At 55.4% G+C, this 42101-nt stretch carries 41 protein-coding genes and 1 pseudogene; 22 read left to right on the top strand and 20 right to left on the bottom strand.

Annotated elements, in window-relative coordinates; genetic code table 11:
• Positions 1-305: 305 nt before the first annotated feature.
• From L6D64_RS26675 to L6D64_RS26685, 3 genes are all read left to right on the top strand, one after another.
• A complete protein-coding gene (locus L6D64_RS26675) occupies positions 306-707 on the top strand; it encodes a hypothetical protein (RefSeq protein WP_012269857.1) in 402 nt (133 codons plus the stop codon).
• Positions 708-788: 81 nt separating this feature from the next.
• Positions 789-2186 (top strand): hypothetical protein, encoded by a 1398-nt coding sequence (locus tag L6D64_RS26680; protein ID WP_224765890.1) that lies wholly within the window; start codon positions 789-791, stop codon positions 2184-2186.
• A 189-nt stretch (positions 2187-2375) separates the two neighbouring features.
• Positions 2376-2903, top strand: coding sequence for a hypothetical protein (locus L6D64_RS26685; RefSeq protein ID WP_012269855.1), 528 nt, complete (start codon positions 2376-2378; stop codon positions 2901-2903).
• A gap of 101 nt (positions 2904-3004) precedes the next feature.
• Here the strand turns inward: L6D64_RS26685 and L6D64_RS26690 are convergent, their stop codons facing one another.
• From L6D64_RS26690 to L6D64_RS26700, 3 genes are all read right to left on the bottom strand, one after another.
• Positions 3005-3328, bottom strand: a complete 324-nt coding sequence (locus L6D64_RS26690) for a hypothetical protein (protein WP_010951457.1) — start codon at positions 3326-3328, stop codon at positions 3005-3007.
• Positions 3329-3445: 117 nt separating this feature from the next.
• Positions 3446-4120 (bottom strand): heavy metal response regulator transcription factor, encoded by a 675-nt coding sequence (locus L6D64_RS26695; RefSeq protein ID WP_003253420.1) that lies wholly within the window; start codon positions 4118-4120, stop codon positions 3446-3448.
• Between the two features lie 488 nt (positions 4121-4608).
• A complete protein-coding gene (locus tag L6D64_RS26700; RefSeq protein WP_003253422.1) occupies positions 4609-5952 on the bottom strand; it encodes an OprD family porin in 1344 nt (447 codons plus the stop codon).
• Between the two features lie 403 nt (positions 5953-6355).
• Between L6D64_RS26700 and L6D64_RS26705 the strand changes: the two genes are divergently transcribed.
• The 5 genes from L6D64_RS26705 (at position 6356) to L6D64_RS26725 (ending at position 14818) form a co-directional block, all read left to right on the top strand.
• Entirely contained in the window at positions 6356-7627 is a 1272-nt protein-coding gene (locus L6D64_RS26705) for a TolC family protein (protein WP_010951456.1), read from the top strand.
• 68 nt (positions 7628-7695) lie between these two features.
• Complete coding sequence (locus tag L6D64_RS26710) at positions 7696-8946, top strand: efflux RND transporter periplasmic adaptor subunit (protein WP_010951455.1); 1251 nt, start codon at positions 7696-7698, stop codon at positions 8944-8946.
• Positions 8947-8970: 24 nt separating this feature from the next.
• A complete protein-coding gene (locus L6D64_RS26715; RefSeq protein ID WP_010951454.1) occupies positions 8971-12132 on the top strand; it encodes a CusA/CzcA family heavy metal efflux RND transporter in 3162 nt (1053 codons plus the stop codon).
• Between the two features lie 162 nt (positions 12133-12294).
• Positions 12295-12618, top strand: a complete 324-nt coding sequence (locus L6D64_RS26720) for a DUF2790 domain-containing protein (protein ID WP_003253432.1) — start codon at positions 12295-12297, stop codon at positions 12616-12618.
• Between the two features lie 202 nt (positions 12619-12820).
• A complete protein-coding gene (locus L6D64_RS26725; RefSeq protein WP_010951452.1) occupies positions 12821-14818 on the top strand; it encodes a heavy metal translocating P-type ATPase in 1998 nt (665 codons plus the stop codon).
• 92 nt (positions 14819-14910) lie between these two features.
• Here the strand turns inward: L6D64_RS26725 and L6D64_RS26730 are convergent, their stop codons facing one another.
• From L6D64_RS26730 to L6D64_RS26745, 4 genes are all read right to left on the bottom strand, one after another.
• The gene (locus L6D64_RS26730; protein WP_010951451.1) at positions 14911-15135 is read right to left on the bottom strand and encodes a hypothetical protein; all 225 of its coding nucleotides are present in this window, start codon (positions 15133-15135) and stop codon (positions 14911-14913) included.
• Positions 15136-15262: 127 nt separating this feature from the next.
• On the bottom strand, positions 15263-16288 hold the full coding sequence (locus L6D64_RS26735) for a hypothetical protein (RefSeq protein WP_011953109.1): 1026 nt from the start codon (positions 16286-16288) through the stop codon (positions 15263-15265).
• A 298-nt stretch (positions 16289-16586) separates the two neighbouring features.
• The gene (locus L6D64_RS26740) at positions 16587-17894 is read right to left on the bottom strand and encodes an OprO/OprP family phosphate-selective porin (RefSeq protein ID WP_009395904.1); all 1308 of its coding nucleotides are present in this window, start codon (positions 17892-17894) and stop codon (positions 16587-16589) included.
• A 210-nt stretch (positions 17895-18104) separates the two neighbouring features.
• A complete protein-coding gene (locus L6D64_RS26745) occupies positions 18105-19073 on the bottom strand; it encodes a LysR family transcriptional regulator (protein ID WP_010951447.1) in 969 nt (322 codons plus the stop codon).
• Positions 19074-19330: 257 nt separating this feature from the next.
• Between L6D64_RS26745 and L6D64_RS26750 the strand changes: the two genes are divergently transcribed.
• From L6D64_RS26750 to L6D64_RS26760, 3 genes are read left to right on the top strand one after another with little or no spacing between them, the layout of a single operon-like run.
• Positions 19331-19750 carry a GtrA family protein gene (locus L6D64_RS26750; RefSeq protein ID WP_010951446.1) on the top strand — a complete coding sequence of 140 codons (420 nt, stop codon included), beginning with the start codon at positions 19331-19333 and terminating at the stop codon, positions 19748-19750.
• Positions 19716-20699 carry a glycosyltransferase family 2 protein gene (locus L6D64_RS26755; protein WP_010951445.1) on the top strand — a complete coding sequence of 328 codons (984 nt, stop codon included), beginning with the start codon at positions 19716-19718 and terminating at the stop codon, positions 20697-20699. The genes L6D64_RS26750 and L6D64_RS26755 overlap by 35 nt, the downstream gene beginning before the upstream one ends.
• Positions 20693-22147, top strand: coding sequence for a phospholipid carrier-dependent glycosyltransferase (locus tag L6D64_RS26760; RefSeq protein WP_010951444.1), 1455 nt, complete (start codon positions 20693-20695; stop codon positions 22145-22147). The genes L6D64_RS26755 and L6D64_RS26760 overlap by 7 nt, the downstream gene beginning before the upstream one ends.
• Before the next feature lie 82 nt (positions 22148-22229).
• On the opposite strand, the gene L6D64_RS26765 is transcribed toward L6D64_RS26760, so the two are convergent.
• On the bottom strand, positions 22230-22451 hold the full coding sequence (locus L6D64_RS26765) for a hypothetical protein (protein ID WP_010951443.1): 222 nt from the start codon (positions 22449-22451) through the stop codon (positions 22230-22232).
• Positions 22452-22717: 266 nt separating this feature from the next.
• Between L6D64_RS26765 and L6D64_RS26770 the strand changes: the two genes are divergently transcribed.
• Positions 22718-23305: a hypothetical protein gene (locus L6D64_RS26770; protein WP_010951442.1), complete on the top strand. Its 588-nt coding sequence runs from the start codon at positions 22718-22720 to the stop codon at positions 23303-23305.
• A gap of 57 nt (positions 23306-23362) precedes the next feature.
• Here L6D64_RS26770 and L6D64_RS26775 read toward each other — a convergent pair whose 3' ends face one another.
• Together L6D64_RS26775 and L6D64_RS26780 are read right to left on the bottom strand one after the other, a co-directional pair.
• Positions 23363-24781 carry a heavy metal sensor histidine kinase gene (locus L6D64_RS26775; protein ID WP_010951441.1) on the bottom strand — a complete coding sequence of 473 codons (1419 nt, stop codon included), beginning with the start codon at positions 24779-24781 and terminating at the stop codon, positions 23363-23365.
• Positions 24778-25452 (bottom strand): heavy metal response regulator transcription factor, encoded by a 675-nt coding sequence (locus L6D64_RS26780; protein WP_003253457.1) that lies wholly within the window; start codon positions 25450-25452, stop codon positions 24778-24780. Before L6D64_RS26780 ends, L6D64_RS26775 begins: the two co-directional genes overlap by 4 nt.
• A gap of 689 nt (positions 25453-26141) precedes the next feature.
• On the opposite strand from L6D64_RS26780, the gene L6D64_RS26785 reads away from it, so the two are divergent.
• Positions 26142-26468 (top strand): DUF2790 domain-containing protein, encoded by a 327-nt coding sequence (locus L6D64_RS26785; protein WP_010951440.1) that lies wholly within the window; start codon positions 26142-26144, stop codon positions 26466-26468.
• A 32-nt stretch (positions 26469-26500) separates the two neighbouring features.
• Here the strand turns inward: L6D64_RS26785 and L6D64_RS26790 are convergent, their stop codons facing one another.
• From L6D64_RS26790 to L6D64_RS26800, 3 genes are all read right to left on the bottom strand, one after another.
• Positions 26501-26851: a DUF3147 family protein gene (locus L6D64_RS26790; protein ID WP_011953105.1), complete on the bottom strand. Its 351-nt coding sequence runs from the start codon at positions 26849-26851 to the stop codon at positions 26501-26503.
• A 157-nt stretch (positions 26852-27008) separates the two neighbouring features.
• A complete protein-coding gene (locus tag L6D64_RS26795) occupies positions 27009-27914 on the bottom strand; it encodes a cation diffusion facilitator family transporter (protein ID WP_010951438.1) in 906 nt (301 codons plus the stop codon).
• Positions 27915-27968: 54 nt separating this feature from the next.
• On the bottom strand, positions 27969-28307 hold the full coding sequence (locus L6D64_RS26800; protein WP_079732563.1) for a zinc ribbon domain-containing protein: 339 nt from the start codon (positions 28305-28307) through the stop codon (positions 27969-27971).
• Positions 28308-28797: 490 nt separating this feature from the next.
• Between L6D64_RS26800 and L6D64_RS26805 the strand changes: the two genes are divergently transcribed.
• Both L6D64_RS26805 and L6D64_RS28330 read left to right on the top strand, forming a co-directional pair.
• Positions 28798-30495, top strand: coding sequence for a phosphoethanolamine transferase (locus L6D64_RS26805; RefSeq protein WP_003298414.1), 1698 nt, complete (start codon positions 28798-28800; stop codon positions 30493-30495).
• A gap of 122 nt (positions 30496-30617) precedes the next feature.
• Positions 30618-30746, top strand: a complete 129-nt coding sequence (locus tag L6D64_RS28330; protein ID WP_003253468.1) for a hypothetical protein — start codon at positions 30618-30620, stop codon at positions 30744-30746.
• 143 nt (positions 30747-30889) lie between these two features.
• Here L6D64_RS28330 and L6D64_RS26810 read toward each other — a convergent pair whose 3' ends face one another.
• From L6D64_RS26810 to L6D64_RS26840, 7 genes and pseudogenes are all read right to left on the bottom strand, one after another.
• Positions 30890-31096 (bottom strand): hypothetical protein, encoded by a 207-nt coding sequence (locus L6D64_RS26810; RefSeq protein ID WP_011953104.1) that lies wholly within the window; start codon positions 31094-31096, stop codon positions 30890-30892.
• Between the two features lie 14 nt (positions 31097-31110).
• Positions 31111-31320, bottom strand: a complete 210-nt coding sequence (locus tag L6D64_RS26815; RefSeq protein WP_015268418.1) for a hypothetical protein — start codon at positions 31318-31320, stop codon at positions 31111-31113.
• A 220-nt stretch (positions 31321-31540) separates the two neighbouring features.
• The gene (locus L6D64_RS26820) at positions 31541-32464 is read right to left on the bottom strand and encodes a hypothetical protein (protein WP_011953102.1); all 924 of its coding nucleotides are present in this window, start codon (positions 32462-32464) and stop codon (positions 31541-31543) included.
• A gap of 310 nt (positions 32465-32774) precedes the next feature.
• Positions 32775-33008 carry a hypothetical protein gene (locus tag L6D64_RS26825; protein WP_156867445.1) on the bottom strand — a complete coding sequence of 78 codons (234 nt, stop codon included), beginning with the start codon at positions 33006-33008 and terminating at the stop codon, positions 32775-32777.
• Positions 33009-33425: 417 nt separating this feature from the next.
• The gene (locus tag L6D64_RS28615; RefSeq protein WP_080516231.1) at positions 33426-33731 is read right to left on the bottom strand and encodes an STAS-like domain-containing protein; all 306 of its coding nucleotides are present in this window, start codon (positions 33729-33731) and stop codon (positions 33426-33428) included.
• 123 nt (positions 33732-33854) lie between these two features.
• Positions 33855-34874, bottom strand: coding sequence for an ATP-binding protein (locus tag L6D64_RS26835; RefSeq protein WP_015268415.1), 1020 nt, complete (start codon positions 34872-34874; stop codon positions 33855-33857).
• A gap of 423 nt (positions 34875-35297) precedes the next feature.
• Positions 35298-35633 (bottom strand): annotated as a pseudogene (locus L6D64_RS26840) (helix-turn-helix transcriptional regulator); the annotation flags it as partial.
• A gap of 47 nt (positions 35634-35680) precedes the next feature.
• Between L6D64_RS26840 and L6D64_RS26845 the strand changes: the two are divergent.
• From L6D64_RS26845 to L6D64_RS26880, 7 genes are all read left to right on the top strand, one after another.
• Positions 35681-35839, top strand: a complete 159-nt coding sequence (locus L6D64_RS26845) for a hypothetical protein (RefSeq protein ID WP_011953098.1) — start codon at positions 35681-35683, stop codon at positions 35837-35839.
• Between the two features lie 43 nt (positions 35840-35882).
• On the top strand, positions 35883-38405 hold the full coding sequence (locus L6D64_RS26855) for a heavy metal translocating P-type ATPase (RefSeq protein WP_137108948.1): 2523 nt from the start codon (positions 35883-35885) through the stop codon (positions 38403-38405).
• Positions 38406-38742: 337 nt separating this feature from the next.
• Positions 38743-38943: a heavy-metal-associated domain-containing protein gene (locus L6D64_RS26860; RefSeq protein WP_004575963.1), complete on the top strand. Its 201-nt coding sequence runs from the start codon at positions 38743-38745 to the stop codon at positions 38941-38943.
• Between the two features lie 265 nt (positions 38944-39208).
• A complete protein-coding gene (locus L6D64_RS26865) occupies positions 39209-40231 on the top strand; it encodes a YncE family protein (protein ID WP_047932759.1) in 1023 nt (340 codons plus the stop codon).
• Between the two features lie 138 nt (positions 40232-40369).
• Positions 40370-40825, top strand: coding sequence for a hypothetical protein (locus L6D64_RS26870; protein WP_011953095.1), 456 nt, complete (start codon positions 40370-40372; stop codon positions 40823-40825).
• Between the two features lie 25 nt (positions 40826-40850).
• On the top strand, positions 40851-41126 hold the full coding sequence (locus L6D64_RS26875; RefSeq protein WP_011953094.1) for a DUF2933 domain-containing protein: 276 nt from the start codon (positions 40851-40853) through the stop codon (positions 41124-41126).
• On the top strand, positions 41123-41782 hold the full coding sequence (locus L6D64_RS26880) for a methyltransferase family protein (protein WP_011953093.1): 660 nt from the start codon (positions 41123-41125) through the stop codon (positions 41780-41782). The genes L6D64_RS26875 and L6D64_RS26880 overlap by 4 nt, the downstream gene beginning before the upstream one ends.
• Positions 41783-42101: the final 319 nt, after the last annotated feature.

The raw sequence follows: 42101 nt of genomic DNA on the forward strand, positions 1-42101 counted from the left end.
AGATAGCACAAGCCGCACCTGATACCCGACTGAAGTAAATCTGCACCTACATCTGCTGAATTAACAGGCTGCCCCAGCTTCTTTCGCTACTCGACGTACTTACTTGCGTTTTCACACAGCCTGGACCCAAAGCTGTCCTTCAAGAAAGGCAGCTAACGGCGAGAAGCGGTCATTTTGTATCTACAGGTTTCGGGGCGATTCACTCGTCTGATGCTCAGGAGCACCAGGATGGGCGTCAAGGAGGTGGTCATCTTGAGGTGGACTATGCTGACCAGTTGCTCTCAAATCTAATCGTGAGGTCCTCCATGGCAAACCCCAATCTGCTGGCTCTATTCAGAGATGAAGTCCTTCTGACCGGGCCTGAAAGCTCCCTTCCAAGCAACCTATCTCAGTTCTGGCTTGAGGAGCTCCAGAGTCATCTGGAGAGGTATTTCGACGGTTTGAACTCGGATTCAGATGCAGAAGAGAAGGATCTCGACATCTCTCTCCCACTCGCAGCGATCATCCACATCTTGTTCGCGAAGAATGGTGGGGAGGAGATATCCGAGAGCTCTGAAAAGCTGTACGAGTATTTCCAAGACTACCGGCTCGAACTGGCCCTTGAAGAGATCACGCGAAAGACTCATGTGGCTGCCGAGGCTGCAACCATTGAGACCATCTTCACCAACCGAGATGTCCTGGTGGAACAAGGCCCCCTTCTTCAATAGGTACCTCCACCGATGCCATCGCCGGCGGGCACGCTCCGAGGCATTGATGGAATGCATTTTGACGGCTGCCGAGATCAGCGAATGAAAGAAATTGCTGCGCCGATGTTCGATCTAATCGCTTTGTCGCTTCCACGAGGGTTGGGGTTTGGGGACAGCCCGCCAGTAGGGGCATGGCTTAGTGAGGACGGAATTTCTTGTGCCGCTCTAACCCGAAATATCCATTCCGGCAGCTTCGGAATTGTCACCTTGCGGCGTCGTGTCGATAGCGTGTGGGTGCTCCTCAGCCATAGTGAGCGCACCACTGGCGAGTCTGAAGCCCGCGCCTCAATCAGCCATTTTCTCTATACCCAAGCCCATCCGCTTCCACTCCCTTCAGGTGAACGACGACGTGCTCCTCTAAGCAGAATGGGTAAGCGCACACCAAGCGTGGTGTTCAAATCACTATTTGATCCAAGCCGCCGTATTGGGGCGTGGGCGCTGAATCAACTGTATCTCGCACTGCCATCCCCAGACAGAAATTGGGTTCCCGATTGCCAGACTGAGAATTTTCACACCCGCCTCTGGGAAGCCCACCTATTAGCGATTTTTCGTGAACAGGGACTCTTGGTCACCCAGCCTAAAGAATCACCCGATTTTCACATCGAGAATAGGCTGGGAGATGAGGCCTGGGTTGAAGCAGTGACAGCCAACCCGGAAGAGCGGTATGAGCATTTTGGCGCCTCGCCGGTCCCCCCACCCGCTGACCGACATGAGCGTTTCTTAGGAGCGGCTGCAGAAAGGTTTGCGAGGACCATCCAAAACAAATTGGACAAGCGTTACGAATCCCTACCGCACGTGGAGGGTAAGCCGCTCATTCTGGCCTTAGCCGATTTCCATGCGCCCAGTTCAATGCTGTGGAGCAGGGAGTCGCTCATCAGCTATCTCTATGGCTTTGCAGTTCACTCATCTGCGCATCGTGGTACGCACCTGATAACTGTGGAGGAAGAGACATCTCTGCTATCAGGGCGCCCCAACGGCCTATTTACGCTAATGGAAAATGCCCATCTTTCAGCGGTCATTTTCACCAATGCCTGCACAGTGCCAAAGCTCAGCCGAGTGCCGATCTCAGGTGGAGCTCATCTAGACGGGTACCGATACTTGCGGTTTGGTGAGTTTTTCGACCGTTCTCCGGGAGCATCACGAGGTATCCCATTTCTGTTGGATGTAGCGTCCAGCGACTACGGTCAGCTCTGGCCGCAATATGGCTACGAGCCGTGGTCTGCTGAAGTGGAGGTATTCCATAACCCTATGGCACTATACCCGGTGCCTAATGAGTTGATACCAGAAGTCACCCACTGGAGAGAAGTAAACGGAAGAGTCGAGTGCGAATCTTTCTTTGATGTATCCATACTCCGATCCAGAACACTCGTCCTCAGTGCAAACGCTAAGGTTCCGTCACTCGATGAGTTGCTGACAGCAGCCAGTCCTCCAGAGCTCTGACGGCGGCGGGGTGGCCGCATCGTTGCCACGCAGGTAGATGAGAATTTCTCAGCAAGCTACCCAGCCAGGGGAAGGACATGAGATCCCCTGCGCAATTCAGGACCGTTGAAGCGTCACCTCTCTTCGGGTAAAAGCATGACCGTCATACAACGCTACAACAGCGTCATACCCGAGAGCATAGGAAGAAAAATGTCGATCCAAGGACTAAAACGATACTTTGGAAACAAGATTCACGCAGTGATAATGATGGCCCCGCTTAAGCGGGAAATGATACGCCTCGGCATATGCACCCTTATGGCGATTATTCTGAATATCATCTTGTATACCGGCGTTGAAGTAGACGGCACCATCAAGCCGTGGGCAGAAACCCCGATAAAACTGTTTGCATCGTCGATGTTATTCGCCTTCATGATCAAGGCTTTTCTGCCAGTTCTCGGCTGGACGATACTGAAAGCAATGCTGTTGAGTGCGAACAATGCCTTCAGCGGCATACTGAGTTTTTTGGGCAATCAGTTCACAGGCGTCATGTACTGTACCGGAATTATTATGGGTTCTATCACGATTAAATTGTATATGGTTTCCGGGGTTTTAGACTCTGAGTTTGCTTATCTGTCCGCAATCGTATTTGCTTCCGGGGTTTTATATTTCTATGTGCTGCAATGCGCCATTCAAAAAACAATGAGTCCGGCCCTGCGTACACCAGCAGTACCGCGTTAAACCACTAGGCTGTGACTATTCATCTCTGGTGCTCAGTAGGCGCTCGCTCTGCTGAACCCTCACCCATACACAACCATTAATGGACTGGCCCGCCTTCGACTTTATGAAGAAGGCGAGCGAGCACGTGACTGATTGCGCATGTATTCCGAGATGAGACTTTCGAAATTGATGTCCGCCTCCTCAACGAGAATATTGACGTGACAGTACAGCTCTTCAGGACCTCTGAGATAATTGAAAATCCTTGATCTAACGATGCCGCAAACCCCTTCTTTGACCGCCGTAGAGGGGAGGTTGATAACATCGCCAACGCACGGGATAAGAGCTAGGCCATGGTCGCTGTTGAAGACAATGTCAGCTGGACAGGCATCAATGCTGGCATCGGATTGTCCTTGCGAAACCTGCTGATAATCAATGCTATACCTCATGTACAGCCTACCTCATTTGTTGAGTGAGGAATCAGCGCCGCGGATCGTAAACAGAAACCTCAAGTTCGCAAGCGACGGGAGCATGTAGCGGATTTTCGGTACTAGAGAGCTTGGCAACTATCGTTTTTCAAGCACATACCCTACGCCCCGAAGCGTATGTATCAGTTTGGTCTCGAAAGGGTCATCTATCTTGGCTCTGAGTCTTCGAATCGACACCTCTACAACGTTTGTGTCGCAGTCAAAATTCATATCCCAAACCTGCGAAATAATTTGGGTGCGGCTCAGCACCACACCGGTATTACGCATCAGGTAATGCAGTAACGCGAATTCTTTCGTGGTCAGGTCAATGCGCTGACCGTCCCTGAATGCCCTGTGCCGGCTCTGATCAAGCTCCAGGTCAGCGACGCGAATGACCTCTACGGATGCAGGGTGATCTGACCTGCGCATCAAGGCGCGAACCCGGGCCAGCAGCTCAGGGAACTCAAATGGCTTGATCAGGTAGTCATCTGCTCCGTTCTCCAGCCCCCGGACCTTATCCGCCAGCCGGCTTCTCGCCGTCAGCATCATGATACGGGAAGGGCAGTTTTTACGACGCAACAACTCAAGGACCTGCCAACCGTCCATCTCTGGCAGATTTATATCCAGGATAATCAGCTCATATTCGTGCTGCTTAGCCAAGAATAATCCATCTGACCCGGTGTGGACGCAATCTACGACATAGCCACATTCCGTCAGACCTTGACGCACATACTCCGCAGTTTTTACTTCATCCTCAATTACCAGAATTCGCATGGGATTTTGTCTCGATATCACTGAGCAATTAACCGCGCACGCGCGCCGGCATTATTGAAAGGGATGGTAAATCAAAATGAGCGTGCCGGGGCTCAAATGACGGATTTGTAATTTCTAGGTAATACAGTTGATAGTCTGGCGGTATATCTTGTCGCGGTTTGGGTTTGACAGTTGCGGGCCCTCTCTCCAGCAGGTGATTTGACCTTATGAAGTATTGGGTTATTTTCTTCTTTGTGCTGGCTTCGTTCCGCTCAGATGACGGCGAGGTCGCTCACATTGAAGAGACTGGTCATTGGTGTAGTCATGAACTTCACCGGCATGCGATGCGTACAATCGAACGCCTACTTGAATTTTAGGCAAAAAAAGGCGCCCAATGGGCGCCAAATATCCACCTTTTACCAAAGGAGCACTTAAGCCACTCAAGGTGAATTCGTAATGCTCGTTTTACTAATAGGACCAGTTAATGAATAACTGGTCCAGTTAGCGAATTACAGAATCGAAAGCGGGTACTCAATGATCACACGGGTTTCATCCAGATCCGATTCGAATGCAGTGGCACGTGTGGTTGCCTGGCGCAACCGGAAGGACAGATCTTTTGCTGGACCGGTTTGGACAACGTATTTGACTTCGACGTCACGCTCCCAACGCTTCTGATTGTCGAGCGGGTTGCCGTTGTCATCAGTGCGCATGTAGAACTGGTTAGCGTTCGAGTAATCCGCGCCCGAGCCTCTGGCGTAGCGGGTCATGAACGTCAGGCCTGGAATGCCGTAGCTGGTGAAGTTCAGGTCATAGCGCAGCATCCAGGAACGCTCTTTCGGCGAGTTGAAGTCGCTGTACTGGATGGAGTTGTCGACGAAAATCGAGTCCGACTGACGCAGGTAGTCAAAATCGTCGTCGCCGTTGTTGCGCTGGTGCGACAGGGCTAGGGTATGGGCACCGTAACGCACGCCGACCTTGGCACTCCAGATGTTGTTGTCGAATTCACCCAGGCGCTTCTTACCTTCATCTACGGCTTTGTAGTAGTTGAAGCCACCGATCAGCGCCAGATCGTCGCTCAGCGGGTAAACCACGCTGGTGCCGGCGTAGTACTGATTCCAGACGTCTTTCAGCTGGCTGGCGTAGACGCTCACAGTCCAGTTGTCGTTGATCGAGTAGTCACCGCCACCGTAACCGATCCATGGCGAGTTGACCGGGCCGCCGTAGAACGTCACGAAGTTGTCGTTCAGGTTGCTTGAGACCGGCTGGCTCATCGCATGCAGACGACCACCCTGCAGGGTGAGGCCTTGGATGCTGGTGTTCTCAACGGTCACGCCGCGGAAGCTTTCTGGCAGCAGGCGAGAGTCGCCGGATGCAACGACCGGAGTCGATGGGAAAACATCACCTACTTTCACGATGGTATCGAACAAGCGGACTTTGGCTGCGCCGCCGACCTTGGTGTATTCGTCGCGAGCTTCGCCCTTGTTATCAACGGGTAGCACGTCGAAGGAGCTACGGCCGCCGTTGCGCCCATCACCGGTGTCGAGCTTGAGGCCGATCATGGCGAAGGCATCAACGCCAAAGCCAACGGTTCCCTGGGTAAACCCAGAGTTGAATTTGCTGATGATCGCGTGCGCCCAGGCTTCGGAGTAGCCGTTGGTGTTGCCCTTGCCACTGTTATAAGTGGGGGCAGTGCTGTCGCGGTTATCACGGTTGAAGTAGAAGTTACGGTTCAGCACTGTAAGGCTGCTGCCTTCAATGAAGCCTTCTGGCTTGTCTTCTGCCTGTGCCGAAATAGCATAGCTTCCAGACAGCGCAGAAACTGCCGCCAAATACAGTGGTACTTTGATTTTCATCCGATGCTCCTTTGATTCACGGCAGTTTTTATTATGTTTACCGGCGCGGGTGTCGTTAATTGTTCTGACCAGGCGGCGCGCCTAGCGTAGCGCGAGCTCATATTTGCAGGCCGAAGATAACGGGGGGGTGATAGGAAAATTACAATTTCGTCATCTACCTGTTGTTCGGGCCTTCGCACCGCGTGTTTGCCATCTCCGTTGCTTGTAACGAAATCATCGTGTCGGGTTTGGTTTCCCAGTATTTTCGGGCATTACAGGACATTCTTACGGAATTGTAATTTTCTAGCCACCCCTCTGATAGCTACCGCTCATTAGAGTGCCATCACCTAATCAAGTGGGGCTTGGCAGCTGTTTCGGCGTTCTCGCCAAGCTTTATCGAAGTTTGTGCACGAGGACCATCAAAGTGCCCCGGTATAACCGCAATGTCTTACCCAAGACCCCCGTCTCGCCCTGGAAGATCGCTGCACTCTGTGCAGTCATCTCTGGGTTGATGGCGCCTGCAGCCCTTGCCCAAAGCATCAGCTTGCCCCAGGCGCTTTCGACGGCCATGGATGCCAACCCAGACCTGGCCGCGGCCAGGCAAGAAATTGGGATCGCTGATGGTGCTCGCAAGCAGGCCGGGCTTATCCCCAACCCCACAATCTCGTATGACGTGGAAGACACCCGTCGTAACACCAGCCAGACGACTGTCTCTCTCAGCCAGACCCTTGAGCTGGGCGGTAAGCGGGGGGCTCGTGTTGACGTCGCCACATACGGGCAGACCGCCGCACAGCTTGAGTTAGACCGTCGCGTTAACGGCCTGCGTGCAGATGTCGTCCAAGCCTTTTACGCCGCGTTGCGGGCCCAGACAGGTCTCGACCTGGCCAAGCAATCTCTCGAACTGACTGAGCGCGGTCTTCGCATCGTCGATGGCCGTGTTCGCGCAGGTAAGTCGTCCCCAGTGGAGGCGACCCGCGCTCAAGTGCAACTGGCCGAAGCCCAGCTGCAAGTTCGACGTGCAGAAACGGAAAAAGCGACCGCTTACCAACAGCTCGCTCAAATTACCGGGAGCTCAGTCACCGTGTTTGATCGACTCGAATCGCCAACCCTCTCCCCGGGCTTGCCACCTCGCACTGAAGATCTGCTGGCTAAGCTCGACCAAACAGCAGAAATGCGTCAGGCCGTGGTGCAGATAGACAAGAGCGATGCCTCGCTCGGCTCAGAGAAAGCTCAGCGTATCCCGAACCTTACTGTCAGTGTAGGTAGCCAGTACGACCGCTCTGTGCGCGAGCGGGTCAACACTGTGGGCCTGTCTATGCCTTTGCCGCTGTTCGATCGTAACCAGGGCAACATTCTTTCCGCTTCTCGTCGTGCAGATCAGGCCCGGGACCAGCGCAATGCTGTTGAGCTGCGCCTGCGCACCGAAACCCAAACCGCGTTGAACCAATGGTCCACCGCCATGCAGGAGGTCGAGTCCTACGACAAGACCATTCTGCCTTCAGCCCAACAAGCCGTAGAGACCGCAACCCGCGGCTTCGAGATGGGCAAATTCGGTTTCATCGAAGTGCTGGATGCCCAGCGCACCTTGATCGTCGCTCGTGGCCAATACCTCGAATCGTTGGCAGCGGCGACCAATGCGCGTGCGCAGGTGGAAAGGGTTTATGGCGAAGTCGGCTCAACCGCCGGCACTCGCTGAACGGGCCAAACATTTTCTTCGGCACACAGCCTTGAACAAGCCGGTGCCTACGATCAGCAGGAGTAGCAATGGATAACAAACGCAAGATCGCCCTCGCGGTAGCCGCTGTGGCAGCCCTCGGATTTGGCAGCCTTGCCTGGAACAACAGTTCCGGACAGCAGGCCGCCAGTACTGCCGAGCATGGCGCTAACGATGGCCATGGCGACGAAAAGAAAGCCGCATCTGCCGCCAAAGAGGAAGGTGATGAGGGCCATGGTGAAGAAGGCCACAGCGAAGAGGGCGGTGAAGAAGAGGGCAAGCTGACGCTCAGCGCTGAACAGATCAAGGCCGCTGGTGTTGCCCTGGAAGCTGCAGCGCCTCGTGACCTCGGTACCGTCGTGAGCTTCCCTGGCGAAATTCGCTTCGACGAAGATCGTACTGCCCACGTGGTTCCTCGTGTTCCTGGCGTTGTTGAGGCTGTCCAGGCCAACCTGGGCGAGACGGTCAAGAAAGGGCAAGTCCTCGCGGTAATCGCCAGCCAGCAGATCTCTGACCTGCGCAGCGAACAACAGGCCGCACAGCGTCGCGTCGAACTGGCGCGTGTGACCTTCGAACGTGAGAAGCAACTGTGGCAGGACAAGATCTCTGCAGAGCAAGACTACCTCCAAGCACGCCAAGCGCTGCAAGAAGCGGAGATCTCCTTGGCCAACGCCAAGCAGAAGGTCGGCGCAATCGGTGCCTCGGTTAACTCCGTTGGCGGTAATCGTTACGAGCTCCGCGCTCCCTTCGACGCCGTGGTAGTGGAGAAACACCTGACCGTCGGCGAAGTCGTCAGCGAGGCGACCAACGCCTTCATCCTTTCCGACCTGAATCAGGTCTGGGCGACCTTCGCAGTTCCGCCGACAGATCTGGGCAAGGTCACGACTGGCCGTGCAGTGAAAGTCTCTTCGCCTGACATGAACGTCGAGGTCGAAGGGAAGGTGGGTTATGTCGGCAGCCTGCTGGGCGAGCAAAACCGTGCAGCTACTGTCCGCGTCACCTTGACCAACCCCAACGGCGCCTGGCGTCCAGGCCTGTTCGTAAACATTGCGGTCACCTCCCAGACCGATCGAGTTGCCGTAGCGGTCCCTGAGCACGCTGTGCAGACCGTTGAAGACAAACCTTCGGTATTCGTACGCACCCCAGATGGCTTTGACACCCGCCCGGTAAAACTGGGTCGCCGCGACAATGGGTACGTGGAAATCATCGACGGTATTGAAGCCGGCGCCCAGGTAGCAACCAGTGGCAGCTTCACACTCAAGTCCGAGCTCGGCAAAGCTTCTGCCGAACACGGTCACTGATGCGAACTGACAGGATGATTTCTCATGTTTGAACGTATCATCAGATTCGCCATCGAGCAGCGCATCGTAGTAATGATCGCCGTTCTGATCATGGCGGGTATCGGTATCTACAGCTATCAAAAGCTGCCCATCGATGCGGTACCCGATATCACCAACGTCCAGGTGCAGATCAACACTGCAGCGCCTGGTTACTCGCCCTTGGAAACCGAACAACGGATCACGTTTCCAGTTGAAACGGCCATGGCCGGTCTCCCGGGCCTTCAGCAGACCCGTTCCCTGTCTCGCTCTGGCCTGTCTCAGGTCACCGTGATCTTCAAGGATGGCACTGACATCTTCTTTGCCCGCCAGTTGATCAACGAGCGGCTGCAGGTTGCGAAGGAACAGCTGCCAGAAGGTGTAGAGGCCGTCATGGGTCCGGTATCTACCGGCCTCGGCGAGATCTTCCTGTGGACTGTTGAAGCCGAAGATGGCGCGGTCAAAGAGGACGGTACGCCGTACACCCCGACCGACCTGCGCGTGATCCAGGACTGGATCATCAAGCCTCAGCTGCGTAACGTCCCGGGTGTGGCCGAGATCAATACCATCGGCGGTTATGCCAAGCAGTTCCTGGTTGCGCCGGATCCAAAGCGCCTGGCTACCTACAAGCTGACACTCAATGACCTGGTCGCAGCGTTGGAAAGTAACAACGCCAACGTCGGTGCCGGCTACATCGAGCGTAATGGTGAACAGTTGCTCATCCGTGCACCGGGTCAGGTAGGCAATATCGAAGACATCGCCAACATCGTGATCACCAGTGTGGATGGTGCACCGATTCGCATCAGCAGCGTTGCTGACGTCAGCATCGGTAAAGAGCTCCGTACAGGTGCTGCTACTGAGAACGGCCGCGAAGTCGTGCTCGGTACCGTGTTCATGCTGATTGGTGAAAACAGCCGCACCGTATCTCAAGCTGTCGCCGCCAAATTGGCGGACATCAACCGCACCCTGCCAAAGGGCGTGGTGGCTGTGACTGTTTACGACCGTACCAACCTGGTTGAAAAAGCCATCGCGACGGTGAAGAAGAACCTGGTGGAAGGCGCGATCCTGGTTATCGCCATTCTGTTCCTGTTCCTCGGCAACATCCGTGCGGCTCTGATCACCGCGATGGTGATTCCGCTGTCCATGCTGTTCACCTTCACAGGCATGTTCAACAACAAGGTCAGTGCCAACTTAATGAGTTTGGGGGCACTCGACTTCGGCATCATCGTCGACGGTGCCGTGGTTATTGTAGAAAACGCGATCCGTCGACTGGCTCATGCGCAACATAAGCATGGCCGCATGCTCACCAAAACCGAACGCTTCCACGAGGTCTTTGCCGCGGCGCGAGAAGCTCGCCGGCCGCTGATCTTCGGTCAGCTGATCATCATGGTGGTGTACCTGCCGATCTTCGCCCTCACCGGCGTCGAAGGCAAAATGTTCCACCCGATGGCCTTCACCGTTGTGATGGCGCTGCTGGGTGCAATGGTCCTGTCCGTTACCTTTGTTCCTGCAGCTATTGCCATGTTCGTCACTGGCAAGGTGAAGGAAGAGGAAGGCGTGGTCATGCGCACAGCTCGACTGCGCTATGAACCGGTTCTGCAATGGGTGCTGGGACATCGGAACATCGCTTTCTCGGCCGCAGTAGCCTTGGTCGTGCTCAGTGGTTTGCTGGCAAGTCGTATGGGTAGCGAGTTCATCCCAAGCCTCAGTGAGGGTGACTTTGCGATGCAGGCCATGCGTGTGCCTGGAACGAGCCTCACTCAATCTGTCGAGATGCAGCAGCGTCTGGAGAAAGCGGTGATTGCGCAGGTGCCTGAAGTTGAGCGGATGTTCGCACGCTCGGGTACCGCAGAAATTGCATCTGACCCGATGCCGCCGAACGCCTCTGACGCCTACATCATGCTCAAGCCTCAGGATCAGTGGCCTAACCCGAAGAAGCCTCGTGATGAGCTGATTGCTGAAGTGCAGAAGGCCGCAGCGGGTGTTCCAGGAAGCAACTACGAGTTGTCGCAGCCAATCCAACTGCGTTTCAACGAGCTGATTTCGGGCGTGCGTAGTGACGTCGCTGTGAAAGTCTTCGGCGATGACATGGACGTGCTCAACAACACCGCCAACAAGATCGCGGCAGCGCTCAAAGCGGTCCCGGGCTCATCGGAAGTGAAAGTTGAGCAGACATCCGGCCTGCCGGTGCTGACCATCAACATTGACCGCGAAAAAGCAGCACGCTACGGCCTGAACATCGCGGATGTTCAGAACTCGATCGCTATCGCCGTGGGTGGCCGTCAGGCCGGCACGCTGTATGAGGGCGACCGTCGGTTCGACATGGTAGTACGCCTACCAGAGACCGTTCGCACCGACGTAGCGGGTATGTCCAGCTTGCTGATCCCGGTACCTGCCAATGCGGCACAGGGTGCCAATCAGATCGGCTTCATCCCGCTGTCCCAGGTCGCCAATCTGGACCTGCAACTGGGCCCGAACCAAATCAGCCGCGAGAACGGCAAACGTCTGGTTATCGTCAGCGCCAACGTTCGAGGCCGCGATCTGGGGTCCTTCGTTGAGGAGGCGACCGCATCGCTGGACAAGAAGGTGCAAATCCCTGCGGGCTACTGGACGACTTGGGGGGGCCAGTTCGAGCAGCTGCAGTCGGCTGCCAAACGCCTGCAGATCGTTGTTCCAGTCGCCTTGCTGCTGGTCATGACCTTGTTGTTCCTGATGTTCAACAACCTGAAGGACGGCATGCTGGTCTTCACCGGTATTCCATTCGCACTCACCGGTGGTGTTGTGGCGTTGTGGCTGCGGGACATCCCACTGTCGATCTCGGCAGGTGTCGGCTTCATTGCACTGTCCGGCGTTGCAGTACTGAACGGCCTGGTGATGATTGCCTTCATCCGCGGGCTAAGGGAGGAGGGACGAACGCTCAGACAGGCAGTCGATGAAGGTGCATTGACCCGTCTGCGACCTGTTCTGATGACAGCCTTGGTAGCGTCCCTGGGCTTCATCCCGATGGCTTTGGCCACCGGCACCGGTGCCGAAGTTCAGCGGCCATTGGCGACGGTGGTGATTGGCGGGATCCTGTCCTCCACCGCACTGACCTTGCTGGTACTGCCTGCCCTGTATCACTGGGCACACCGCAAGGATGAAGACGGCGACGAGGCCGAAGTGGTTAGCTAACAGCCTCCGCTAAAGAGAAGCCCACAACACGTGTTGTGGGCTTTTTTGTTTAAAGTGAAGTAGATGCACTTACCTTTCAAAATTGTAAGTTTCTCGTCATGCCGGTGATGCCTATGCATTGCTAAGGTTACGCCCGAGAAGTTTTGAAATTGAGAGGGTTTTATGAAAAAGCTAATTATCGCTGCTGCACTTGTTGTTTTCTCGGTGGCTTCGCAGGCCAACACTTTCTCCGAGAGCAAGCAGCTTCAATACACCAAGGAACACCAGACCGCAGTGGCCAAGTACGCGGAGAAAAATGGCAAGCCAATGCCAGAGATTCAGGATTACAAATATGGCATGAAGATAGACGTTGCGAAATTCGTACGTCAGTCGCAGGACCCCCGTACCTGCCAGGTCTATCCACGGTTGATGACCTTCGAGGACTCCCAGGGCACGCTCAAGACTGTTCGTTACTCGATGTATTCGCAATGCATCAACAACAAGTAGTAAACGATTTGAACAGAACAATTAGAGAATTCATAAATGCCAGGCAGTGCCTGGCATTTTTTATTACGCCCGATACCCCATAGCTTCGAAATGTTAACGCCTGGGCTCGGGCAAACCGTGCAATAGATCTTAGCCAACCAACAGAGACGGCTCCCCAACTGCAGAGGGCAATTGGAAGCCTTGACCCCAGAAGGGACGAGTTATGAAGAGTTTGCTTGAACGCCCTGATGACCAAGCCGGGCATGAAGGTCATAGCCATGAGCATGGCGGCATTTTTGGAATGAACACAGAGCTGATTTTCGCGCTGATCTGTGGTGCTCTCCTGGGTGCCGGAGCTCTCGCAGGAAAACTTGGCCTGATTGATCGTCTGCCTCTGATTCTGTACGTGTCGGCCTACGTGTTCGGTGGATGGTTCACCACTAAGGAAGCGGTTACCAACATCCGTCAGAAACGCTTCGAGATCGACTCGCTGATGCTTCTCGCCGCAGTCGGTGCCGCGAGCATCGGCGCCTGGGCGGAGGGGGCTCTGCTGCTGTTCCTGTTCAGTCTGGGGCATTCCCTTGAAAGCTACGCGATGGGGCGGGCCAAGAAAGCGATTGAGGCACTGTCCAAGCTCGCACCAGCCACCGCGATCGTACGCAGAGCAAATGGCACGGTGGAGATGCCCGTGGAGCTGCTGGTTCCCGGTGACGTTGTCATCGTGCGCCCCAATGACCGCCTGCCGGCCGATGGTTTTGTAGTCGTAGGCTCCTCAAGTATCAACCAGGCGCCAGTAACCGGTGAGAGCGTCCCAGTGGACAAGCAACCTGTTCCTGATGCCGAACTCGCACGCAGCAAGCCAGATGCAGTGGATGCAGCCTCGAAAGTCTTCGCCGGTACCATCAATGGCGAAACGCTCATCGAGGTTGAGGTAACACGGCGCTCTACGGAGAGTACCTTGGCGCGGGTCATCAAGATGGTCAGTGAAGCCGAAGTCAGGAAGTCACCGACCCAGCGATTCACGGACCGCTTCCAACGCATATTCGTCCCGTTGGTTTTACTGCTGGTAGTCGGGCTGCTATTTGCCGGCATTTTCCTTGACGAGCCGTTCCGTGACTCGTTCTACCGGGCGATGGCCGTACTGGTTGCAGCCAGCCCCTGCGCGCTCGCGATCGCTACACCAAGCGCCATTCTCTCTGGCATCGCCAGGGCAGCCCGAGGTGGCGTGCTGATCAAGGGCGGTGCGCCACTTGAAGAGCTTGGATCATTGAATGCCATGGCATTCGACAAGACCGGTACCCTGACCGAAGGGCGCCCACGTATCACCGATGTAATACCCATAGGCGGCACGCAGATCGAGGATCTGCTAAACGTCGCCATCGCTGTGGAGTCGATGAGCGACCATCCGCTGGCTGCGGCAATTGTGCGTGACGGTGAAGAGATGATTGGCACACGGCGCCGATTCCAAGCCAAGAACATGAGCAACATGATTGGCCGCGGCGTGCGTGCTGAGCTTGATGGGCAGTTCGTCTGGATTGGCAAGGTCGAGATGTTCGGTACCAATGGTATTCCCGCACTCAGCAAGGCAGCCCTGGAGGCTGCGGAGCGTCTACGTCAGTCAGGCCGTACCACCATGGTGGTACGGCGTGCTGACAAGGATCTGGGCGCTATCGGGCTATTGGACACACCCCGGGAGGGGGCCAAAGAGGCACTCCAGAAGCTTAGAGAGATGGGTATCGAACGCATGGTCATGATTTCTGGAGACCACAACCGCGTTGCAGAGGCTGTAGCCAAACAAGTTGGCTTAGATGAAGCGTGGGGAGACCTGATGCCGGAAGACAAGGTCAAGGCCATCAAAAACCTGCGCCTTAGCGCCAAGGTGGCCATGGTGGGTGACGGCGTCAATGATGCCCCTGCCATGGCCAGTTCGAGCGTTGGTATCGCAATGGGGGCTGCTGGATCTGATGTTGCCCTGGAAACGGCTGATATCGCGCTTATGGCTGACGACATCAGGCAACTCCCATTTGCGGTGGGGCTGAGCCGTCACACGCGATCGATCATCCACCAGAATCTGTTCGTCAGCTTGGGGATTGTGGCCATCCTGGTTCCGTCCACCATCATGGGCTTGAGCATTGGTGCCGCTGTTGCGATCCATGAGGGCTCCACACTGTTGGTCGTCTTCAACGCCTTGCGCCTGTTGGCCTACCGCAGAAGCACCTGATCCCTGAGCTTCAATCATGAAGCTAAGCAGGGAAATGACCTGAAGTAGAAGTACGGGTCGTGCGCGATCAGCGCACGACCCGTACTTTTCTCTCACTCGTCGATCCCGATGCGCTTGAGGCTTTCAAGGGCCTTTCCGCACTCAGGTGAGCCATGCCGTAAGCCGCAGGCCAATGCAGCTTTGAGGCTCATGACACCGGCTACGAAACCGACTTGATTGCCGACTCCGTGTCCGTCCGCAAATCCCTGATCATACGCAATCTCGACAAGCGCATTGATCGCCGCCAGGGTGTCCTGTTTGTTTTTACTCTTTTGCATATCTACTCCGCGAGCATTCAGCTCATATCGCTCGGTTAGGTGGCGGCGCCTTCAGGTTTGGGGTGAGCGAATCCCGCTCCCATAGCCAATCCCTAACGGGGGGCTCAGCCCGCCACCGTAAGGAAAATCAGCTATTGAGAGCAGATGACTCGTTTTGGTCACCCGTGCTGCTCGCCTCACCGCATTGGCACTGAGTGGGTACATCCGGGTAGTCGCTGTGATTCTCAATGAACAGCGTTCGGCAGGTTTCGCACCCATAGATCCGGGGCAGGGATTTAAGGCCGCTCGGAAGCACGTCACTCAGAGGCTCGTTATGCCAAGGAGCCCCGTCAAGGATTCTTGAACGCAGGATGTTTCCCAGGCGCCAGGTGTCACTTTGTGCGCGCCAGGACCACATCGGCGCAGAAAGCGAATACTGGATGAAGGTCTCTTGTGACTGCCTGGATAGCGGGTACTTGGGGCGGGTCCAGCCGGAATCGATGATGCTGAACCCCATGCCCATTTCTGCGCTCGGGTGGGTCTTTTCACCAAAGAAACGGTCATGCGTCGCTGGAGCCGTCGCATGATGGTCAGTCGGTGGGAATACCCACAGATAACACTCATCCCGGTTGACCATGCTGATGAGCTCGCTTGGCCCCCGCATGGGGGAATTTGCAGCCAGGGCGAAGCGATCCTTCCACGACATTTTGGGAGGCGGCGCAATACCAGCAGCGATGGCCAACGTGGCAGTCTTGGGGACGAAGCGATCGCCTAGCTCGTTCAGATCCAGGTTCTTGCAGAGAGCCTTGAAGGCCTTTTTGCGAGTCTTCGAGCTGAAGGAGGGGTCAAGGAGCAGGCGAACCTGGTTCACGCCGATTCCCGCAGTTCGTAGCACCTCAATGACTTCTTCAGCCACACCGACTGCTTGAAGATCGGTCAATCCTAAGCACGTTTTCGCCCGCTCGACCGCCGCGTAGAGGTTGTACTGCCGTGTCTCGTTGTCACGACAGACCTGAATTGGCAGCTTGTCTTGGATGGCAACTTGCGGTGCAACGGAGCCGATGGCCGCGTGGAACAGCTGGTGGAGGTGCAGATGAGAGTACGGGCGGCCAGAAGCCGAGAACGAGGCGTGCAGCTGAGCAGCGAGAGGTTGAAGCAGCTTTTTTGCAGACATGACTATCCCCTAATGAGCGACGTTGGGGTAGCTGCGCTTGTAGGGCCGTTAGACGCGAAGCTGGACGTCGAATCAGGTTCAATCATGAATAGGAGTCAGGTTTGATTTGCTTGCACGGCCACCATGCAAAGCCCGACGCGGCAATCACATCAGATTCGCCGAGCTTTGGCAAGAGCGGTCATCGGTAAGCGAAAGCAGGTAGGAGGAGGGCGCTCCATGCTTGATCACCTCCAGAAACAGGAAAGCCGGAAGCACGTTGAGCGCTTCCGGCTTTCTCACGTCAGACTGATGAGAGGGATCAGAAGACGTATTGCAGGCGGGTCACGATGGCATTGCCGCTGTCGTCGCCCACGGTGTTCTCGTTGTTGTCGGTGCGCACGTTGATGTAGTTGGCACTGACTTTCACCGCCTCGTTGACGTACCAGTTCACACCCACCGTGTGGCTCTTGGCCTTGCGCTCGTTCGATTGGTCCGCCGCGGTGACCAGGTTGCCGTCTTCGACCTTGATATCGTCAAAGCGGTAGAAGACTTCCCAGGCCCCCAGTTCCTTGTTCTCTGGTTTGATAGTGTCGAACTTGGCACCATCGAGCTTGTAGATACGCGGCTCGCCGGTCAGGGTGTAAGCCATCTGGGCGTAGTAACCGGAGGCCTTCATGTCGTTGTTGGCCTGGTCAGCTTTCAGCTTGCGGCGAAGGTATTCCGCTTGAACCGAGAACGGGCCGGTGGCCCAGGCACCTTCGAGACCCCAGACCGAGTCGTCCTTCCACAGGCCATCTTGTGCAGCAGCACCGCCAAACAGCATGCGGTTGCCGTTGGTGCCGGCATCGCCGCCGCCATTGGTATCTACACCGCGGACGCCCAGACGCGAACGAATCCGGGTATCGACCGCACTGTTTTTGAGGTCGCGGTAAGCGTACTGAGCACCGACGTGCAGGACGTTGCCATCACTGTGCAGCGGTGCGAACACGCCACGTACGTTGTAGCGCTTGGTGCTGTCGCCATCCGAGTTGTTATTGGTTTCGCTGAAAACGCTACCGGAAACATAAGCCATGTCAGCGATGGTGCTGGTGGCTTGAACACCCATGCCGGCGTTGTCGTTGATCCAGTCCGCCAGGTCGTACGAGAGGTTCCGCTCCATGGCGGTGGTCCACTTCGAACTGGTGGCTTTCTCAAGACCGAAGTCGGTGTAGAAACGGCCAAAGCGCAGTTGCACCGGCTTGAAACCCGTGTAGGTCAGGCTGGCTTCGTCGAAGTAGCCGTCGGAGTCGTTGCCCGTGTTGCGGGAAAGGTCGTAGTTGAGCTGATACTTCCAGTCGCGGTACAGCACGCCACCGAGCTCAAGGTAGGCGCGACGGAAGTAGCCTGCGTCAGCGGTATCGCCATTCTTGGTGAAGACACCATCGAAACGGCCGTAGTCGGCCTGAACTCGGCCGCCCAGTTTGAAACTGAATTCCTTGTCAGAAGTCGATACTTCAAGACCGCCCTTGGTCTTCAGAACGATGTCAGCTCCGTCAGTGGTTACTGTTCCGGAGAATGCTTGCGAGGAAAATGTGCCTATTATTGCGGCAGCCAACAGCTTTTCCCGCATGTTCGAAGAACGGATCATTGCTTGCCTCTCGTATGTTAAGTGCTTAGCTACCGACGTTATATTTCGCCCTGCGCCGGCCTAAATTTATCTTGCAGATGGGAGCAGGCCACGGTTGTCACCTGCTGTAACAAGATGCCTTTGTTCTAAGCACTCTGACTAGGTTGCAAGCGAATATGACAGTTGTGTTTCTGTAGTGTTAACGGAGGAGTTTCAAACCTAACAAAACTGTTACCGAACAAGCCAGTCCTTCTTATCAAAGAAGCTCTTCTTGATCAATCTTCGAATTTCCAAAACCTGCGGATTGCGGACAAGCTTCGTTTTGATAACAAGATAGACATCTTTCTCCTCCAGGTCGTCCAGGAAACCCGGCACGGGTAGGATATTTCTCTCCAGTTTTCGGCTGTAGTCGGGCAGCACTCCAATACACGCACCGCCAACGACAAGGCCTCGTGATAGGTTGTAGCTCTTGACCCGAGTGGTACCGCCCTGATGCTCAGCCATTATCGATGCCCACTTTCGTGAGCCCGCCAAGATCTCTTCATCCCAAGGGACAACGAGCATGAAGTTGTGCAAATCCAAGCTCTCCACTGGAAGGGTGACGCTTCTTGAATAGCGGCTGGAAATGAACAGGGCGTGCCCAATCCGGCCAAGCCGTTCAAACCTATACGTAGGATGGCGATCAAGCGCGCCTTTATCATCTGGGCTCACCAAAGCGATACCCACATCGACTTCACACTCAGAAAGCATCTGCGTTGTGCATTCTGAATGGATTTCCAGCTGCATTTCGGCATGATCACGCACGTAGGCGACTAGATCGCGGTTTACGATGTCGTTCAGCACTGGCTCTGTGATCGCGATGGTAAGCCTGGGGACTTCCTTTTCACCGGACTTGCCAAGGCCGTCTGGGCCGAAGAGCTGGCACAGGTAATGGCTGACCCTCTCGCCTGTGCGGGTCAGGGCAAGCTTGTTGTGTTTGTAGACAAACACGGGAGCACCAATGTGCTCTTCCAGTTTCTCCAAGCGTTTCCGCAGGCCTACCACTGGCACATTGAGCCCTCGGGCAGCCTGTTTGAAACTGGCACAACGTGCTGTTGCGAAAAACTCTACGGCCAGCTGATCATCAATTGGCAAATCATCCAATATGTCAGGGCTGTAAGGAACAACGGTGCTTGTATATGTTTCATTTTGTGTAACCATTAGGTCCCCCTTAATTCGGGGAATCTATCTCAATGCCACCCGGTGTTTCCTTATCTTGTCAACATTGTAATCCACGGGTCATGCATGCGTTATCGGAAGGCTTTTATTTCGAAAGCGTAATTTTCAGGCAATCCCTCTGATATTGTAGCGTGCTAGCCTAGTGCGCCGACTTGTTACTTACCATATATAGATTCGGCTAATTACGCATTTACATTTAGTTCACTATTTTTTCACCTTTGCCTCCATAGGCTTTGGGCATGGAAAATCAAACCCCACCTCTTACTACCTTACTGATTCGTTATCTGGGGATCGGCTTCATAGCAACGGGAGTCCATTATGCGGTGTTCCTATTGCTGGTTACGACAGAATTCGTTACTCCGTTACTGGCCAGTATCTGTGGCGGCATGGTTGGCGCAATCGCGAGCTTCATTGGAAATAGGGCGCTCTGTTTTGTGGCAGATGGCTCTCGTAAGTTTCAGCCTGTCAGGTTTGCACTGGTCGCGTTAACCACAAACTTCGGCAATGGCGTGGGTATGTGGTTCCTCATCAAGTCGAATCTGTCACCGCTCATCTCCCAAGTCGTAGTGACCTTAAGCCTCACTGCACTTGGATTCATTGCACATCGTTTTTGGACATTCAATCATGCAGACATTACATCGCTTTCCCGAGCGCCCTGATCCCTTGTTAACCATCGTGGTCCCTTGCTTCCAGGAAGAGGAAACCATCCCCGAGTTCCACCAGCGAATCACCCGCGTGGTGAAGCGCTTACCCGTCTCCTGCGAAATCCTCTATGTCGACGACGGCAGTAATGACCGGACGGCCGACATTCTTCGCCACTATCAGGATGGGTCATCTGTACGTTGCCTGTCCCTGAGTCGCAACTTCGGCAAAGAGGCTGCACTGAGCGCCGGGATAGACCATGCCCGTGGCAGTGCGCTGATCTTCATTGATGTCGACCTGCAGGATCCACCAGAGCTCATCGCGGCCATGGTGGACTACTGGCAACGCGGCTACGACGTGGTGAACATGCAGCGCAACCTGAGAATCGGTGATTCGTGGTTCAAGCGCATGAGTGCCCGGGCTTACTACTGGGTCATGCAGCGCCTGGTGGAGAAGGTGGACATGCCGGCCGATGTCAGCGATTTCCGATTGATTGGGCCTGCGCCGCTGGCAGCCCTGCGGGCCCTGGATGAACGCTCCAGGATTCTCAAAGGCATGATCGGCTGGGTAGGCTTTCGTACCATCGAACTGCCCTACAATCGCACTGTTCGCCATGCCGGGAGCACCAAATGGAATGCAGCTGGCCTGTTCAATCTGGCCATCGAGAGCATCGTCAGCTTCTCTCGCAAACCACTGCGCATTTTCAGCCTCATCAGTTTCGGTCTTTTCGTCTCCAGCATCTGCTACATGCTTGCGTCGCTTGTGGCAGGCAGTTTCGACATCCATCACCTGATCGTCGGAATGGCTTCATTCATGTGCGTCGGTGTCGCCATGGTGGGGGAGTACCTGGGCGTGACACTCGCGGAAGTGAAGCGCCGGCCTCTCTATTTCCTGAAGCACAGCAACAAGGCAGATCCCGTGTCACTCCACCCTTCGATGGCTTCGATCGAGGGTAAGAAATGCTGAACCTGAAGAACGAGAGGACGCTGTGGTGGGTCCTGGGTTCGATTTTGCTATTGCGTTTGGTGGGGCTGGGCATCTACCCGCTGATGGACACATCTGAGGCCCGTTACGCTGAAATGGCTCGCAAGATGGTCGAGTTGAATGACTGGATCACGCCCATGTTCGACTACGGGGTACCGTTCTGGGGCAAGCCTCCGTTGTCCTTCTGGACCCAGGCCGCGAGCATGACGGTCTTCGGCGTTAACGAGTTCGCTGCGCGCTTCCCAGCGTGGCTACTCCACCTGGCAAGCTGTTTCATCATCATCAAACTCGGCACGCAGCAGATTTCTCGTAACGCCGGCATCTGGGCTGCCATTATTTTTTCCAGCACCACACTTGGCCTGGTCTCCAGCGGTGTTGTGCTGACTGACCCTGTTTTGTCGTTCTCGATTCTGCTGGCCAGCTACGGTTTCTGGCGTTGGATGAAGTGCGCCAGCAAGGCGGATGCCTACCTGATGTTCGCAGGTCTCGGGCTGGGCTTGCTTGCCAAAGGGCCGCTGACCCTGGTGCTTATGGGGGCGCCGGCATTCGCCTGGTTCGTTATCTACAAGGAATGGGGACGGGTACTGAGGCTTCCCTGGATTAGCGGCCTTGTACTTATGTTCGGTATATCCGTGCCATGGTATGTCGCGGCCGAGATGAAAACGCCCGGCTTCATGGAGTACTTCTTCGTTGGTGAGCACTGGAGCCGCTACGTCGTCAGTAACTGGGCAGGGGACCTCTATGGTAGTGCTCATGCCAAGCCGTACGGCAGCATCTGGATCCAGCTCGGATTGTCGCTACTGCCATGGGCCTTGTTTCTACCACTGTTGATCCGCAAGCGTGGATCGATGCAGCGCTTCAAAGCCTACCTCTGGCTGTGGGCCTTGGCGACACCGGTCTTCTTCACATTTGCAGGCAACATTCTGTGGACCTACCTGCTACCCGCGCTGCCAGCGTGGGCATTGCTGCTGTCTGCACGGGTCAGCGAAGTTGGCCCGAAGACCACCTGGGCTGCCGCTGCGAGCGCATTGGTGTTGCCAATCATCGGTGCGGGCATCATCTACGCCGGGGTACTAGAGGAGCGCCCTCAGAATCAGCGGGATGTGGTTCAAGCCTGGCTCAATGTGCAGTCTGCTCATTCCGCTCCCCTGATCTATCCTGGCCGCCGCTCATACTCGTCGGAGTTTTACAGCAGCGGGAAGTCCGAGAACATCAAGGATCCTGCCAAGTGGCCGCGGGATGGCTCGTTCTATCTGTCCAGGCGCTTGCGAGACAGCAAGGATGGTCTGCCCGCTGATCTAGCTTGCACATCGATCACCGAAGCGAACGCCAGCCAGCTCCTGCTGTGCCATTGGAAACGCCCCGCACAAGGTGCCGAGGGTCTGGCCGGAGAAAGCAATGCGGAAACGCCTCGCAAGAACGAAGGCTAAATTCCAAGCACAAAAAAGCCAGGTTTTACCCTGGCTTTTTTGTCGATTTCTTTCGTCATTTGAAGTCCTATTTAACCGCCGATTAATTGTCGGCTTGTTCCTTACCATCCTTGCTTTCTTTCTTTTGCTCTTGAGCGACTTGTTGTTTGTTCTGGTCCGAAGAGTCATCGCTCCATAGGCGAGCCTGTTCGGTTCGGAAGTTCTCGTTGAACTGTTTCGTTCGCTCGAAGCCGCCTTCAGCGTAAGCGGTACCCATGAGACCCAGCAGCAGGCTGCCAATAGCGATAGATTTGACAAATTTCATTGTGAACCTCGGCTCATACTAGGCCAACCTGATTAGCGGCCTTTGTTGGTTTGTAGTTTAGGAACGCGAAGCTAACGACAAGGTGAGTCAATAATTACAATTCCGTAATTTTGGCTGCAGATAGGATGCGTTAAATCTTCAAATCTGGAAGGATCATGTCTATCTCGGCACTGTCGAGGGCGACTTCGAATTTTCTCTTAAATTACAATTTTGATATCTAGCGCGTTAATTCAGCGCGGCGTTGTTGGCCGCCCTAGGAGATAGCCATGAATGACATAGAGCCCTGGGCAGTTGCTATCGGTGACTTTCGCCGCTGCACTGAAAAACTCACTGTCCAGCTCGATGAGCTGACCTCGCAGACGCGCACCTCCAGCGCTGTTTTGGAGAGGTCGAACGAACTGGTGGAGCAGGTGGACGCTGTCGGCCGGCAGATTCAGGAGGAGGTGCGAAAGGCGGAGAAGGCTTGGTCGAACGCGGAGGAGGTTGCCTTGCGCGCCGCTGCATCAGCGTATTCAGCTGCATGCCGCGGAGTCGACACCGCCATCCAGCCACTGATCTCGGAGCTTACAGCAGCGACAAAGGCGGCGGACGCCTCTATCCAGGAGCTCAAGCGGGCACCGGTGCTGGCCAAGCGTTATGTGATGGTGGTCGCCACGGCGTTCTTCATTCTGGCGCTGATCTGTGTCTACTCGACCATGCGCCTGATCGATGCCGCCGGCAGCGTAAGTGCTCAAGAGAAAGTGAATGCTCAGTACTTCTCACACCTGTGGAAAAACGCCAATCCTGACGAACAGAAGATTATTAAGTCGGTGATTCTGCGGTCGCCCATGGACCCTGTGGTCCTTCGGCACTGATGCATTGAGGCAAACAAAAGGCCCGTCGATTGACGGGCCTAATCGTGTCTGCGCAATTTAAGCGGCGGTCATTGCCGGCTGCATTTGCTGGGCTTCCGGAAAGTGAAGGTGGAACCAGGTGAAGTTTTCTTCGGTCACCTCCACGCTCGCCGATCCCTGGTGCAGACTCATGATCGACTGCACAATGGCCAAGCCAAGACCGGTACCGCCTTCGCTCCGTGCTCGGCTCTTGTCCACACGGTAGAACCGCTCAAACAAGTGCGCGTGGTGTTCCTTGGCAATACCACGGCCGGGGTTGCCGACACTCAACGTCGTACCGCTCGCACTATGCTGCACCTTAACGTAGACCGTGCGGCCGCGAGGGCAGTAACGGATCGCGTTCGAGACCAGATTCGAGACGGCACGTTGAACCATCAGGCGATTCCCGCGCACCACGTCATCACTGCCGGAGATCTGCAGCTGAATCTCGCCTTCTTCTGCTGAAATGCTGAAGAGATCGCACACTCGCTGAACCTCGTCGACCAAGGAGACGGATTCGAACTCCACCATTGATGCTGGATGACTGACCTGGGCCAAGAACAGCATGTCGGAAACCATGCGGCTCATGCGGTCCAGCTCTTCTGTGCACGACTCCAGAACCTCCCGGTACTCGGAAAGCGATCGTTCTCTGGTCAAGGCAACCTGGGCCTTGCCCATCAGGTTGGAAAGCGGTGCTCGAAGTTCGTGAGCAAGGTCGTCAGAAAACTGCGAGAGCTGCTGAACCCCATCATCCAGGCGAGCCAGCATGATGTTGATGCCGTCGGCGAGCATTTTGAGTTCTGCCGGCATCCCATCAGTTGGAAGGCGATGGTCGAGGCTCTCGGTTGAGATTTTCGAGGCGATCTTGAGGAACTTGGTCAGTGGTAGCAGGCCTCTGCGCACAGTCCACCAGCCAATGGCCAAGATCAGTGCGAGGATGACGGGGGACATCATCAAGGCCCAGGTCAGCAACGCATCGAGCAGCGCCTCACTGGATGACTGGTCCATGGTCATATAGACGCTGACCTCTGTTCCATCGCCCAAACGCATGATTCGAGAAGCACTCAGCAGAGGACGGTCCTGCGTATCACGCCATTCGTGCTCTTTGGGCTGGGCCGCCGGCTGAAACTTGTGCACCTCCAGATTGACCTGTTTCGAGCCAATCGAGAGCAGGGGAGTCTGATTCTGTGAGGTATCGAATATGCTCACATACAGGTTGTTGTGGCCCATGACCAAATCGACAAGCTGATGCGCATCCGCGTTGACGCCGGAGATGTCCGGGATGGTGGACAGGTTGTGAGCCATCCCCGCCATCTTTACTTCCAGGTCTGCTCTGGCATTTCTTTCCAGAGCCTTGCCTACCATCAGATAGCCAAAGGTGGCGAACAGAAGCAGCAACGCTGCGCTCATCAACCCAACTTTTAACCCCAGCTTTGCAGCCAGGCTGAATGGCCTCATGCGCGTTCCTCAAAAACGTACCCAACGCCACGAAGCGTGTGAATGAGCTTGGTTTCAAACGGGTCATCGATCTTCGAGCGCAAGCGCCGGATGGCTACATCGATGACATTGGTGTCGCAATCGAAATTCATATCCCAGACCAACGAGATGATCTGAGAGCGAGTCAGCGCTTCGCCCGTTCGGCTCATGAGCAGGTGCAGAAGCGCAAATTCCTTGGTGGTGAGATCGATGCGTGTGCCACCGCGGAAGACGCGATGGCGGACGGAGTCGAGTTCCAGATCGGCAATTTTCAGCGAGCTCTTCTCGACTAACTCATCACCACGGCGTTGCAGCGAACGGATGCGAGCAAGCAGCTCAGGGAATTCGAATGGCTTCACAAGGTAGTCATCCGCGCCGCCGTCCAAGCCCTTGAGCTTGTCATTGATGCGTCCGCGGGCGGTCAGCATGATGATGCGGACCCGGCTGGTCTTACGGATGGTTTCCAGCAGGTCCCAGCCGTCGATACCCGGGAGGTTCACGTCCAGGAGGACCAACGAATAGACATTAGTGTTGAACAAGTGCAGAGCATCTACACCGTTGTGCACGATATCTACGACATACCCGCTTTCGGATAGGCCCTGCTGAAGATATTCGGCAGTTTTAATTTCGTCTTCCACAACTAGAACGCGCATAACTTATCTCAAGGTGTGAGGAAGGAGTTGGCCTAATCCGCCAAGATTATGGTTGCAGGCTGTTCGAAAGTTTGGCTGAGGGTATGGCATGTGGTAGTCGCTACCTCTGTCCATACGCCGGGTCACCTGAGGACGCTTGAATCTTAACGCGAAGAAGCTGGCCGCGGCGAAATCCTACAAATTTGTAATGTAGCCGCAAGATTTCTGACAGTCATGCAGGCTCCACCCCTAAGCATAGCGGATTCTGGGGCCTGCGGCGGTGTATGACAGATTCGCCTGGCAGGTGGAATCGGCCAGGACAGGCAGCATTTCGGTCGTTAGCTTGCAAGGACTGGTACTGGCCTTGGATCGAGGGCGCCACGCAGGCAGACCCCATGCACGGCCGCAAACCGCAGCGCCTTTCTGCAAATTAGTTCACGTGGCGGCTCGATATTCTCTCGAATAATTATCTTACAATCTATTACATGTCCAAATTGTAATTGCACGATCATCTTGGTGTTAGCCTCCTTTGCTAGTTTAAGGGCAGCGGAAGAGGCATCGCTGCTTTGGAAATTGTCTCATTTCAAAGCAGCTTGGCAAGAGCACCGAGCAGTTGTTCGCGCCAGTGCATTCACCTGTAAACCATACGCTCCTTTGGTAGGTGAATTTTAGCGCCCCCCTACGGGCGCTTTTTTATTAAGGGACTTCTTATGAACACTACTGTATCAGCGATCGCCGTGTTTATGCTCTTTACATCACTAACAGCCAATGCCCAAAGCGGTATGGAGATCAATAAACACATCGAGCGTACTGCTAGAGAGGCTACAGCGGATTATGCTCAACGCGTAAAAAAGCCCATGCCTCAACTAGAAGACTACGCCTATGGCATGGACCTGGACGTTGGTAAGTTGGTGTATGTATCACCCAATGTGCGGTACTGCGGTAATGTAAGAAGCATGATGACCTACGAAGACTCGAAAGGCGAACTGCACATGGTTCGCTACCTGGTGAAGGGCGAGTGTGTTAATAGCCGTTAAGACTCATCAAGATGATCCCTGCGGCCACCGGATCATAGAAGCTCAATGCCGAACCGGCGCAGCAGTATGGCGAAGCCTCCGAAGCTGGCCATTGTGATGAGGATGCTGCTGATCAGTGTCGGCCAAAAGCCGAGCTTAGGTAGCAGCAATGGAAAAGCAATAAACATCGGCAGGGTCGGAAGCACGTACCAGAACGTGTACCAAGCATGGTTGGAGATCTTCTCCATGCTCTGGTTCTCTAAATAGAGCCAGACCAACGTCACGACCGTGACCAAGGGTAGGGCGGCGACCAAGCCGCCCAGCTTGTCGCTGCGTTTCGCCAGCTCTGACACGAGAATCACTATACCGGCAGTGAGTAGGTACTTCGTGATGATCCAGGCCATCGCTGAGCCTTCTGGAGGTTGTTGACGAGGGCAGGCGAAGCCATTCACCAACCCCCTTGAAGCGCTCCTGCCGTTTACGGCATCCCTCACCGCATTTTTTTTGCAACATCACCCTCAGCCAGGAGGGTGATGTGTTTGCATGGTGTTTACCGATCGGTCAGTGCGAGGGTGAGGGAACGCTCTCGTGGAAAGCTGCCCGCTCGATCTGGATGGTGCAGTGATGGATTTCGAATGCATCGCTGACAGCATCCACGACGGCCGCCAACACAGCATCCCCATCTGCAGAATCCCGAACCACTACGTGCGACGTCATCACGTTACTGCCACTGCTGACAGCCCACACGTGCAAGTCATGAACGTCCGTCACGCCATCTACTCCGAGGATGGTGGCCTCGATTGCCGTAACGTCGAGCCCCCTCGGGACACCCTCCATGAGGATCCCCAGGCTTTCGCGAAGCAACTGCCACGTCCGCGGCAGAACCCAAAGGCCGATCGCCACAGCGACAATCGTGTCGACCCAGGTCCAGCCGGTGAAGCGGATGATAAGTGCCGCGATGATTACGCCAAGCGAGCCGAGCATGTCGCTCCAAACTTCGAGGTAGGCTCCTTTGACGTTGAGGCTTTCGTTGCTCGCAGATGCCAGAAGGCGCATCGAAATTAGGTTGATGATCAGGCCGGCGATTGCGATCCACATCATCGCTCCGGTAGCGATCTCCGCCGGCATGAAGAAGCGCTGGTAGGCCTCATACAAGATGTACATCGCCACCAGGAAGAGCAGCACGGCGTTGAACGTCGAAGCCAGAATTTCCAGGCGCGCATAGCCGAAGGTTCTTTTCTGATCCGCCGGCCGCTTGGCTATCTGAAGTGCAATCAGTGAGATCGCCAAGGCGGCAGTATCTGTGAACATGTGAGATGCGTCCGACAGCAGCGCCAGGCTGCCGGTAATCCACGCACCGATCACTTCTGCAATCATGAAGCTGCCAGTCAAGCCGAGCGCCATGATTAGCTTCTTCTGATGCCCCTCGCGTACTGCAGCGCTGCCATGGTCATGATTTGAACCCACGTATTTCTCCTTGCGCAGGGTTGTGGTCTCGTTGGCCTTCCTGTCTACCTAGCCTTAGAGCGTCGCTTGGCCACACTGACTGCAAAATCTTGCTCCTGCACTCAGCAGCGAGCCGCAGGCGGTGCAACCACTCGATAGCGGTGTTCCGCAGTTTAGACAAAAGCGTGCTGACGGATCGTTGGCCGTCCGGCACTGCCTGCAGCCCTGCAGATCTTTGATGGGGGCAGGAGTGGGAGGGCGCCCGCCGTCATACACCTGATTACCGCCGTCGCAGCCCTGCTGCCGGCCATGGCGATCATATTGCTCGGCCCCATGTCCCCCGCTGTGGTGCTTGCCTCCACCGTGGTTTCCACGGCCATGGTGCCCGCCCAGGATGTTTTTGAAAAAGCTCATGGTATTCGCCCCTCATTGATGGGTGACATATTAACGAGCAAAAGTTGAAAATTATGTTCTGCTCGCGAGAAAGACTTGTAAGTTGAATTGAAAGTTCAAAATTAGCCTACGACAAAACGAAACCGTTTTGTTTGTGAAATTAAATTTATCTAGCTGAGCGGAGCATTGCTTTTGGTGGGTAGTATTCCCCTAATTTTGATCATAGCGTGATCAATGACAATCAAAACAGCAGTAATTGGATTTCTGTCAGCATTGTAATCCCGAGGTCATCGTGTCGTTATCAGGTCCCGGAAATAATGCGCTCAGCGAGATTCATTTCTCTTTTTATCCCTATGCCTCACACATACTAAGCGTCCCCAACGCCTAGGGGCCTAAGGCCTCTGACGCTCCGCACATTGCGCAATCGCTCAGCATCTGTCGACGGTTTGCCTTGTAGCTCCCGCTAACTCCATAGCTACCGCCATGGATAAGCAGCTTCCAGAGTTTGATAATGACACCTTCCAAATCCATTGTTCACACCCTGTTAAGCAAATGGATCTTTGCTATTCGCAATGCGCGGCAGAAAGGCATCAGTACTAATTTGCTAATCGGCCTGGTGACTTTTTGGTTACTGCTATTCGCGAACGCTGAGCTCTGGAACGTGCTCTGGAAGCTGGTATTCAAAACCGATGAAGTGAACTGGCAGCTAGCGGCTAGCCTCCCAGTCATAGTATTCGCATGGGTGTTTACCGTTCTGAGCTTGCTGTCATGGGGGCGGCTGGCCAAACCCATACTGTGCCTGGTACTGATCAGCGCGTCTTTTGCGAGTTACTTCATGAATGCCTACGGCATCGTGATCGATTACACAATGTTCACCAACGTTGTGGAGACCGACGTCGCTGAGGCAACCGAGCTGCTGAATTGGAAGCTCGGTCTTTGGGTCGCAATGGTTGGGGTGTTGCCCGTCTACCTGATTGCCCGGGTTCCCCTCCGGCGCAAGCCTTGGGCCAAAGCTTTGGTCAGCAGGTTCATTGCTCTGTCGCTCGCTCTGTTGACCTTATCTGGCATCGCGTTGAGTCAGTACCAGTCGTATGCCTCCTTGCTGCGCAACAATCGGGAGATCCGGCTGATTCTGGTACCTACCAACTTGTTTGCGGCTGGCCATGGGTACCTGAAGCGTCAGCTGGCCTCACCTAAAACGCTGACGGCCATTGGTACTGATGCGGTAGTTAATCGACAGGGTGCGGCTCGTAAACCCAGGCTGCTGGTACTGGCAGTAGGAGAGACCGCTCGCTCCGCCAACTTCTCCCTCAACGGCTACTCCCGTGAAACGAATCCGGAACTAGAAAAGCGAAATGTCATTAGCTTCACGAACGTGAGCTCCTGCGGTACCGCTACCGCGGTCTCGCTGCCATGCATGTTCCTGGACGTGGGTAAGGCCCAGTACAAAGATGGCTTGGCCAAGAGCCGAGAAGGGCTGCTCGACGTGCTTCAACGCGCTGGCATCAGTGTCATGTGGACTGACAACAACTCGGGGTGCAAAGGGGTCTGCGACAGGGTTCCCAACCACAAGGCTGCCTCTCACGCGGATTCCCAACTGTGCACCAGCGAGGAGTGTAAGGACGGGGTGCTGCTCACGGAGATGCAAGACTTCATCAAGCGCCAGGAAGGCGATGCTGTCCTGGTGCTCCACTACAAAGGCAGTCACGGCCCGGCCTACTACAAGCGCTACCCCTCGCAATTCAAGAAATTCGCACCGGTGTGCGAGACCAACGAGCTCGACAAATGTAAGCAGGAGGAGGTGGTCAATGCCTACGACAACTCAATCCTCTACACCGATTATGTGACTGCAAATCTCATCGATATCCTGGCGGCCAACACCAAGTTCGACACTGCGCTGATGTACGTTTCGGACCACGGCGAATCGCTGGGGGAGGGTGGGCTCTATCTACACGGGCTGCCTTACGCGATGGCTCCTGACGAGCAAACAAAGGTGCCGTTGGTACTTTGGATGTCTGACTCGCTCGCGAAGAGCGAAAAGGTCAACGTGGGTTGTTTGAAAGCTCAAACCACGTCACCGCTGAGCCACGACAACCTGTTCCACACCGTGCTCGGCATGATGAACGTCCAGACGTCTTCGTATCGCTCAGCGCTGGATTTCACTGCCCCTTGTAAGCCCTTTGTCGGAGGCTCTTATTCTGGCCTCTGAATGTTCGATGTGGACCGGATCATCGGCCAGGCGGTTCTGCACCAGCCTGCTTTGACAGCTGAGAGAAGCTGGACTAATTACATAGCTGCATTCAACAACCCAAGCGGAAAAGGAAGTTTTGCATGAGCATCAAGCCAGGCCCAAAGCGCACCAATGAAGATGGCACTCCGGACAAAAGGCAGCGAGTCACCCCTGAAAAGCAGAAGGACCATCCGGACCTGAAACCCCACAAGCACAAAAAGGGGGAGTAAGAAAAAAGCAGCTCTCGGGAGCTGCTTTTTTTTTGGGGCTGTGTGCAAACCCTCCCGACCGTCTCGCTGATCAATCGGACCGCGTCGTGAGTCTTCCGCTTGGCTTGATGGATTCTGAAGCTACCTCCGGATCGGTTATCCCTTCAGTGCGGACGACGAGACTGATATCCCAGAGCGTTGAGCTGATACTCGCTGACAGCCCGAAATTGTGATTCTGCGATTTGACGCAGGCGCTCAACCTCTTCGGCAGATGAGCCAGAAGCCTGCGCCTCGTGGTATTGCTTCATCGCATCCACTGCGTCGGTATACATGGGGTGGTCGGGGAGAAGAGCTGGTATCTTTTTCGTCATGTAGCGGCAGGTCCTCACTGGATAGTCGACGGTGGTTTACCTGCTTTGAGGAGCTGAAAATCAATGACCGCCTGATAGAGCGAATCTGCCAATAGGTGAAGACGCTGTACCTCAAGGTCTGGCAATCCAGCAGCCTCCGCTTCGTGGGCCTGTCGGATAGCTTCAAGCGCTTGCCTCATCAGTGGCTCACCAGCCTCGACCATTCCAATGAATGTGCGCTTCACAACATTTTGCTCCACTCAGCTGAAGATGAATTATAGGACACCGCGGCGTGGCAAGGCCCCGAGCAGCACAGGTGTTCGACGTCCGGCTGAACGAACCAATGAGGAGCGCGCTGGCCTGGGGAGTGGCCAGGGCGCGTGTCATAGCTACGTTGTAAACCACTTTTTTCACTGTAAACCACTGTGGTTTACAGTGAAAAAAAGTGGTTTACAGCAGGCCTCCTCAGGCCTGAGTCAGCTCCAGCAGATCGCCCAGTTCCTCCCGGGCCATCTTCACTCTATCCATTCTGCGATAAGGATGATCAACCGGCATCCGGATAAGAGATTCGAACCAAGCCGAATCGAATTTGATGACTTCCTTGTGAATGTGCTCAAGCTCACCTCCGCGAGGCTGTGACACTACAAACTCCATGCTTTCAACCAAGCCAGACGCTTCACTGTCTTTGACGATTCGATGGCGGATGAAACTCATTTTGAGATCAAAATATGCCGCCTTCGAACCAGGCACCTTCTTCGATTCCAGCCGACCAGTGCTGCTGATTTCCGCCCCCGGCACCTCAGCGGCAATAGCTTTCACCAGCTCAGCATTTCCACTGACCTTCTGGCCAAACAGGCGGGTGGCGTCCGACATGTAAGCAAAGATCCATGGCACATTGCGAAGCGTCGCGCCGGTATAGAGGTAGCCACGCTCTCCCTTGTAACGCTGCAGCATGCCTCTCAACGCGTTCTCGGAAAGGACCAGTTGGGTCTCTTTCTCCAGGATGTAAACCACGCGATCGAACTGTTCGATCAATAGCTTGAGAATCTTCCGCGGGACGCCGTCAAACCTGGTTTTTCGTTCTGTTTTCTTATGCTGGCGAGGCTTGAAGTACGGGCAATCGTTACGGGCCTCACTATCAAATGGAGCGATGCCGCGAATGCTCTTAGTAGCATGTTTCCCGAATGGGTTCTTCACGTTAGGCGGTAGCTCATACAGCCCAACCAGCTGGACAGGGTTGTCGCATGCCGGGCATACAGCAAACTGAGCTAGCTTGCCCGCACTTCCAGGCTGGTACCACGGATCTCTGCGGAAGGTCTCGGCCTCGAAACCTTCCTTGTCGATGATCTTGCTTTCTGTGTCTTCGATGCGGAGCTTATAGACATCCATCTTTGCTGAAACCGTATCAATAGAGGGTTTCTGGATGGTAACGAGCGAGGATAGGCAGCAGTAGGCCTAACTGACCCTTTTGGTGGTCACCCACTGGTTTGAGGCCAGCCCAAAGCATGCCTGATCGACCTGGGCGGGCCCTAGAAACAACTAACCCCCTGATGCGCAGTACAGGTCTGGGACCTGCCCGAGGCGTGGGGGCTATTCTTGGAGCGACAGTGACACCGGCTCCGGAGAAAATCAATTGGTTTGTAGAGCAGCCGGTCAGCTAAGGTCAAACCCAGATCCTAAAGGGGAGGCCGATAGCAGCTCAGTCAGCATCATCGGCACCTTCTTCATCTTCATCGGTATCCCCAACACTGAGCCAGTCGTGAAGGTTGTACCGCACGAAGTCTTCCGCATCGAGCATGGTAAAGTCTTGTAGCACCGTGACGTCTGCTCCACCGAAGTACAGCCCATCGTTGAGATTTCTGGCCACCCCGAGCACTTCATTCAGCTGGTCGTGCAGCTCATTTGCGCGCCTGGCGTGCTCTCGTTTGGTCAAAAACCGGAACACCACCTCGTAGGGCTCAGGGGTGGTATTACCCGCTTTGCTTCAAGCCGCAGGAGTTGCAGGTCCGTTGCAGCTTGATGGTTTTACTTAAGGAGCCAAGCCAGCTCTCCAATCCGCAGATGCTGTGCACATTTTTTTGCACATATCTCACGCCACGATACCCCAGTAGATTCAGGCTTTTCGCAGCCTTTGCATAGGTGAGTCGCGATGGATTTCTACACATCTCAATGAGGAAACCTAAGCTCCGTTTTCCACGTATTCCTCCGCTACAGAACGCTTTTCTGCGGTGTGTCCCCTGACATTCGCTTTTCAGGGCGAGCTATGGGGGCCACTCAAGACGGCTATCTTTTGCCTGGCACCAATGAAAAGGCCCTCAATATTGAGGGCCTTAAATTCAATGCGGATCCGTCACGCGGGCATTTTTTGCAGCTGTCGAACTCGATCATGGACCACAAATTTAATGATTCCTTTGACATCGTTGGTGCAGTTTTCAAAGGCAAGGCGCGATACCACCTGGCGACCCTCCTTCAGAATCAGCGCCCCGATCAACTCGTCGACGAAGGACTGAGTGACATCGTTCCCAGCGAAATCTATGACAACGCTCTCACCACTGCTGAGCGAGCGTTCGATTTCGGTACGGTAGGGGATCGCTGAAGCTCGCATTCCGTACGTTCGGATAGAACTATCCCTACTTAATCGAATTTGAGTTTGCATGTCGTAACCCCTTGTATTGCATAATCCTTTTTTGCAGCCCGAGAGTTTCAGTTGACGCTGAATCTCCCATTTACCGCTCCTTGCATGATCGACTCTAGCCCTCGAGCTATCAAAAAGCCAGAGCTAGCGGAAATTCAGATCTAGGTCGAGATCGTCGTCAACCTGTCCTGCATCGTCCTTCGGCAGCAAGTCACTGATCGAAATGGTGGGCAGCAGCTCACGGGTACAGCTAAACGCGATCGATACACCATTCCACAGCGCATCATGCAGCTCCTGAGACTGCCGACGCTTTGTGTCATGTATGCCATTGCCGCTCACGATGATCAAACCACCGCCCGCCGCGTCTGCAATTTTTGCGGTAGTTGTTAACCCGATACCTTGGTTCTCGCTACCCAGGATCTGGGCCATCGCACCCCGGTTGCAGCTCACTCGCGGTTTGAGTGCCGCCTCGATCGCGTGCAAATGCGTGCGGTCATGAAGCTCAGGGTGATTCCTCAGTGTCGCGAGAAACCCACACCCATTATCGACGATGGCCATGCGTACAAGGTTCAATTTTGGATAAAACTGACAGGTCAGCCAAACGGCGGCGTCACCACGTCCCTCTCTGCGGGCGTGAGTAAGCGAGTTTTCCAATAGCTCCTTGAGCGAATACTCCAGAGGGCCCCGGTAGGAGTCAAACTCATTCCGTCCCGTGTGCTCGTCGACTGGGGCATCCGGGTCCGATTGAGTCAACCTTCCCGTAATAGCTCTAGCGAGGCGAGAGGCTGCAGCCTCTGCTTGATGGTGTTCGCTGATTTTGGTGATTTCCACCAACGAGGTGCTTCGGTCGTTTCGACGTCCTACCCCCGATAGATCTACACCCTCTACATCAATGTCCTTGAAAAAATCCATCCTGGCCAGGTAGGAGGTCAGGTCTCTGCTCAAAAACTGCATCGAAACTCGCTTCTGGACCAACTGGTTTTCAAACAACGCTCGCAGCGTGGCCATCCCTAACGGATCGATATACGAGAGGTTGCTAGCGTCTAAAACGATGTCACCAGGGCAGTTAATGATTTCTGCGCACACAGAAAACAGGTCATGGGGCGATCTTGAGCCAAGCCCCCAAGGAAGAACGATCGCGTTTTCAATATCGATGGCCTGCATGCAATTCCCTGGCAACGGAGCTAACCCTTTCGGATAGATATAGGGCTCGATAGTAGCCCATTGCCTGCCGGGTAAGCACTCACCTATTTTTTGACGAGTAGTGCCGGCATAGAATTGGCGCGCGGCAGTAGCGGCCTGTGGATGGTGGATCGCGCTCGCCTTGGGCTCAACACGCACGAAGAAAACACGGCCAACGCCCTGCCACGGGTCAGCCATTCAAGCAAAGATGGCCAGATCAAAGCCTTGTGCGAGAGCACTGGAGCAGGTTTGTGAGTCCGCCGAGCAGTTTCATCTCCGACGTCTGCTGTGGGCAAAGGCAAAGCTGGAAGGGGAACAGCGAAGAGTGACCCGATCAGCGCTGTACCGCACCGCATGTATCAGGTCTGGGGCTTGAGCTGTTAGATCGCATAAGGCTACCTTGGCCGGCAACTGGAGAACGAACTGCACCTCGTCTTCCAATGCGTTGGCGTGGAAGTAACTGAGGAAGTACTCGCTTTGACGGAACTGGTCAGAAGCGATCTCCTCCAGGCGTTACAGCCCACTGGGCAGGCCTTCCTGACAGGCCTGGTAGAAGGGGTCGAGCAAGTATAGGCCGTCCAGGCAGGAAAGCATGGACGGCGTTCCCCACCGGGAGCCGGCGTCGTACTCCTCCAGCGGCTTGGGCACTCCCTCGCCGGGGTACAAGGCAGCCAGCGCATTGTCGAAGGGCAACCACTGGTGCAGCAGCAGGATCAGCAACCTCCAGAAATGATCTATGCCATGACGCTACACCACAACAATAATCGACACGCTTACAGGAGCATTGATTGGCGTCACAGCTGTTCAAGGAGATGTTGTCTAGGCTGGACAATACGGCAGCGGCCGATATTTCCCACCCAGCTTGGGAGTTGATCATGATGGAGCCCATCGCCGTGGTACAGATCTGGCAATACCTTTTTGGCGGACTAAAGGCGGTATTGCACTGATCATGCTGGCCATATTTGGCCTGTTTTATGTGGCTCGTGCACTATGGCCACCTGTCACAGGCACTACAGTTATTTAATTTTGTTGCTCTGTCCGCTGACGCAACTCTTCGGGCACAACCATGGCGGGTATTCTCACCAGAAGGGTGAAAACTCGTCCAAACCGGACAACAAAGGGAACTACTTCATGCACACCGAATCGTGCCAGCATGACCATGACCATGACCATGACCACTCGCACCCGTATGAGCAACCGGATGGTAGTCAGCGCGATTTGGTATGCGGTATGACGGTGCCACCGGATAGTCGCTACTTCGAGCTATACGAGGGAAGGACATACCGCTTCTGCAGTGAAAAGTGCCTGACGAAATTCCGCGCAGCGCCTGTGCATTATCTTAGCCCTCCCCAGGACCAAGAACACGCGGGCCATCTCCACTCGGCTGCCCCGCAGCCAAGCAACGCGGCGGACGCCGAATACACTTGCCCGATGCATCCCCAAATCCGCCAGCGTGGGCCGGGCAGTTGCCCAATCTGTGGCATGGCCCTAGAGCCGGTAATACCGGAGCTTGAGGAAGACGAGAACCCGGAACTCAAGGACTTCTCCCGCCGCTTCTGGTGGACCTTGCCCCTGACGGTCATCGTGACCGTGTTGGCCATGACTGCCCACCAACTCCAATTGCTGCATGGTGCCACACAGAATTGGGTGGAGTTGATTCTGGCCACTCCCGTGACACTATGGGCTGGCTGGCCGTTTTTCGTGCGTGGGGTCGCATCGATTCGTAATCGCAGCCCGAATATGTGGACCCTGATAGGTTTGGGAACGGCTGCGGCGTACCTATACAGCGTTGCGGCCACAGTGTTCCCGCAGGTTTTCCCGACGACTTTCATGCAGGATGGCCGCATCGGTGTCTACTTCGAAGCGGCTGCAGTCATCATCTCATTAACGTTGCTCGGCCAAATGCTCGAGCTCAAGGCGCGCTCACAAACCTCCGCCGCCATCAAGTCGCTCCTGGGTCTTGCCCCCAAGACGGCCCGTCGCATCGGGGCCGATGGTCAGGAGGAAGATATTCCGCTCACCCACGTGCATACGGGCGACCACCTGCGCGTTCGCCCTGGCGAGAAGGTGCCGGTCGACGGGGTGGTCCTGGAAGGCGAAAGTGCTATCGATGAATCCATGCTGACAGGCGAGCCCGTGCCAGTGATGAAGAAAGCTGGGGATGCACTCATCGGTGCCACGCTGAATACCCACGGCAGCCTTGTGATGGCGGCGCAGAAGGTCGGCGCCGAGACAGTGCTCTCGCAAATCGTGCAGATGGTCGCGCGGGCTCAGCGCTCGAAAGCCCCGATGCAGCGGATGGCGGACACCGTGGCCGGCTATTTCGTCATGGGGGTGATTCTGGTCGCGCTGGTCACGCTCTTCGGCTGGGGGCTTTTCGGACCGGAGCCTGGCTGGGTCTTCGGCCTGATCAATGCGGTCGCGGTCCTGATCATTGCCTGCCCCTGCGCGCTCGGCCTAGCCACTCCCATGTCGATCATGGTCGCTACCGGGAAGGCTGCCAGCAGTGGCGTGCTCTTCCGAGACGCCAGTGCTATCGAGAACCTCTGCAAGATCGACACGCTGATCGTCGACAAGACCGGGACCCTCACCGAGGGCCGGCCAGTGTTTCATAGCGTGGTCGGTACCGGGCAGTTCATGCCACCCGAAGTCTTGCGCCTTGCCGCCAGCCTGGACCAAGGCAGCGAGCATCCGCTGGCACATGCGATTGTCGATCATGCGCGAGCGCATGGACACAGCTTGTCCAAGCCAGAGGCGTTTGAGTCGGGCTCTGGGATCGGTGTACGTGGCCAGGTGAACGGCAAACGGCTGCAGCTTGGCAACACGACCTTGATGGAAGAGGCTGGCCTCGACACCAGTCCGTTGCGAGACCGCGCCGAGCAGCTGCGTCTGGAAGGCATGAGTATCATGTACTTGGCCGTCGATGGCGTGCTCGCTGGCCTGCTAGCGGTGTCCGATCCGGTCAAACCCACCTCCAAGGAGGCGGTAACCCGGCTACAGGCAGAAGATGTGAAGGTCATCATGGCCACCGGCGACGGCCTGACTACGGCACGTGCGGTCGCGAAACAACTCGGCATCGAGGAAGTCCACGGAGAAGTGAAACCCGAGGACAAGGAGCAACTGGTGGCGCTCCTGCAGGGCGATAAGCGCCGGGTTGCCATGGCAGGAGATGGGATCAACGATGCCCCTGCGCTGGCCCGGGCTGATGTCGGGATCGCCATGGGAACTGGCACCGATGTTGCCATGAACAGCTCCCAGTTGACGCTGGTCAAGGGCGACCTGATGGGCATCCTGCGGGCCAGAACACTATCCGTGGCCACGGTGAAGAACATGCGTCAAAACTTGGGCTTCGCATTCTTCTACAACGCTATGGGCATACCGCTGGCGGCAGGTTTGTTCTACCCGCTTACCGGCCATCTATTGTCACCGATGATTGCGGCATTGGCCATGAGCGTAAGTTCGGCTTCCGTGGTATTCAACGCACTGCGGCTGAAGCGCGTAGTCACAGACTGAAATGGGCACACCGCAACCTATGAGAGGAAGTTCCGCCATCAGCGTTTCAACGCCTGATCCATATGACTGACTGTCTAGGGCTTTGGCCTTAGCGGGTATGTCCGCGAGTTCGGCGCCAATCTGGTCCTGATGGAGGACATCGGGCAACTGCGACGTCCGCCATCTTCTGCCAAGATCGTAAGGGACAATTGTGATGCAGCAGGGGCCGCCGCCAGAGGAGTTGGACAAGATTTCAGGGCGAAGATAAATCCTTTGACCGGGCCTTGACCTTGTCATCGTGTCAAGGTTGAAGCTGTAAATGCGGCGAGAAAAGCCGTACCAGCATGAGAGGCCCGCTATGTTCGTTTTGGAAGTTTCCGGTATGGGATGTGGCAGTTGTGTCAACAAGATCACCAAGGCCATCCAGGCTGCCGATGGCGACGCGAAGGTGATCGTTGATCGTGCTGCCGGTACAGTGAGTGTCCAAAGCAACATCGAGGCGGAACGCGTCGGTGCACTGGTCCAGGCGCTTGGTTACCCAACCAAAGTCAGTCGCTAAGTCTCGTTACCGCTCAGATGGCAAGCCGCCGTGCCATGTTTCATGGCGCGGTTTCTTCATATACAGCCTGATGTCGACTGACTCCGGGTCGGGATAGCCAGCAATACTCCCCAAGAAATGGACGGCCTTCGATCACCCAGTGCCGAGTCAAGCTGTGGACGTTGACGCTGATCAAGAAAATGCTTCGCGATTGGTGTTTATCTTGAGTAAATGTATAGGCCAGCCTGGCTCACATACCCCGGCCCCTCGTTGGAGCTCATTCACAATGATGACTGCCAAGCGGTTTAGTTCTATGGCCTTGGGGATATTCCTGCTCATCCCTCTGGGGCTGGTCATGGCAAACCCTACGGGTAACGTCTACACGGCCAATGAACGGTCCGCTTCCATTAGCCAGGTAAATCTTGCGACAGGTGATGTGAGCACGGTCGCCTTGCCGATCGCACCCCACAACCTACAGGTTTCGCCCGACGGCAGCTTGCTTCTGGTTGTTGGAGTGGCTGGACATGCGGGGCATTCGAGCGGTGAAAAGCCCGGTGGGCAGTTGCTGGTGTTCAGTACCAGCGCGCTGGACAGGCCACCGTTCAGCTTCCCGGCAGGCGATCACCCGGCTCATGTGGTCACCGACGTCACCGGGCTGCGAGCTTTTGTGACCGATTCCGCTGCCAACCAGGTGCGAGTATTTGACCTTGAGCAGCGAATCGAGTTGCCCGGTATTCCAACTGGGCGTTATCCCCATGGGCTGCGCTTGAGCCCTGATGGCCGGACACTCTATATCGCGAACATGAAGAGCGACAGCGTATCGCTTATCGATGTCGTCACACTCAAAGAAACCGCGCAGATTCCCGTGGGCAAAGGCCCTGTCCAGGTCGGCTTTGCCCCTGACGGTCGCCTGGCATTCGTCTCGCTCAGTGCGACAAATCAGCTTGGCATCATCGACACGGCCAGACGCAAGGTGATCAGCAAGGTTGATGTCGGCCGCACGCCAATCCAGATGATGGCCACCGTTGACGGTCGCCAGGTCTATGTCGCGAATCAGGGCAGTGGCCAGAATCCGGACGACCGAGTCTCCATCGTAGATCTCCAGACGCGTAGCAGCCTGGGCACCGTGACCACCGGCAAGGGTGCCCATGGTGTGGCCATCAGCAGCGACGGCGCTTATGTGTTTGTCAGCAATATTGAAGCGGGCACCGTATCTGTCATCGATACGAGCAGCCGAAAGGTCGTTGCTACCCATAAGGTTGGCGCCGGGCCAAACGGGATCAGCTTCGAGCCGCCGAGTGCCCAATAATAGCCCGTCGGTGTACAACCCGAGCACGACGCGAAAAATGAGCATTCACGCCGGCGCAGTAATTTGCTTGTCGTGCCAGGTGAGGCCTAGCGCCCAGACCAAGGCATCCGGCTTTAAAACAGTGCTAAGGAGATGATGATGAACAACGTTCGAAATTTACTGATCGGACTTTGTTTGGCCGCAGCGTCCGTGGGCGCCATGGCGCAAAACACCGATGAACACTCGACACATCACCCGGCCGATGCGCCAAGCGCGGCGGCTACCGAGAAGACGCCTTCTCAGCCAATGGACAAAGGGCAAATGGCGGCGATGGACCAGCAAATGAAGGCCATGCAAGCCATGCACGAAAAGATGGCTGCAGCCAAAACGCCGGAAGCCCGTCAGGCGTTGATGGCCGAGCATATGGCGCTGATGAAAAATGGCATGGCCATGATGAAGTCCATGGAGGGTGGCATGCCTGAAATGGGGGGCATGCATGGCGGCATGGGCGGGGATATGGCCGCCCGCCACCAGATGATGGAAAAGCGCATGGACATGATGGAGTCGATGATGCAGATGATGATGGACCGCATGCCATCTGCTGCATCGAAGTAACCCATCTCCTTTCCCAGGAGTCGCTATGAACCCTCACTTCGATGAAAACGGCTCACCACACAGTTTCTGGCGTTCACGCTATGCAATCGGCCTGGTGGTAATCGGTGGGATCGCCGTCTACTTCCTGCTCACCGAGCACCTTGCCCATGTCGTTGGAGCCCTGCCTTATCTGTTGTTGCTCGCCTGTCCGCTGATGCATGTCTTCATGCATCGAGGACATGGGGGACACCATCACCAGGGCCAGAGCAAACCGGCCCCCTCCGATAAGGCTGATATCCATAAGCCGGGAGATCCATCATGAATCATGGTGAAAGCGCGTATGGCCTCTGGTCGCTGGTTTTCATCAACTCCGCGATCTTCATCATGTTTGCCTTCAGTTTCTTCAAGCCGGCAACGGCGAGAGACTGGAGGAGCTTCGGTGCATTCTCGGCCTTCATCGTTGCCCTGTTTGTGGAAATGTATGGCTTCCCCCTGACGATCTATCTGTTGTCAGGCTGGTTGCAGGCCAGGTTCCCCAACCTCGATCTGCTTTCCCACGAATCCGGCCATCTGTGGTCGACGTTGCTCGGTGACCAGGGCAACCCACACTTCAGTGTTTTGCACATTGCCAGTTACCTATTCCTGGGTTTCGGCTTCTATTTGCTTTCTGCCGCCTGGAACGTGCTATATCACGCGCAACGCCGCCGTTCACTTGCAACGGTCGGGCCCTATGGCTGGATCAGACATCCGCAGTACGTGGCATTTGTGCTGATTCTTCTGGGCTTTCTCCTTCAGTGGCCGACGCTGCTGACGCTGGCAATGTTCCCGGTGTTGCTGGTGATGTACGGGCGTTTGGCGGTTTCCGAAGAGCGGGAAATGCACAAGCAGTTTGGCGCTGCCTACGAAGCTTATACCCGCGTTACGCCTAGGTTCGTTCCGCACCTGCGCGAAAGGTTGGGTGGGGGTCATAGAGGCTGAAGCGTAGGACGAAGGAGCTACATGCCAGGAGGGTTTCAGCGGCAGTGTTTCTAGCGGGAATAGGGTATCCAAAGTCTGTTTGCTCGGATAACACTCTGAGTTGTCGCGGGTTTTCTTGTCGACAAGCTCGGTGGAATCCTTGTTGGCGTTCGGATAACTCAGGCAGTTGGATGACTTTGCGATGCCCTGTCCGCTTTCGACCCAGGCTGTGTGAAAACGCAAGTAAGTACGTCGAGTAGCGAAAGAAGCTGGGGCAGCCTGTTAATTCAGCAGATCTAAGTGCTGATCTACCTAAGTCGGGCACCAGACGCGGCCTGTG

It is taken from the genome of Pseudomonas urethralis (assembly GCF_021602465.1).
Classification (GTDB): Bacteria; Pseudomonadota; Gammaproteobacteria; order Pseudomonadales; family Pseudomonadaceae; genus Aquipseudomonas; species Aquipseudomonas vlassakiae.

Bases quoted from the DNA above. Each gene is read 5' to 3' on its own strand.
- L6D64_RS26745 (WP_010951447.1), bottom strand. From the start codon at position 19,073: ATGGTTACACAAAATGAAACATATACAAGCACCGTTGTTCCTTACAGC.
- L6D64_RS28615 (WP_080516231.1), bottom strand. From the start codon at position 33,731: ATGCAAACTCAAATTCGATTAAGTAGGGATAGTTCTATCCGAACGTAC.
- L6D64_RS26880 (WP_011953093.1), top strand. From the start codon at position 41,123: ATGAATCATGGTGAAAGCGCGTATGGCCTCTGGTCGCTGGTTTTCATC.
- L6D64_RS26685 (WP_012269855.1), top strand. From the start codon at position 2,376: ATGTCGATCCAAGGACTAAAACGATACTTTGGAAACAAGATTCACGCA.
- L6D64_RS26875 (WP_011953094.1), top strand. From the start codon at position 40,851: ATGAACCCTCACTTCGATGAAAACGGCTCACCACACAGTTTCTGGCGT.
- L6D64_RS26750 (WP_010951446.1), top strand. From the start codon at position 19,331: ATGGAAAATCAAACCCCACCTCTTACTACCTTACTGATTCGTTATCTG.
- L6D64_RS26785 (WP_010951440.1), top strand. From the start codon at position 26,142: ATGAACACTACTGTATCAGCGATCGCCGTGTTTATGCTCTTTACATCA.
- L6D64_RS26755 (WP_010951445.1), top strand. From the start codon at position 19,716: ATGCAGACATTACATCGCTTTCCCGAGCGCCCTGATCCCTTGTTAACC.
- L6D64_RS26770 (WP_010951442.1), top strand. From the start codon at position 22,718: ATGAATGACATAGAGCCCTGGGCAGTTGCTATCGGTGACTTTCGCCGC.
- L6D64_RS26700 (WP_003253422.1), bottom strand. From the start codon at position 5,952: ATGAAAATCAAAGTACCACTGTATTTGGCGGCAGTTTCTGCGCTGTCT.
- L6D64_RS26865 (WP_047932759.1), top strand. From the start codon at position 39,209: ATGATGACTGCCAAGCGGTTTAGTTCTATGGCCTTGGGGATATTCCTG.
- L6D64_RS26735 (WP_011953109.1), bottom strand. From the start codon at position 16,288: ATGTCTGCAAAAAAGCTGCTTCAACCTCTCGCTGCTCAGCTGCACGCC.
- L6D64_RS26710 (WP_010951455.1), top strand. From the start codon at position 7,696: ATGGATAACAAACGCAAGATCGCCCTCGCGGTAGCCGCTGTGGCAGCC.
- L6D64_RS26805 (WP_003298414.1), top strand. From the start codon at position 28,798: ATGACACCTTCCAAATCCATTGTTCACACCCTGTTAAGCAAATGGATC.
- L6D64_RS26790 (WP_011953105.1), bottom strand. From the start codon at position 26,851: ATGGCCTGGATCATCACGAAGTACCTACTCACTGCCGGTATAGTGATT.
- L6D64_RS26730 (WP_010951451.1), bottom strand. From the start codon at position 15,135: ATGCAAAAGAGTAAAAACAAACAGGACACCCTGGCGGCGATCAATGCG.
- L6D64_RS26740 (WP_009395904.1), bottom strand. From the start codon at position 17,894: ATGATCCGTTCTTCGAACATGCGGGAAAAGCTGTTGGCTGCCGCAATA.
- L6D64_RS26775 (WP_010951441.1), bottom strand. From the start codon at position 24,781: ATGAGGCCATTCAGCCTGGCTGCAAAGCTGGGGTTAAAAGTTGGGTTG.
- L6D64_RS28330 (WP_003253468.1), top strand. From the start codon at position 30,618: ATGAGCATCAAGCCAGGCCCAAAGCGCACCAATGAAGATGGCACTCCG.
- L6D64_RS26800 (WP_079732563.1), bottom strand. From the start codon at position 28,307: ATGAGCTTTTTCAAAAACATCCTGGGCGGGCACCATGGCCGTGGAAAC.
- L6D64_RS26765 (WP_010951443.1), bottom strand. From the start codon at position 22,451: ATGAAATTTGTCAAATCTATCGCTATTGGCAGCCTGCTGCTGGGTCTC.
- L6D64_RS26725 (WP_010951452.1), top strand. From the start codon at position 12,821: ATGAAGAGTTTGCTTGAACGCCCTGATGACCAAGCCGGGCATGAAGGT.
- L6D64_RS26810 (WP_011953104.1), bottom strand. From the start codon at position 31,096: ATGACGAAAAAGATACCAGCTCTTCTCCCCGACCACCCCATGTATACC.
- L6D64_RS26820 (WP_011953102.1), bottom strand. From the start codon at position 32,464: ATGGATGTCTATAAGCTCCGCATCGAAGACACAGAAAGCAAGATCATC.
- L6D64_RS26835 (WP_015268415.1), bottom strand. From the start codon at position 34,874: ATGCAGGCCATCGATATTGAAAACGCGATCGTTCTTCCTTGGGGGCTT.
- L6D64_RS26780 (WP_003253457.1), bottom strand. From the start codon at position 25,452: ATGCGCGTTCTAGTTGTGGAAGACGAAATTAAAACTGCCGAATATCTT.
- L6D64_RS26720 (WP_003253432.1), top strand. From the start codon at position 12,295: ATGAAAAAGCTAATTATCGCTGCTGCACTTGTTGTTTTCTCGGTGGCT.
- L6D64_RS26695 (WP_003253420.1), bottom strand. From the start codon at position 4,120: ATGCGAATTCTGGTAATTGAGGATGAAGTAAAAACTGCGGAGTATGTG.
- L6D64_RS26855 (WP_137108948.1), top strand. From the start codon at position 35,883: ATGGCCACCTGTCACAGGCACTACAGTTATTTAATTTTGTTGCTCTGT.
- L6D64_RS26680 (WP_224765890.1), top strand. From the start codon at position 789: ATGAAAGAAATTGCTGCGCCGATGTTCGATCTAATCGCTTTGTCGCTT.
- L6D64_RS26675 (WP_012269857.1), top strand. From the start codon at position 306: ATGGCAAACCCCAATCTGCTGGCTCTATTCAGAGATGAAGTCCTTCTG.
- L6D64_RS26690 (WP_010951457.1), bottom strand. From the start codon at position 3,328: ATGAGGTATAGCATTGATTATCAGCAGGTTTCGCAAGGACAATCCGAT.
- L6D64_RS26870 (WP_011953095.1), top strand. From the start codon at position 40,370: ATGAACAACGTTCGAAATTTACTGATCGGACTTTGTTTGGCCGCAGCG.
- L6D64_RS26760 (WP_010951444.1), top strand. From the start codon at position 20,693: ATGCTGAACCTGAAGAACGAGAGGACGCTGTGGTGGGTCCTGGGTTCG.
- L6D64_RS26860 (WP_004575963.1), top strand. From the start codon at position 38,743: ATGTTCGTTTTGGAAGTTTCCGGTATGGGATGTGGCAGTTGTGTCAAC.
- L6D64_RS26715 (WP_010951454.1), top strand. From the start codon at position 8,971: ATGTTTGAACGTATCATCAGATTCGCCATCGAGCAGCGCATCGTAGTA.